Consider the following 43674-nt stretch of genomic DNA (forward strand, 5'->3'; position numbering starts at 1 on the left):
CCAGCACAGCAATGGTGGCGAACGCCAACCCGAATATTTTTTTCGGTATAGGAATTGATTGTTTATTCATTATATATTTTCAATGCTGCAAAATTAGTGAAAAATTCTTCAAAATGTAATAGATTCCAGAAAATTTTATGTAATTTTGCGCACAGAAACATTGCTTTTTATGGTACACAATATATTCAAAGGCTTGGGCATCGCCCTGATTACACCATTTACAGAGAACGGAGAGGTTGACTACAAGTCGCTTCATCGCCTCGTGGAATATCAGTTGGACAACGGTGCCGATTTTTTCTGCATTCTCGCAACAACAGGCGAGACACCCACATTGACCGCAGAAGAGAAAAAGAAAATCAAGGAATTGGTGATTAACACAGTAGGCGGAAAGGTACCCATCCTCGTAGGCTGTGGCGGCAACAATACAACTGCCGTTGTCGAAGAGTTGCAGAATGGCGACTTCAAAGGTATTGATGGTGTGCTGAGCGTCTGCCCATATTATAACAAGCCATCGCAGGAAGGCCTTTACCAACACTTCAAAGCCATTGCGGCTGCTACTCAGTTACCCGTAGTACTATATAATGTACCGGGAAGAACAGGTGTCAACCTGAAGGCGGAAACCACCGTCAGACTTGCACGCGACTGCTACAATATCGTGGCTATCAAAGAGGCAAGCGGCAATCTGGAGCAGGTGGATGAAATCATCAAGAACAAGCCCAACGACTTTGATGTCATTTCAGGCGACGATGCGCTTACCTTCCCCATGATATCATGCGGAGCCGTCGGTGTGATCAGCGTCATAGGCAATGCGCTGCCACGCGAGTTCTCTAAGATGATTCGCTTGCAGTTGCGAGGTGAATACGATGGCGCACGAAAGATACACCACCGCTTTACCGATCTTTTCTCGCTCTTGTTTGTAGATGGCAATCCTGCAGGCGTTAAGGCGATGCTTCACGAAATGGGATTCATCGACAATATCTTACGACTGCCATTGGTTCCCACACGCATCTCAACGTTGCAGCGCATGAGCGAGATCATGAAGGAACTGAAAATCTAAAGTATCAAGTGTCTTATGGAGGAAAACAGGGTTATTCACGAAATTACGCCCTTGATGGGCAAAGACTCCCTCTACATAGCCGACCGCAGAAAGAAGGAGTTTACTTATCCTATTCACAATCATGAAGTGTTTGAACTCAACTTTGTGGAACATGCACCAGGTGTGAGGAGAATTGTGGGTGACTCTAATGAAGTGATCGGAGAATACGACCTTGTCCTCATAACCAGTCCTGACCTTGAACATGTATGGGAACAAAACGAATGTAAGAGTGAAGACATACGCGAAGTCACTGTACAGTTCTATATCGACTTGAGCGAAGACGGTTTTTTCGGTAGGAATCCATTCAACTCGCTACGGAAGATGATGCTTGAAGCAAGGAAAGGATTGGCCTTCCACATGGAAGACATCCTCCGCGTCTATAACCTTATAGATACACTCAGCTCTATCAAAGACGGTTTTTATGCTGTGACACAGTTTCTTGCCATACTCTACGAACTGTCGAAAAGCACTAAAATGCGCCCGCTGGCAAGCAATAGTTACGCCAAGGTAGAAGTGGCAAGCGACTCAAGACGCGTGCTCAAGGTTAAGAATTTCATAGCCAAAAACTATATGGACGAGATCAGACTCGGAACACTTGCTGATATTGCAGGTATGAGTCCGTCGGCATTCAGCCGATTCTTCAAACTCCATACCGGAAGGACACTCAGCGACTATGTCATTGACATGAGACTGGGATATGCCAGCAGAATGCTTGTGGATACCTCAAAAAGCGTGGCGGAAATATGCTACGAATGTGGCTTCAACAACCTCAGCAATTTCAATCGTATCTTTAAGAAGAAGAAAGACTGTTCACCGACAGAGTTTCGGGAGAACTACCACAAGACACGAATCATCATTTGATAGCAACAAGACGAGGGCGCAATCAGCTTACGACAAGTGCATTCGAAAACAGGTCTGAATAATATATTATCGTGAAAGAGAAAGAAATACAAATCAGCGATTACAACTATCCGTTGCCCGATGAACGCATAGCAAAATTCCCATTGCCCGTGCGCGACCAATCTAAATTGCTGATCTATCAGCAAGGAAACATTTCAGAAAGTAAGTTCTACCACCTCGCAGAATTCCTGCCGAAAGGTGCCCTGATGGTGTTCAACAATACAAAGGTCATACAGGCAAGACTACATTTCCGAAAGGAAACAGGAGCACTCATTGAAGTGTTTCTGCTCGAACCGGCAGAACCGGCAGACTATGAACAGATGTTTCAAACCAACAAAAAATGCAGTTGGCTCTGCCTCGTGGGAAATCTCAAGAAATGGAAAGAGGGAACACTCTGCAGAACCATCACGGTCAAGCAACATACCCTCACCATCAAAGCCACGAGAAAAGGCGAACACGGTACGAGTCAATGGGTGGATTTCGAATGGGACAATACAGATGTAAACTTTGCAGATATACTCGATGTGGCTGGCGAACTCCCTATACCTCCGTATCTCAACAGAGAAACACAGGAAAGCGACAAAACTACCTATCAGACCGTATATTCTAAAATAAAAGGAAGTGTGGCTGCACCAACAGCGGGACTCCACTTCACACCGGAGGTGCTCGCAGACCTCGACCGTCACGGAGTGGAATGCGAGGAACTCACACTGCATGTTGGAGCAGGAACCTTTAGACCGGTGAAAAGCCAACACATTGGCGAACACGACATGCACACAGAATATATTGCTGTCAGAAAACATACATTGGAGCGCCTCGTGGAGCACAATGCCAATGCCATTGCCGTAGGAACCACCAGCGTCAGAACGCTGGAGAGCCTATATTATATAGGTCTGAAACTCGAATGCAACCCGGAACTCACCGAAGAACAACTTCATGTTTGCCAGTGGGAACCATACGAAGAGGAAAACGGAGCCGGAACAGACAGTAAACTGCCTGCAAAAAAGGCTTTGGAGAATATCATCGCATGGCTCGATAGTCACCATCTGACCACACTTCACTCTTCCACTCAAATCATCATCGCACCAGGCTATGAGTATAAAATAGTGAAGATGCTCATCACCAATTTCCATCAGCCGCAAAGCACGTTGCTCTTGCTGGTCAGCGCATTTGTGAAAGGCGACTGGAAACGCATCTACGACTACGCATTAAGCCACGATTTCCGTTTCCTGAGCTATGGCGACTCTTCGCTCCTCATACCATAAACGGAGAAGTAAACAAGCAAATAGTAACAAATAGTTGAGATATGAAATACGGATTTGTAAATGTCGCAGCAGCTGTTCCTGCAGTAAAAGTGGCAGACACAGCATACAACGTCTTTGAAATCGAGAAAATCATTGCCGACGCAGAGGGCAGGGGAGTGGAGATTCTCTGCTTTCCAGAACTATGTATCACGGGCTATACCTGTCAGGATCTGTTCAGACAACAGCTGTTACTAACACAGGCGGAAGAGGGACTCATGACGCTTCTTGATTTTACAAGACAGCTCAACGTCATCTGCATCGTGGGACTACCCGTACAGACAGGAGGAATGTTGCTCAACTGCGCAGCTGTCATCCAAGCAGGTACACTGCTCGGACTCGTGGCAAAAACATATCTGCCCAACTACAACGAGTTCTATGAGAAACGATGGTTCGCTTCTGCGCAAGATCTCAAAACAACGGAAGTTTACTTAGCAGGATCACCCGTCGCGCTGACTGCACAACCCACCATCTTCCAAACAACGGACGGAGTGAAGTTTGGAGTGGAAATATGTGAGGACGTATGGGCACCTGTGCCACCAAGTAACAATCTCACACTGGCTGGAGCAGATATTATCTTCAACTGCTCAGCAAGCAACGAACTCACCGGCAAACATAAATACCTTCGCAACCTGCTCATGCAACAGAGTGCAAGAACCATTAGCGGATACGTTTATGCTTCATCGGGATTCGGTGAATCTACGCAAGATGTGGTCTATGGAGGTAATGCCATGATTTTTGAAAACGGACACTTGCTCGCTGAAGGCGAACGCTTCTCGCTGCAGCCACAGATACAAGTGGCACAAATCGATGTGGATCGACTCAGAACGGACAGAATGGACAATACCACGTTTGTAAATGCCCAACGAGAAGCTTTTGCGCAGATTATTTCATGTAAAATGGTGGAATCAGCTGAGTTTAAACTGTCAAGATACGTAGATCCGCATCCGTTCACTCCCGACGATGACGATATGCAGGAAAGTTGCGAAGAAATACTCAACATCCAGTCGGCTGGTCTTGCCAAACGATTGGTACATACCAATTGCCAGAAGGTTGTGATAGGAATAAGCGGCGGTCTCGACTCGACGTTGGCTTTGCTCGTATGTGTCAGAACATTCGATATGCTTGACTACGATAGAAAAGGGATATTGGGAGTCACCATGCCTGGATTTGGTACTACAGACCGCACGCACGACAATGCAATCCGTCTCATGCAGACACTGGGCATCAGCCAAAAGGAAATAAGTATTGCCAAAGCAGTCAAACAACATTTTGAAGACATCGGACAGGATATTGACACGCATGATGTGACCTACGAAAACTCGCAAGCAAGAGAGCGCACGCAAATTCTTATGGATCTCGCCAACAAGGAAAACGCACTCGTCATCGGAACTGGTGACCTTTCTGAACTCGCGCTGGGATGGGCAACCTATAACGGCGACCACATGTCAATGTACGGAGTCAATGCAGGAGTACCCAAAACGCTGATACAGTATCTGATAAGATACATGGCAGAACTTGAACTGTTCAACGAACAAAAAGCAACGCTCATCGACGTTATTGATACACCTATCTCGCCAGAACTGACACCGGCTGACGATGAAGGACAAATCAAACAGAAGACAGAAGACCTTGTAGGTCCCTACGAACTGCACGACTTCTTTCTCTACTATTTCCTGAGATTTGGATTCAGACCCAGAAAGATCATGATGCTTGCAGAACAAGCTTTCGACGAGAAATATGACAGGAAAACCATCAAAAAATGGCTGACCACATTCTGCCGCAGATTCTTTAACCAGCAATTCAAACGATCTTGTCTGCCTGACGGACCGAAAGTGGGAAGCGTCAGCCTCTCGCCAAGAGGTGACTGGAGAATGGCAAGTGATGCCTCAAATGCATTGTGGGTAAAAGAATGTGAAAGCTTATAACACTTTAAAAACAAAATGCCAGATAACAAACAACCACGCCGCACAAGAAAACCGGCGACTGATAATACTTTCGTACACGTTCAGCCGCAAGCTACAGAAATAGAAAAAACTGTGCTCGGAGCACTCATGATCGACAAAGATGCCTATTCGGTGGTCTGTGAGCTGCTGTATCCTGAAAGTTTCTATGAACCTCGAAACCAAAAAATCTATGAGGCAATAAGAGAACTCGAATTGCGCGAAAAACCTGTTGATGTATGGACTGTGACCGAACAGTTGGCTCATCAAGGGGACCTCGAAGATGTTGGAGGACCAGGGTATGTTACTGAACTCTCCTCAAGGGTTTCCTCATCGGCAAGTATCGAATATCACGCAAGAATCATTGCGCAGAAATTCCTCGCACGACAGCTGATTTCCTATGCCAGCGTCATCGAAACGAAAGCTTTTGACGAAACGATAGATGTGGAAGATCTGATGCAGGAGGCAGAAGGTTCGCTCTTCGAACTCTCGCAAAAGAATATGAAGAAGGACTATACCCAAATCGACCCGGTCATCAAAAATGCTGTAGATGGCATTCAAAAGGCTGCAGCAAACAAAGACGGACTGACGGGTGTTTCCACTGGTTATTATAAACTTGATGATATGACCAGTGGATGGCAAGCCTCTGACTTAATCATCATCGCAGGACGACCTGCCATGGGTAAAACGTCATTCGCACTCTCCATGGCTAAGAATATTGCTTCAGACAATAAAGTTCCGATGGCTTTCTTCTCTCTTGAAATGAGCAATACGCAATTGGTCAACAGGTTGATTTCTAACGTATGCGAAATCCAGGGTTCGAAAATACTCAACGGACAACTGCACCCTGACGAATGGGATAGGCTTGACAAACGACTCAACAATCTATTGGGAGCACCGCTTTATGTGGATGATACGCCGGGACTGTCGGTTTTCGAACTGCGCACAAAGGCACGACGCCTCGTCAGAGAACATGGGGTGAAGATTATCATGATCGACTATCTACAGTTGATGAACGCTCAAGGTATGAGGTTCTCTTCACGACAAGAGGAGGTATCGACCATCAGCCGCTCACTCAAAGGACTCGCAAAGGAACTCAATATCCCTATCATCGCACTCTCGCAGCTGAACCGTGGTGTTGAAAGCCGAGAAGGTAATGATGGAAAACGACCTCAATTGTCTGACTTGCGTGAATCGGGTGCCATTGAGCAGGATGCGGACATGGTGCTCTTTGTTCACAGACCAGAATACTACCATATTTATCAAGATGAACACGGACACGACCTCAGAGGTATGGCACAGATTATCATTGCCAAACACCGTAAAGGTGCGACTGGTGATGTGTTGCTCAACTTCAGAGGTGAGTTTACACGATTTGAGAATCCGGAAGACGGCAAACTCAACACTAAGAACGCAAATGACGGCGGAGGTGAAATTCTTGGCAGCAAAGTGAATGGGGGAGACCAAGGTGGCACGATGGAATCTCCGTTTGGCTATGATGGACCTGACGGACCTATGCCTTTCTAACAATCATAATATGCAGATATAAACTAAAATACTTAAAATCATGAAGAAACTATTATTAGGCGACGAAGCCATTGCGCAAGGAGCTCTCGATGCTGGATTGAGCGGCGTCTATGCCTATCCTGGAACTCCGTCAACGGAAATTACCGAGTATATCCAAGGCTCTGCACTCGCACGCGAATGGGGAGTGCACAGTCGTTGGTCAACCAACGAGAAAACTGCAATGGAGGCAGCATTGGGAATGTCCTTCATGGGTAAAAGAGCCATGGTCTGCATGAAACATGTAGGTCTGAATGTATGCGCCGACCCGTTTGTCAACTCGGCAATGACGGGAACAAACGGTGGACTCATCGTTCTAGTGGCTGACGACCCATCAATGCACTCTTCACAGAATGAACAAGATAGCAGATTCTATGGTAAGTTTGCCATGATTCCCACACTCGAACCCGCAAGCCAACAAGAGGCTTACGATATGATGGAAGAAGCTTTCCAACTCTCTGAAGAACAACATCTGCCAGTACTCGTGCGTGTTACAACTCGCATGGCTCACTCTCGTGCCGTGGTGAAAGTGAAAGAGACACCAAGACAACAAAACGAGCTCAACTACAATGCTCAGGCTTCTAACTGGGTATTGCTGCCTGCTTTTGCTAGAAAACGTAATGCTATCGTTACTGCGCAACAAGCAGAACTCGAAACTATTGCAGAAAAGAGTTCACACAATAAATATGAGGATGCTGCTGATCATTCCATGGGTATTATCGCTACGGGAATTGCCTATAACTACCTGATGGAATGTTTCCCTGACGGTTGTCCGTTCCCCGTACTCAAAATCAGTCATTACCCGTTACCAAAAGCGTTAGCAAGACGAATGACAGAGGCATGTGAGAGTGTGCTGATTGCAGAAGAAGGACAACCATTCGTAGAAGAAATGGTGCGTGGCGTAATGCCTGGAAATACTGTCATCAAAGGAAGACTCACAGGAGAACTTCCACGTACAGGAGAACTTAATCCAGACCTCATCAAAAAGGCTTTGGGTATAGAAAGCGACGAGAGGTATGCTACGTGTGAGGATGTCGTGCCACGCCCACCTGCACTCTGTCAAGGTTGTGGACACCGCGATGTATATGCTGCTCTCAACCAAGTATTGCTTGACTATCCCAACGCACGCGTATTTGGCGATATTGGTTGCTACACTCTCGGTTTCCTTCCACCATACAAAGCTATTCACTCTTGTGTAGATATGGGGGCGTCTATTACAATGGCTAAAGGAGCGTCAGATGCCGGACAATGGCCTGCTGTTGCCATCATCGGAGATTCTACATTTACTCATTCGGGAATGACAGGACTCTTAGATGCCATCAACGAAAATGCTGACATCACAGTTATCATCAGCGACAACCTCACCACAGCAATGACAGGTGGACAAGACTCGGCTGGAACTAATAAGTTTGAAGCCATCTGCCGAGGACTGGGACTAAGCGAGGAGCATCTCAAAGTGGTTGTCCCCCTGCCTAAAAACATGGCAGAAATCACACAGACCATTCGTGACGAAATCAACTATCATGGTCCTAGTGTGATCATTCCAAGACGTGAGTGCATGCAGACGTTGCAAAGACATCTGAAGCAGAAAAAGAATGCCGAGCGAAAATAACATATTCCGTATAATACTAAAACCAAGAACAAGATGAAAACAGATATCATACTATGCGGTGTCGGCGGACAAGGAATTCTCTCTATTGCCACGATTATCGGTGAAGCCGCAATGAACGAAAACCTTTATATCAAACAGGCTGAAGTACACGGAATGTCACAACGTGGAGGTGATGTGCAGTCCAATCTGCGCATCTCTGATAAACCTATCGCCAGCGACCTTATTGCAAAAGGTAAGGCTGATGTTATCATCTCCATGGAACCTATGGAGGCTCTACGCTATTTGCCGTTCCTCAACGAAGAGGGATGGATTATCACTTCTGCATCTCCCTTTGTCAATATACCAAACTATCCAGAAATGGCAGTTATTGAGCATGACCTCAAAAAATTACCACACGTTATCATGCTCGATATCGAACAACTGGCCAAGGACAATGGTGTGCCTCGTTCTGCCAACGTAATTCTTCTGGGAGCTGCACAAAAGGCTTTGAATATTGAATATGATAAGTTGGAAGCTGCCATACAACGGGTATTCGCCAGAAAAGGAAAAACTATCGTCGAGGCGAATATCAAGGCATTGGCCATTGGAAAGGAACACCAATTATGAAACAGACACCTATAGATCCAAAACTCATTGACTCACTGGTAGGCGAACTGGGCATTAACGACTTTGCTAAAGCAACTATACGAGAAGTTAAACTCGTGGCTGCACGGGCAGAGAAACAGTCTGGAGTGGAGTTTATCAAAATGGAAATGGGTATTCCAGGACTTCCTGCAGCAAAGGTAGGGGTGGAAGCTCAGATGAAAGCGTTGGGCAACGGAATAGCTAATCTGTATCCTGATATTCAGGGACTGCCCGAACTGAAAAATGAAGCGTCACGCTTTGTCAAAGCATTCATCGGCATTGATATCGCACCTGAAGGATGTGTGCCCGTTTGTGGTTCCATGCAGGGTACGTTTGCTTCTTTCTTGACTTGTTCGCAGGCTGACAGCAAAAAAGATACGGTTCTATTCATTGATCCAGGATTCCCTGTACAGAAAATGCAATTGCAGGTTATGGGGGTAAAATATGAAACATTTGATGTCTATAGTTACCGGGGAGAACGTCTGGGTGAGAAACTTGAATCTTATCTGAAACAAGGTAATATCTGTGCTATTGTCTATTCAAACCCCAATAATCCGTCGTGGATTTGTCTCAACGAGAAAGAACTCAAGACGATTGGACAACTGGCCACTCAATACGATGCGATTGTGATGGAAGACCTTGCATATTTTGCCATGGATTTCCGTCGAGACTTGAGTAAACCGTTCCTGCCTCCGTACCAACCGACGGTAGGTCGCTATACAGACAATTACATCCTGCTGATTAGCGGATCTAAAGCTTTCAGTTATGCGGGTGAGCGTATTGGTGTGACATGCATCTCGGACAAACTGTTTCATCGCCATTTCGATGAACTTGCAGCAAGATATGGAGGATTGACCTTCGGACCAGTTTTCTCTACACGCATGCTTTATGCTTTGTCCTCTGGAACTAGTCATTCTGCACAATATGCTATGGCAGCCATGCTGCGAGCTGCTTCTAATGGGGAATATGATTTCCGAAGCGAAGTAAGTGTCTATGGAAAAAGAGCACATCAACTGAAAGAAATATTCCTTCGACATGGATTCCATATTGTCTATGATAAAGACTTGGACGAACCTGTAGCGGATGGATTCTATTTCACCATAGGATACAAAAATATGAGTAGCGGACAATTGGCTTACGAATTGATGAGTTATGGTGTTTCAGCAATATGCCTCGTAACTACAGGATCTGACCAAGAAGGATTGCGGGTGTGCACTTCTTTCATTGAAGATCACCAATATGCACAATTGGAAGAAAGAATGAGTATTTGGGAAGAAAACCATCAATAAACCAACAAATTGAATCAGCATACAAGAAAGAAGTTCCGGTTTTAAATGATCTTTAGTAAAGCCGGAACTTCTTTTTGTTTATTTTATAGTGAACTTTAAAAACTCTTCATAACGAAAGTCTTTCATTAAACACTAAAACTCTGTACTTTTACTTTTCTTCAACACAAGTACTTATGATAGTTTTTCGTCGTTCTTTTTATAAACAATTACATTTTACATAAGAATAGAGTAGGGGGAGTGAATTATCGCGCCATACGATATATTTCTCGCATTTCATTCTGACCCAAAACCTCCATGGCACCCACGGTAATCTTTCCACCACGAGAGCATTTGTCAACCATCACCTCTAGCTCTTCCTCGGTAATTTCACGACCTAGAAGTTCGTGAATTGAAGTCGGCATACCAATTTCATGATAAAACTTCTCCACAGCTTCAATACCGGACAGAGCAGTCTGCCGAGGATTGGCAAAATCGTTTGTGACTCCCATGACGTTGACAGCAAATTGAACAAAACGATTCAAGTGTCGATCCATGACAAAACGTGCCCATGAGGGCCAAAGGGCTGCAAGGCCAGCTCCGTGTGTTACACCAAACAAAGCACTCAGTTCGTGCTCAAGACGGTGGGTTGCGAAATCTTTTTCTGTTCCACACTCAGTCAGGTCATTGTGTGCAAGAGAGCCAGCCCACATAATTTGGGCACGATAACGATAATTCTCAGGATCTTTGAGTACCAATGGCAGCACATCCTTTACCGTACGCATCAATGATTCTGCAATACCATCAGTCAATGTCATTTCCTCATATTTGGAAAAATAACGTTCCATGGTGTGCATCATAATATCTGTACCGCCAGCAGCTGTCTGATAAGAAGGTAAGGTGTAAGTCCGCTCTGGGTTCATTACAGCAAACTTACAGCGACATAAATCGCTGTTTATGCCACGTTTCAATAAACCGTCATCTTTCGTTATCACGCAACTTGAAGACATTTCGCTTCCTGCAGCAGGAATAGTGAGGACAGTGCCAACTGGCAGGCATTGCTGAGGAACAGCCTTTCCGTCCCAAAAATCCCAAACATCACCGTCATAATGCACACCATAGGCAATAGCCTTTGAAGAGTCTATAACGCTACCGCCGCCAACGGCAAGAATAAAATCCACATCATGTTTGCGACACAAATCAATTCCTTCATAAACTTTACTTAGCAGAGGATTTGGCACCACGCCGCCAAGTTCAACAAATGATAAACCAGCGTCACGCAATTGTGTGCGCACCACATTCAGCAAACCAGATTTTTCTGCAAAACCACCGCCATAATGTAGTAATATCTTATGGCCGCCATAAGCACTTACAAGACTACCTATTTGTTTTTCAGCATTACTGCCAAAAACTACACGCGTAGGTGCATAGAAATTAAAATCCTTAATCATAGTATTTCCCCGGACAAGAAGGAAAATCGTATTCTGTCCTTTTTGTTTTATCTTTTAGACGAGCTATTTATAATGCAAATATAATAATAATCCACGAGACAGAACATAGATGTTTAAATTATTTATAATATTTTCCCCAATTCGGGACAAAATAGCGATTAGTTAAATATAAAGACAGATACGCAAAACTCTTCCCATGCTATCAGACATGGGCTGTATATAAAGAATCGAAAGAGATTATGGCTCATCCGACATTTCGAGTGAAAAAGTCAATGTAAAATAAAAGAAAACTGCCGAAGTTTTTGTATATTTGAATAACCACAAACAAATATATAAGATTGCTAAAGTGCAATTATCAGTTCTTTTATAAATAAAAAGCAGTTTCTTGATAACTTTCTATACAGCTTACAACAAATATTAGACAATACTGAATTTAAATCGCCCTATTCTATTTTGGTCCAATATATAGCATAGATTTATCGTTTGAAAGTTATATATAATAGTTTTTTATATATTGTGTGGGCACACAATATAATACTTCTGAAAAATTCTTTAGAAATGTTTTTGATTTTAAAAAAAATATATTACCTTTGCATCAGTTATCCTGAAAACAATCTTTTTACCTTAAAAGAGAGCTAATACCTATTGAAGATTGAAGCGATTGCCTGTGAGGGTCATCGCTTTATTTTTTTTATTATAAATTTGGTTGTCTCATAAAAAATTCGTAACTTTGCGCCCGATTTAGTCCGTTTTGGCTCGGTAAAGTCACAACACGGTGTTGTGCGCCAGTCGGAAAAACCCGTTTATAACATTTAAATAATGTACGCAATTGTAGAAATTAACGGTCAGCAGTTCAAAGCCGAAGAAGGCAAAAAGCTCTTCGTGAACCACATGAAAGAGGCTGAAGCCGGCAAGACTGTTGAGTTTGACAAGGTACTGCTTGTCGACAAAGAAGGTTCAGTACAGGTAGGTGCACCCACCGTAAGCGGTGCTAAAGTAGTATGTGAAGTGATCAATCCCCTTGTTAAGGGTGAGAAGGTTATCGTTTTCAAGATGAAGCGTCGTAAGGACTCTCGCAAAAAGAACGGTCACCGTCAGCAGTTCACTCAAGTAGAAGTTAAATCAGTAATCGCTTAAACGTAGGAGGAACAAGAAATGGCACATAAAAAAGGTGTAGGTAGTTCTAAGAACGGCCGTGAGTCTGCATCACAGCGACTCGGCATTAAGATTTTCGGTGGCCAGAAGGTTGTTGCAGGCAACATTATTGTTCGCCAGCGTGGCTCTAAGCACAACCCCGGCAACAATGTTGGTATGGGTAAGGACGATACTTTGTTCGCTCTCGTTGACGGAACTGTTCAGTTCCACAAAGGAAAGCGTGACAAGAGCGTTGTTTCAGTAATCCCCGAAGCATAACGCCGAACAAGAAAAAAAATACTCCAAACAAACAATAGAATCCCAAATCTCTCACGAGGTTTGGGATTTCTACTTTTTAAAGGCTGTGGAGGTTAAAGGTTACGAACCTTATGAAGCTGCAAACGTATGCACTTTTACCCTGATACGTGGGGGTAAATGGTATATAGTTGCCTAAATGGTTTATAATTCTAACGATAAATATTCAAGTATTCCGTTGAAGAAGAGCGACTACAAAAAAAAACAAGAACCTATGGAGTAGAGTTTCTGTATTGTTTTATTTATAAAATGTGAACTTACTTGTTTTTTGCTTTTTTAAGTCTATTATAGAAAGGATGGAGCAATGAAGTTGCGACTCCCCTACCCGACAATTTGTCTAGTTCAGTTTTGGCTCGATTGTTTTTGCCAGATATGATGAGTAAGTCAATATACGACAACGCATAGTCTATGTTGGCAGGCTTTCTTTTAATCGCTTCTTCCCAGTCGTATAATGCTATTTCATATAGTTTCAGTTCTGCTTCATAAGAAGCTCGTGCCACATACACTTCCGGATCCTCCGGATGCTGTTCTACCACAATATTTAGTTGTTCCAGTGCCTCTTTTCTTCTTCCAGATGACTGGAACATATAAGCAAGTCCAAGTCTTGCTTCTTTATTAGTAGGAACGTTGGCAAGAACGGTTTCGTAATCGTTTTTTGCCAAATCATAGCGTCTGAGATGCATGTACGCGTATGCGCGATAATATAGAGCCGATAAGTTTTTTGATTCGTACCGAAGTATGAGTGTATATTCATCAACGGCATATTCCCATTGTTGCAGTTCGAGATTGACTGCAGCTTTTCTTAAGTGTAAATCGGTATTATATGGAGAAAGTTCAATCTTTCGGTTTAGTGAATTGAGTGAATCACGCCATTGCTGATTGTTCGTCTGTGAGAAAGTCACAGACGAACAAATCATCAATAGAGTAATAATCAAGCTTTTTTGATATAATCTACAATCCATGCTCCCACTTCTTTTGTTCCGTAAGCCTTGCCACCTTCAACTTGAATTTCTGGAGTTCTTACATTGGCGTCTAACGATGCGTTGACAGCCTCTCGTATCAATGCGCCTTCTTTGTTGAGTCCGAAATGTTCAAGCAACATTGCAGCCGATAGGATTTCTGCTAATGGATTGGCGAGGTTTTTACCTGCAGCCTGTGGCCATGAGCCGTGCACAGGTTCGAAGAGTGGTGTATGCTCACCGAGTGATGAAGATGGCTGTAATCCCATAGATCCTGTGATACAACTGGTCTCATCTGTAAGGATATCGCCAAATGTATTTTCTGTAACGACAACATCGAAGAAGCGTGGTTCTGTCAGCACACGCATTGAAGCGTTATCGATAAACATATAGTCGGTGTTGACATCAGGATACTGGGGTTCCATTTCCTTAGCAATCTGTCTCCAGAGTCGTGAACTTGCCAGCACATTGGCTTTATCTACAACGGTGAGGTGCTTTCTACGTTTCTGTGCTGTTTCGAAAGCTACTTTGAGTATTCTCTCAATTTCAGGTCTTGTATAGATGTCGGTATCGTAAGCCTTGTCATTATCCTGATATTTCTCTCCGAAATACATACCTCCTGTGAGCTCTCTGATAACTACGAAATCTGCACCTTTAAGTAATTCGTCTTTTAGTGGGCTTTTATGAAGCAGACAATCGAAGGTGGCAACAGGTCGTACATTGGCAAAGAGTCCGAGTTTTTTACGCATAGCCAAGAGTCCCTGTTCTGGGCGCACTTTTGCTGTGGGGTCGTTATCAAATCTCAGGTCGCCTACTGCAGCAAAGAGCACAGCGTCAGCATTCATACATACTTCGTGTGTTTCATCGGGATATGGATTGCCTACAGCATCAATGGCATGTGCTCCGCAGAGTGCTTCTTGATAAGTGAATTCATGTCCGAATTTGTCGGCAATGACATCCATGACCGCAACACCTTGTTTCATAATTTCCGGTCCGATACCGTCACCGGGTAATACAGCGATTTTGAGTTTCATTGTGATATTGTTTTTATTGTTCGTTTTCTATGATGTTCAACATTTTAAAGGTTGCCTTAATAGCAGCTTCAGTTTGGTCGGCATCAAGTCCTCTGGTTCTTAACACACCTTGTCCATGTTGCCATGTAATGACGGTCTGTACGAGTGCATCCGTTCGTCCTCCAGGCGGTATCGTAACCGCATAGTTAGCCAACAATGGAAATGTTCTGCCTAGATATTTCTTATAGATATATCTGAGTGCCTTGACAAACGCATCGTACTGACCGTCTCCTGTGGCACCGGCTTCATATTGTTTACCATTGATTTCCACTTTTACATTGGCTCCTGGTTTTAGTCCGTATGCTGTAGATACAACATAGCTTACGAGTTTTACCTTATCTTCCGGAGCGTCGTGTTTCAGTACGTCAGATACGATGTACGGCAAGTCTTCCTGTGTGACAATCTCTTTTTTGTCTCCAAGCTCTGTAATGCGTTGTGTCACACGCTTGGTTTGTTCTGGTGTGAGTTCAAGTCCCAGTTCTTCGAGGTTTCTGGCAATATTAGCCTTTCCGCTGTTTTTTCCCAGCGCATATTCCCTTTTTCGTCCGAATCTCTCTGGTACGAGATCATTATAGTAGAGCTTGTCTTTCGAGTCACCGTCAGCATGTACTCCAGCCACTTGTGTGAAGACGTTTTCTCCCACGATGGGTTGGTTTGGAGCAACAGCAATACCGCTATATCCTTCCACCAATCTACTAATGCCGTTGAGCTGTTCTTCGTTGATATTTGTTCTGGCATGAAATTGGTCTTTGAGTATCGCCTGTACGCTTGCTAATGGTGCGTTTCCGCATCTCTCACCGAGTCCGTTGACGGTAACATGAAGTCCCTTTGCCCCGCTGAGTACAGCAGCCAACGAGTTTGATACTGCAAGATCGTAGTCATTATGTGCATGGAAATCGAAATGGCATTGTGGGTATCTCTTTATCATCTTTCTGAAATACTCAATGACTTGAAGCGGATTCATCACACCCAATGTATCAGGCAACAGGAATCTTTTTATTCCACTATTGCAGAGCGCGTCCATGATCTGATAGACATACTCTGGTGAATCTTTCATACCATTTGACCAGTCTTCAAGATAGAGATTTACAGCAATGCCTTTTTCTTCTGCATATTTCAGCGATGCCTTGATATCTTCAAGATGCTCTTCTGGAGATTTTCGCAGTTGGTGTGTGCAATGTTTCAGCGAACCTTTTGCTAAAAGGTTGATTACCTTTCCTCCACAGTCGTTAATCCAGTCAATAGAAAGTCCGCCATCTACAAAACCTAACACTTCAACACGTTCGAGCATACCGATATTTCTTGCATATCTGCAAATCATGCTGACCGCCTCTTTTTCGCCTTCTGATACGCGAGCCGATGCCACTTCAATACGATCCACATTAACTCCATGCAGCAACATTCTTGCTATCATAAGTTTCTCATGAGGAACGAATGAAACGCCATTGGTCTGTTCTCCATCTCTTAGGGTGGAGTCCATGATTTCTATGACTGGCAGTTGTCTTGTATTGGCATTTATGCGTTCTGCTGTTCCCATTGTTCGATTTTGTCCTTGTTTTGAATCAGGAAATCGATATCATCGAGTCCATTGACAAGACAATGTTTTTTATATCCGTTAATATCAAAGGTTTCTTGTCGTCCTGTCGCCTTATTGGTGACGGTTTGTTCTGGCAAATTGACCTCAACTTCAGTTTTGGGATTGTTTTTAATGCTGTCAAAGAGTTCTGCCAAGAAGTCTTCGCTGACTACTACAGGGAGAACGAAGTTATTGAGCTCATTGTTTTTGTGGATGTCAGCAAAAAAGGAGCTGATGACCACTCTGAATCCGTATCCAGCGATGGCCCATGCAGCATGTTCACGACTAGAACCTGAACCGAAGTTTTTTCCTGCCACGAGTATGCATCCGCTGTAGGTAGGATTGTTGAGCACAAAATCTTTATTTAACGTTCCGTCTGCGTTATACCTCCAGTCGCGAAAAAGGTTGTCGCCAAAGAAACTTTCTTCTCTGGTAGTGGCTTTGAGGAAGCGTGCTGGAATAATTTGGTCTGTGTCCACATTTTCCAAAGGAAGTGGCACACAGGTAGATGTTATGATGTTGAATTTCTGTTTCATTTTCAATATGTTGGATATGCGTGATTAAAGCAACTCTCTAGGGTCTGTTATTTTACCGGTTACGGCAGCAGCTGCTGCTACCAATGGTGAGCAGAGTATGGTACGGCTACCTGGTCCCTGTCGTCCTTCAAAGTTGCGGTTTGATGTAGATACGCTGTATTTTCCTGCAGGCACTTTATCATCGTTCATGGCCAGACAGGCAGAACATCCAGGTTGTCTGATTTCAAATCCTGCCTCTTCAAGAATCTTATCGATACCTTCTTCGCGAATTTGCTGATCTACGGCCCAACTTCCTGGCACGAGCCATGCCACTACCCTTTCACATTTCTTACGTCCTTTGGCGATAGATGCGAAAGCTCTGAAGTCTTCTATGCGACCATTAGTACAAGCTCCAAGGAATACATAGTCTATTTCCTTGCCAAGGAGTTTCTCTCCTGCATTGAATCCCATATAGTCGAGTGATTTCTGGAATCCAGCGCCTTCACCTTGTGGTATGGCTTCGGTAATTCCGATTCCCATTCCTGGGTTTGTACCATAGGTAATGCGCGGTTCTATATCTTTTGCGTCGAATACGAGTTCCTTGTCGAAAACAGCGTCATCACCGCTTTTTAGCGTTTTCCAATAAGCCACAGCTTTGTCCCATGCTTCACCCTTAGGTGCAAACTCACGACCTTTGATGTATTCGAAGGTTGTTTCGTCAGGTGCAACAAATCCACCACGTGCGCCCATCTCTATCGACAGGTTGCAGAGTGTCAGTCGGCCTTCCATAGAGAGGTTTTTTACTACATCTCCCGCATATTCTACAAAATAACCTGTAGCACCAGAAGTAGTAAGCTGGCTCATGAGATAGAGTGCCACATCTTTTGCGGTTACCCCTTTCTGCAGTTTTCCATTAATACTGATGCGCATAGACTTAGGTTTCTGCTGAAGAATACATTCCGATGCCATTACCATCTCCACTTCCGATGTTCCAATACCGAAAGCTACCGCTCCCATTGCACCATGTGTAGAGGTATGAGAGTCTCCACATACAATAGTCATTCCGGGCAGAGAGAGTCCCTTCTCAGGACCTACAACGTGGATGATACCATTGTCTTTCGACATCATGGCATAGTGGGTCAAACCAAATTCCTTCGCATTCTGCGCCAACGTGCTTACCTGTTTTGCAGAAACAGGATCTTCTATGGGTTTATCCTGATCGTGTGTTGGTGTGTTATGGTCTGGCATACAATAAATATGGTCAGGACGGAAACATTTCAATCCTCTTGCACGCATGCCGTCAAAAGCCTGTGGCGAGGTCACCTCATGGCAGTAGAGTCTGTCGATATAAAGTTGTGTTGGACCATCAGGCAGTTGCTGAACTACGTGTTTGTCCCAAATTTTGTCGAAAAGTGTGTTCATTTCTTCTTAAACTTGTTTATACAGTCAATATATGCTTCAACCGAAGCGGTTACGATATCAGTGTTGGCACCGAATCCATAATAAATACTTCCTTCATATTCCACCTGCATGTGAACCTTGCCCACATCATCGGATCCCTTTGAGATGGCCTGGATGGTAAACTCCTTCAAGGTCATCTGTTTCATAATGATTTTCTTCAGCGCCTTGATAGCAGCGTCAACAGGACCGTTGCCTGATGCAGCAGCTTCAAATTTCTGATTGCTGATGTCAAGTCCAATAGAGGCAACACTCTTGACGCCCTTTCCTGTGGTTACCTGCAAGAAATCGAGTTTCACAGCATGGGCCTCTGCGGTATCGGCACCAGCCAACATGAGCACATCGGCATCGTTGACCTCCTTCTTCTGATCGGCCAGAATCAGGAACTTTTCATAAATTTTATCGAGTTTCTGCTCATCAACCTCCACACCATTCACGTTCAGACGATGCTTCAACGCTGCGCGTCCACTTCGTGCGGTCAGCACGATAGCATTGTCGTCGATACCCACATCCTTGGGATTGATGATTTCATAGGTCTGCACGTTTTTTAGCACACCATCCTGATGGATTCCGCTAGAATGAGCAAAAGCATTACGACCCACAATGGCCTTGTTGGGTTGTACGGGCATGTTCATCAAGCTCGATACCATGCGACTGGTGGGATAGATCTTTGTGGTATTGATATTGGTTTCGATATCCAGACCTTTATGACATTTCAAAATCATGGCAATTTCTTCGAGCGAAGTATTTCCGGCTCGTTCACCAATTCCATTGATGGTCACCTCTACCTGTCGAGCACCACCCAACACACCGCTAAGCGTGTTGGCTGTTGCCATGCCTAAGTCGTTGTGGCAATGTGTAGAGATAATAGCACGGTCAATACCGTCAACATGTTCTTTCAGGTACTTAATTTTCTCGAAATACTCCTGAGGCAGACAGTAACCCGTCGTGTCTGGGATATTGACCACGGTAGCACCTGCTTTAATGACAGCTTCTACCACGCGAGCCAGATATTCATTTTCGGTGCGTCCTGCATCTTCACAGTAGAACTCTACGTCTTCTACATATTTCTTTGCATATTTCACAGCAGCCACACCACGTTCGATAATTTCTTCTCGTGTGGAATTAAATTTGTATTTAATGTGCGAGTCCGATGTACCAATACCAGTATGGATACGCTTGTGTTTCGCATATTTCAATGCATCTGCAGCTACATCAATATCTTTCTGCACAGCACGTGTTAGGGCACAGATGGTAGGCCATGTCACGGCTTTCGATATTTCAATCACACTATTGAAGTCGCCTGGACTGCTAACGGGGAATCCTGCTTCAATCACATCAACTCCAAGTTGTTCAAGAGCTTTTGCCACCTGTATTTTTTCAACGGTGTTCAACTGACATCCTGGAACCTGCTCGCCATCGCGGAGGGTTGTGTCGAAGATAAATAATCTGTCACTCATATTCTTTCTTGTTGTTTAATTTCTTTCAATTCTTAATAAAAAGTGCCTTTCACACTGTTGGAAGCGAGAAAGGCACCTTTGTATTTTCATATTTCAACTACATACACGTCTTACCACTTCCAACCGTTTGTCGCAGTCGGATAATAATAATACCGCTAAGTAGATTCATACTATTCATATCGTTTTCTATTTTGACCGCAAAGTTACGCATTTTTGTTTAATTCTCCAAATAAACCATCACTTTTTTATCTAAAAATCTAATAAAACAAAGATAAATACGACACAAGACAAACAAAACGAAAGTAATTGTGGTGAAAAAACTATTAAACTGCAACCTGTTACCCTACCCCAACTTTTATATTGAAATAGGTGGATGATGAATGGCGCAGAATGATGCATGAGTTGATTCATATAATCACCTTTCTTACAGCATGGGAACATTATATCAAGTTTTCAAACCTTCGGGATGCCTTCGGGATGTCTTCGGGTTCAAAGCAGTCATTCATACATAATATCATATTTCAAGACTGAGACCAGGTGTTCAACTCAAATAATACCTCATCGAAATATTAACTTTCATATTCTAAAAAATATCCGCAATGGAGAATACTCATTGCGGATATTGATGATTATACAGTAGATGTCTGCAACAGTCTGTTGCATTATCCACCAAAGTTATCGTACATGATGCTCTCAGACTCTACACCCAGAGAATCGAGCATAGCCACTACGGCTTTCGACATGGGACCAGGACCACACATGTAGTATTCAATATCCTCTGGTGCCTCGTGGTCCTTCAGGTAGGTATTGTACATGACCTGATGAACGAATCCTGCGGTGTATTTCACGCCAGCAGCATCGGCTGCTGGGTCTGGGCGGTCGAGAGCCAGATGGAAATGGAAGTTGGGAAATTCCTTTTCCAGTCCATGGAAATCGTCGAGGTAGAACACCTCGTTGAGTGCACGTGCGCCATAGAAATAATGCATCTCGCGATCGGTAGTGTGCAATGTTTTGGTCATGTGCATGATCTGTGCACGCAACGGAGCCATACCTGCACCACCGCCAACCCATATCATTTCCTTCTTGCTGTCGAAATGTGGATGGAAATCGCCGAAAGGACCACTCATGATAACCTTGTCGCCTGGTTTAAGAGAGAAGATGTAAGACGAAGCAATACCTGGATTCACATCCATAAATCCACTGCGATCTGGTTTGAATGGAGGAGTTGCAATACGTACGGTCAACATGAAGACATCACCTTCTGCAGGATAGTTCGCCATAGAATAGGCACGTATGGTGGGTTCGGGGTTCTTACACTTCAAGGGGAAGAGACCAAACTTCTGCCAAGCCGGCAGATATTCATCACCAATAAGCGCCTTGTCGAAATCCTTGTCGTAGTCGATGCAGTCGAATGCAGGAATCTTGATTTGAGCGTAAGAACCTGGAAGGAAGTCCATATGGGCACCCTTAGGCAGTTGCACTTTAAATTCCTTGATAAACGTAGCAACGTTCTTATTTGAAATCACGGTGCACTCATATTCCTTCACCCCAAGGATGCTCTCGTCAACATGGATGTTAAGGTCACCCTTCACCTTACATTGACATCCCAGACGCCAATGGTTTTTGATTTCCTTTCGGGTGAAATGAGGTTTCTCGCTATCGAGAATCTCACCACCACCTTCCAGAACCTGTACCTTACATTGTCCGCAAGAGGCTTTACCGCCACAGGCAGAAGGCAGGAAGATACCATTCTCGTTGAGCGTAGCCATCAGGTTGTTGCCTTGTGGCACGTTAATGGTACGGTCGCCATTAATAGTAATGTTGACATTACCGCTTGGACTCAAGAATTTCTTGGCCACAAGCAGAATAATTACCAGCAGGAGGATTACCAAGAGGAACACCCCTATACTGTATGCTATAAATTCTGTCATAATGTTACTTGTCTGCTAAAGTTAAATATTGAGTCCACTGAAACACATCATCGCCATAGCCATCAGGCCTACGGTAATGAAGACGATACCGAGACCCTGAAGGGGACGAGGCACGTCGCTGTATTGCATCTTCTCGCGGATAGCACCCAAGGCAACAATTGCCAAGGTCCAACCGATACCAGAACCAAGTCCATAGACCACAGCATCACCTACGCTGGTGATGGCTTGTGAATTGGTGGCATCGAGCAGAATACGCTGTTGCATGAAGAGCGAAGCACCCATGATGGCACAATTGACCGCAATCAGCGGAAGGAAAATACCCAGCGCAGAATAGAGTGATGGACTGAAGCGTTCTACAGCCATTTCTACCAACTGCACAATACCGGCAATGACGGCAATGAAGAGGATGAAGGACAGATAGCTCAGGTCAACACCTTCGGCAAGACAGTTGGGACCAAGTACGCAGGTCTGCAACAGATAGTTGACAGGTACGGTAACTACAAGTACAAAGGTAACAGCAAGTCCGAGACCAAGAGATGTTTTGACAGTCTTCGACACGGCAAGGTACGAACACATGCCGAGGAAGAAGGCGAATATCATATTATCTACGAATATCGACCGGAAGAATAAACTTATTGCATGTTCCATATCTTATTTCTCCTTTATAAAGTAAGCACGATGAATCCAGATAACACAGCCCACAAGGATAAGAGCCATGGCAGGCATGGTCATCATTCCGTTGTTGACATAACCAGCATCGTAAAGTGCCTGTGGAACGATCTGAAAACCCAGTAAAGTACCACGTCCAAGAAGTTCACGCACACCACCCACGATGACAAGGATGAGGGCATAACCCAATCCGTTGCCCACACCGTCAAGGAATGAAGGCCAGGGTTTGTTCATCATGGCAAATGCCTCAAGGCGACCCATGAGGATACAGTTGGTGATAATCAGACCGACATAGACGCTAAGTTCTACACTAACATCATAGGCAAATGCTTTAAGCACCTGTGACACGATTGTCACGAGGGCAGCCACCACTACCAGTTGCACGACGATACGGATACGTGTAGGAATGGTGTTGCGAATGATAGAAATAATCACATTGGCAAACGCGGTAATTACCGTCACGGCCAAACCCATCACAATGGCCGGTTTGAGTTGTGAGGTGACGGCCAAAGCCGAACAGATACCAAGCACCTGACCGAGAATAGGGTTGTCAAGGCTGATGGGGTTTGTCAATACCTCTTTGTTTTGTTTACTGAATAATGACATGGCTGTTACTCTTTTACTTCAACAGAATCACTTGGAAGAGTGACAGACTGCTTTCCGAAGAGCTTGTCTGCACGCTTGCAAGCATCCAACAAATCTTTTTTCAACATGGCGTCAACACCATCAGAGGTCAAGGTAGCACCAGTCACCACGTCAACCTGACAGGAACTGTCTTCTACCTTCTTCACGACAGAGAGGGCTACGTCATGGCCTTTCTCGTCGGCAAAGACACGCTTGCCGATGAATTTCTCCTGCCAAGCCTTAGAGTCTTTGATTTCGGCTCCCAGACCAGCTGTTTCACTTTCGTGATTGAAATAAACGCCATAAACGGTAGTGGGTTGTCCGTGAAGGGCAATATATCCACTGATGCCGCCCCACAGTCCCATGCCTTTCATGCTGACCACGAGGATGGGTTCGCCATCAACTTCACATTGGTAGAATATCTGACCGTTGTCTTCTTTCTCATCCTTCACTACCTCATTGTAGCGGGCTTCTGCCTCTGCACCATCAAGGTTACGGATGTTGAGCGAATATAGAATCTGTTTCTTCACATCGAGCTCAACATTAGCATCCTGCATGGGTTTGAGTGCCTTGAATACAAAGGCCAGCACAAAAGCCACGATGACAACAAGCACAGTACTATATATAATAATGTACGTGTTTGAGTTTGTATTTAATTTGCTCATTTGTTTTCTCTTTAATGATTTTACTTAGCACGTTTCATGCGCTTGCTGACATTGCGCTCCACGATGAAATGGTCGATGGTGGGAGCAATCATATTACCGAAGAAGATGGCGAGCATCATACCTTCCGGATAACCGGCATTCATCACACGGATGATGACAGCCATGGCTCCTATCAGGAAACCGTAGATGTATTTACCTCCTTCAGTACGACATGAGGTGACAGGGTCGGTGGCCATGAAGACAGCACCAAAGGCGAAACCACCCAACAGGAACTGTTCGTACCACATCATCTGGGTCATGCCGAGCGACTGGAAGAGTAATGCCATCAGGCCACCTCCTACAAACACACTCACCATGGTTCTCCATGAAGCGATACCAGTCCACAGTAGGATTACCGCACCAATAGCGATGGCGACAACAGATGTTTCGCCGATACTACCGGGAATGAAACCTAATGCCATATCAAGGAGTGAAGCATCTGGAGTTACCCCCTGGCCAATCTGACCGAGCGGAGTTGCTGCAGTAAAGGTGTCAGGCAGAGTGTTACCCAGTCCGAAGATACTGTCACGTGCAATCCACACCTGATCACCTGTCATCTTTGACGGATAAGCAAAGAACAGGAACATACGGGCAGAAATAGCAGGGTTGAACAGGTTCATACCCGTTCCTCCGAAAATCTCTTTGCAGAAGATAACAGCAAAGGCACATGCCAACGCCAACATCCACAAGGGACAGCCTACAGGGATGATTAATGGGATGAGGATACCGCTAACGAGATAGCCTTCTTGGATTTCTTCACCTTTCCATTGTGCCCAGGCAAATTCTATACCGAGTCCGACGATATAGCTCACCAGAATCTTTGGAAGGACCACAAGGGCACCATATACAAAGATTTCAAGGAAACTGGCTGTTGCCAAGGTTCCTGCGGCGAGATAGTTTTGATAACCCACATTATACATACCAAACAGTAAAGCTGGCAACAAGGCGATGACCACCATACTCATAATGCGCTTAGAATCGATGGCATCATGGATGTTCACACCCGTGCGTGCTGTGGTGTTTGGCACATAGAGGAAAGTCTCAAATCCATCGAACACGCTACGGAAGGCATGGAGCTTTCCATCGGGTTCGAAATGAGGCTTAACTTTATTGAGATAATTTCTTAATGCACTCATAATAATATTGTTATGTGTTTTCTTTACGTAAAATATTTAAGCCTTCACGAACAATACGTTGCAGTTCGAGCTTGGAAGAATCAACAAACTCAGCCAATGCAAAATCTTCAGGACTTACCTCATAAATGCCCAATTGCTCTTGACGGTCAATATCGCCAGCAATAATCGCCTTTATCAGAAATTCCCCGTAGATGTCCATAGGAAGCACGCGATCGTATTCACCACTCATAATCATGTGACGCTCACCACCCTTTACACGTGCGTCGAGAGCATATTTCTTTTTAGGACAGAGCCATGAGAAATAGCTGCGACTGGTACTGAACTGTCCGAAACGAGGCATGATCCAACCTGCCAGCTCGTCGGCATTATCACCTTCTGGAATGACGGTAATCTCACTACTATGCGCACCAAGGAATCCCTCTTTTGTGGTGGGACATCCAGTTAGCACATTACCATTGATAATACGCACATGATGGTCGGAATCGTAACTGTTGGAAAGGAGTGTGGAAAGTTCTTCACCCACATTCATACGAACATAGGCAGGATTCTTTACCTCGCTACCACAAAGGGCAACCAAACGATGTAAATCAACACGGCCGGTCTTCAACAGACGACCGATGAAAAGTACGACGGTAGGATCTACAGTCCATACCACCTCACCCTTGTTGACTGGATCGATGTGGTTGACCTGCACACCCACATTACCGGCAGGACAAGGACCGTCGAAGACATGAGTCTCGATATCTTTGTATTTGTCGATAAACGAAGCGTTCTTACCGCAGCCCACATGTGTGGTGGCAATACGTGAAAGGGCTGTAAGTCCCAACTGAAACTCCTCCTCTTCCCCCTTCACTTCTACTTCAAAGTCACACGACAGGGGTTTGTCGCGAAGCGTAGAAATGAAGATAGCCTTAGGCATAACGGTAGGATTGGTTGAAACAGCATAAGGCAACTGGTCGATATAACCAAAGAGACCTGCTTCAAGCAAAGCCTCTACCACAGCCTTTCCGTCCATCTTCGACGGATCCTTGATGCCGAAATCAACCGATACTTGCTCTTTGTCTGCCTCCACGCGGATGCAAAGCACTTTTCTACGTTCACCACGCACCACTTCGCGTACAGTACCGCTAACGGGAGAGGCGAATTTAACTTCAGGATACTGCTTGTTTACAAACAAAGCATCCCCAGCCTTGACATGATCGCCTTCGCGTACTACCACTTTAGGAACGACACCCACGAAATCTTCAGGGACAATACCATACTGACCGTTTGATTTCAACTGGATGACTTTTCCTTCCGCTTTTCCTTGAAGGTGAATGTCCAAGCCTTTTCGTAACTTGATTACATCTGTCATTTGTTTATCTTTTTGAGAATAGTTGCTTTAATAATGACTGCAAAATTAGTAAAAATAGGTCTAATAAGCATAAATAATTCGCAAAATATTTAATATTCACAACTTTTTAATGTAATTTTGTGGCTCAAACATGTTAAATGAAAACATTTTGCAATCTCTATTTGTCAGTTTTTGACCAGTAGTAAGAACATATTGCCAGTGAAGATACTGAAATATATCCTTAAAATCACGATATGGGCGGTCATTGCTGTCTATCTGCTGACAATCCTTACGTTCTCCATCCCCAGCATACAACAATATACTGGAGAGAGAATTGCTGTTGCCATAGGCGATAAGTTGGGAACAAATGTCAAGATCGGTAGTGTCAATCCCGGATGGCTTAACAGACTCGTTGTCGATAAAATCTCTATGGATGACCAGTCGGGAAAACAGCTATTAGTCGCCAATCGCATGAGCGTGAGAATCAACCTCATCTCCCTCATTACATCGGGAAAGATTGATATTTCAACCGCACAGATTTTCGGAGGAAAAATCAGTCTCTACCAAAACAGACCTGAAGACAAACCCAATTTCCAGTTTGTGCTCGACTCACTTGCTTCCAAAGAATCGAAAAGTGATAGTAAACTCGATTTAAGGTTGGGCTCGCTCATCATGCGACGTACTTCCGTCAGCTACGATAAAAACTGGATAGCAAGAAGATACGGGCAGTTTGATGTGAATCATATCAAAGTGACGGACCTCAGTTCACATATTCTAATTAAAACGCTCACAAACGACTCGCTGAATGTCATTGCCAAAAACATTTCCATGAAAGAACAGGGCGGACTGGATGTTAAGCGACTGGCATTTCAATTGGAATGTGGACGTAACCGTTGCAAGCTCAAAAGTCTTGACTTAAAACTGCCTGACACCCAGTTGGCTTTGGGAGAAATGGAAGCCGACTACCGTATAAAAGGCAAAAAGATAGATTTGGAAGCGTTAAGGTATCATGGTGAAATAAAACCATCACATATCGCGCTAAGTGACCTGAGTGCTTTTGTACCTTCCCTCAAGCAGTTCACAGGCACCATCTCGTTTAGGTCGAAATTCAAAGGCGAGAAGGATGACTTAGACATTGAACAGCTCTTGGTAGAATCCACATCGGGAGATATTGACATCGATTGCAACGGATGGGTAAAGAATATTACAGAAAAACCCCAATGGCTTGCGCATGTCAACAATCTATCGTTGTCGGCTCAAACCATTGGTTTTATATCAGAAAACCTGAAAGGCACACGCTTTACCCCACCCGCCCCTCTGGTAAGAATGGGGGATATACAAATGCATGGTCTTGCAACAGGTACAGCGTTGGATGTCATCAAAGTACAACAACAAATCCGTACGGATGTGGGAAGTCTGAAACTGAATTTCGACAAAGAAGCTGACCAATCCTTCCATGCAGACATCAAAACAGAGAGCATCAATCTGCAACAGCTGCTCAACGATGCTCATTTCGGACAAGTATCAGCAGATATTGCCGTGAATGGTTCGCTGGACCGTCAACATTTTCTGGTACAAGCCAAGGGAAATATAGGGCAGTTTATCTATAACGAATACCCATTTCGCAATATCAAGATTGACGCACGTTACGACAGTAAAGAAGTTGGCGGAAACCTCTCTATCGACGATCCTAATATCGGACTGGACATCTCTGGACTGTGTCAGATGAACCATAACGAACGAAACATTCAGATCAAAGCATCGATACTCAACTTCTCTCCTAAAGCCATCAACCTCTCCGACAAATGGGGTGACGCCAGATTCTTTGCCGATATATCATCTGACATCAGAGGCAGTAGGATAGACAATTCAACGGGTTCGGTGAAAATTGACAATTTCTCGATGTTGTCGTCAACAGACAGTTATGAGTTTGATCAGTTGCATATCATGACAGGATATGAAGGCGACACCCATTTCATGCGCCTCCGTAGCGACTTCGCACAGGCTGAAATCATGGGAAAGTTTGACTATAAGACCCTGACAAAGAGCTTTACCGATTTCCTCGCCAACCAACTGCCTACCCTTCCCGGCTTGCCCACAAATGGTCAGGGAACCAAGTTTGATTACAGTCAGTCAAATGGCAATACAACAGCGTATAAGAATAAACGGCAATCAGCTGCCAATAATGATTTCTCGGTTCATCTGCACATCACAAGAGGCGACTGGTTGCAACGCTTGCTGAAGGTGCCTATGGCTATCCGCAAACCTGTCACGATAGATGGTTTTGTGAATGATAACACGCACACTATCAACCTGAAAGGAAGCGCTGCTGAATTTTACTTTAACGGCAATTGCTACCGTGACGCCTATGCCAATATCCATACGCCTGGCGATACTTTAGTCTGTCAGTTGGGTGTGGCAAAGATGATGGATAATGACGACCGCATCGATCTTAAACTCCAAGCCGATGCACACCATAATCAGTTGAACACCTCCCTCCATTGGAACAATCATAAGGTTGAAAAAAATATGGAAGGAACGCTTAATGCCACAACAATCTTCCATAAGATGGAAAACGGGCAACATGCGGCCAATGTTCAGATCAATCCATCGCGCATCAACATACATAATACATGGTGGAATGTTGAACCGAGCTCGATATACTATGCTCCTAAGCATGTTAGCATTAAGAATTTCACGATCAAACACGATAGCCAACACCTCGTCATCGACGGAACAGCTTCACCCTCAGAGGATGACGGTATTGTGGTGAACCTCAACGACATTGACATAGAATACATCCTCGAACTGGTGAATTTCCATGCCGTAGATTTCAATGGTCATGCTACAGGACAGGTTTTGGCTCATGCCATCTTCAGCAAAAAACCTAAAGCATCGGCACAACTGGCCGTTGACGGTTTTGAGTTTGAACATGGTCGCATGGGTACGCTAAATGCCAATGTAGTATGGAACGAACAAGACCAGCAAATCGATATTCATGCCATTGCCGATGACGGACAGATCTCAAATGGTCGCGACTCTAAAACCTATATTGAAGGTTATGTTTCTCCTGTGAAGAGTTTTATAGACCTCGGCATCAGGGCGGAGAACACCAGAATAGAATTTATGCATTCGTTCACTAAGAGCTTCATCTCTCACATCGACGGATCGGCTCTGGGCGCCGTACGACTGTTTGGACCGCTGAGTACTATTAACATAGAAGGTCAACTGGTTGTCAATGGTGAAGCACATGTGAAACCGACAGGATGTACGTATTATCTTAAAAACGATACGATTAATCTTGTCCCTGACGAAATTTCCTTTGCTTCATGCTACATCTATGACAAAAACAACCAAAGAGGACTGATGACGGGTGGCATACACCACAAGCACCTCACCAACCTCACCTACGACCTCTATGTCGATGCCAACCATCTCTTGGCTTATGATTTCAACGACTTCAGAGACGACACGTTCTATGGTACAGTCTATGGTACTGGTCGCGTGGGTATTCACGGACGTCCCAATGAAACGACCATCGACCTGAATATCACGCCGGAAAAGGGTTCGTCTTTTACCTATAATGTAGCGCAACCCGATGCCATCGGCAATCAGGAGTTTATCAGTTGGGTGACACATCGAGATAATGACACAAAACTCAACCAAACATCCCAGGAAGTCACGACAGACAATCCGTTGGAGGACCGTTCTGATATGCGCATCAACTTCCTTATCAACTGTACGCCGAATGCTACACTACGCTTGCTGATGGATAACCAGACAAACGATTATATCACGCTCAACGGAAACGGCATCCTGCGTGCCACATGGTTTAACAAAGGCGGTTTTCAGATGTTTGGAACATACCATGTTGAACATGGAACCTACGGTGTGACCATACAGGAAATTATCAAGAAAGACTTTACCTTCCAACCCGGAGGTACTATCGTCTTTGCAGGTGACCCTTATGAAGCTACGCTGAACCTACAGGCCTTGCATGCAGTAAATGGCGTATCGTTGAGCGACCTCAACGTCGGCAAGAGTTTCTCGAATACGGTTAAAGTCAACTGCCTGATGAATATCACGGGACAACCGTCAAACCCCATAGTGGATTTCGATCTTGACATGCCGAATGTCAATACAGACGAAAAACAGATGGTTCGATCGATTATTAACGGACAAGAAGAAATGAACCAACAGGTGCTCTACCTCCTTGGCTTCGGTCGATTCTACCCACAGGGTGCGAATAATGCGGAAGCGGGGGAAACACAACAAAACCAAACGTCGCTGGCCATGCAAGGTTTGTTGTCGGGTACGCTGAGCAGTCAAATCAACACCTTGCTTAAATCAGTCATCAAAAGTAACGATTGGAGTTTTGGCGCTAATATTTCCACGGGCGACGAAGGATGGAACAATGCGGAATACGAGGGTATTGTCAGCGGTAGGATGTTCAACAACCGATTACTCCTCAACGGACAATTTGGTTACCGTGACAAAGCCAATACCGCCAACACAACATTTATTGGTGACTTTGATGTGCGCTATCTGTTGGTGCCCAACGGAAACCTTGCCTTGAAAGTGTATAATCAGACCAATGACCGCTATTTCACAAAATCAAGTCTTAACACCCAGGGACTCGGCCTGATCATCAAGAAAGATTTTAGTAACCTGCGCGATTTGTTCGGCATCAGAAAGAAAAAGGCGACAAAGGCAAAAAAGGAAAAAAAGGAGAAGAAACAATAATAGTTTCTTGTCGCTAACAGGTCAATCAATATCTACGGCGCACACAGACAATATGGTAAGATTTCTTGTATCCTCCAAGTGCATACTGGTCGAAGATCATACTTTAATATTTTTTAATATAAAAAAGTTGTTAAAAACGTGCAGCGTATTGATTTTTTTAGTAAATTTGCAGAGATTTTTGAGTACATTTTATGTACTTTATTGATTTTCAAGAGGTTAAGTTAAAAAAGAAGAAGATTTAAAAAGGATGAGACAGCTTAAAATTCAGAAAAGTATCACGAATCGTTCGAGTGAAGCACTTGATAAGTATCTTGTAGAAATCGGACGTGCCCCGCTGATTAGTGTTGACGAAGAAATCGAACTTGCACAAAAGATCCGCAAAGGTGGTCCTGAGGGTGAGCGTGCAAAAGACAAACTTGTCACAGCCAATCTGCGTTTCGTGGTTTCCGTGGCCAAACAATACCAGCACCAGGGTCTGACCTTGACTGATTTGATTGACGAAGGAAACATTGGATTGATTAAGGCTGCTCAGAAATTTGATGAGACACGCGGCTTTAAATTCATTTCCTATGCAGTATGGTGGATTCGCCAGTCTATTCTTCAGGCTATTGCAGAGCAAAGCCGTATCGTGCGTTTGCCTCTGAACCAGGTTGGAAGTCTGAACAAGATTACCCACGAGATCAACAAATTCGAACAGGAACATCAGCGCCATCCTTCTGTTGCTGAGTTGAGCGACGCTACCAATCTCGACGAAGAGAAGATTGGTCAGAGTTTGATGGCTGATGGTCACCATGTTAGTATTGACGCCCCATTCCAAGAGGGTGAAGACAACTGTATGCTTGACGTTATGGCAGGTGGTGATGATTCACGTACCGACCGTCATGTAGATCACGAGTCAATGGCTCAGGAGCTCAATGCCGTATTGAAGAAAGTGCTGAAAGATCGTGAGATTACCATTATCAGCCAATGCTTCGGAATTGGTTGCCACGAAAAGGGTCTTGAGGAAATCGGCGACCAGTTGGGACTCACTCGCGAGCGTGTCCGTCAGATTCGCGAAAAGAGCATCACCAAGTTGCGCGAATCGGGCAACGCTAAGATATTGATGAAATATTTGGGATAAAGTTTGGCTGCCTTGGAATTTTTCCGTAATTTTGAGGCATGAAACACCCATCCACCAGAATAATGATGCTGGGCATGATGATTTTCATGTCCAGCATCTTTGTTTATGCGAGTCAGCCAACAGACTCGTTATTAATTCAGCGTGTATGGGAGTATGGGCGAAAATTACCCGTGTTTTATTCCGATTCCACTTCAAACTCATATATGCGGTATGTGATAGATGCCAGACGCCGCAACCCTATTCTGTTTCTTGTGCCAAGCATGTATGTTGTAGCGAAGGGAGAACGGAGGTACATCGGAGAAGTGTATGGCAAACTGAATATTGACAAGGACGGCCATTTCAAGATGAAGCGACAGGTGGTGAGTGGTACTATCCCTCGCAATCGGAGCGTGATGCCCACCACCTTGGAATATCTCACCCCAGACCTTTATGGCAAGACCATCTACGACCAGCGTCTTTTGTCGCCATTTCATCGCAGCAACAGACATTTCTACCGCTTTACAACACATCATGTTTCTAATAACATGTTTCGTATCGACTTCCGCCCCCGTCTGAACAATACACAATTGGTTACAGGTAATGCCATTGTAGATCAACGAACAGGACGGATCCATCTAGCCTCTTTCAAAGGCGAATACGATATGATTGCTTTCCGCGTGCAGGTGATTCCCAACACCGATGAACGGGAATTACGCTTACCTCAATGGTGCTCTACCGAGGCACATCTGGGATTTATTGGCAATAGTATTGATGCTCGCTTCATAGCAACCTACAATGCTCCAAAGGAGGTAGCTGACACCATCCACATTCAGGCTGACAGAAAGATGATGGACACCTTGCGCACCACACCGCTTGGTAAACTGGAGAATGAGATCTACGCCCATTACCATTCGATGAGGTCGAAAACAGACAGTATAGGTCAAGATACTATCAAGCGCAGCAAATGGAAGGAATGGGCTGTTGATGTGATTGGCGATCAACTCATCAGCAGCATGAGCCTGAATGCTGGAGGTGCAAGTATCAAGGCGTCGCCTCTCTTCAACCCGTTGTATTTGAGCTATAGTCAGAGTCGGGGTTTGGCGTATAAAATGAAAATCAGCATGCAATACGCTTGGAATGCTCATCGATACCTCACTTTCACACCACGCCTGGGTTATAATTTCAAAATCAAGCAGTTCTACTTTACTGCCCCACTCCGCATGACGTACAATCCGAAAAGAGATGGATATGCAGAGGTGATATGGGCTAACGGTAATAGAATCATCAACTCCAGCGTTATTGATAAGATCAACAACAGATCGCAGGCGGCTACTGACGAACAGCTGGGCGAGCTGCAATATTTCAACGACAACAACCTCAAGATGGTCAATAATATAGGTATAACAGACTGGTTTGAGGTGACGGCCGGTTTGATTTACCACCAACGTACTGCGGTCAACAAGAAAATGATGCAAGAGGCTGGACATCCTGTGACGTATCGAAGTTTCTCTCCTTTGCTGACGTTACAGTTCACGCCCTGGAAGAAAGGTCCCATCCTCACAGCCAATTACGAGCGCAGCATCCGTAATGTACTACGGTCTAACCTGGAATACGAACGGTGGGAGTTTGATGCGACCTACCAGAAGCGAATGGACTGCATGCGCCTTCTTAATGTAAGATTTGGAGGAGGCTTCTATACCAACCAGAAGACAAGTTATTTCGTGGATTATGCCAATTTCAGAGATGAGAACTTGCCCAACGGTTGGGATGACGATTGGACTGGACAGTTTCAGTTGTTGTCACGTAACTGGTATAATGCCTCGGATTATTATCTTCGTGGTCATGTATCCTATGAATCGCCGTTACTGATGCTGTCTTGGATGCCATGGATAGGCCGTTACATAGAAACCGAGCGTATCTACCTCAGCACCTTGTCGATAGAACACACACGGCCCTATACCGAGATCGGCTACGGCTTCACCACGCGTTTCGTGTCCATCGGACTCTTTGCCAGTTTCCTCAAGACGCAATATCAGGAAATTGGTTGTAAATTCACCTTTGAACTTTTCAGAAAATGGTAACAAATCCAACATCCCCTATTCGTCCGCTGACCGTCTATAAGGCGAGTGCCGGAAGTGGTAAGACCTTTACACTTGCCACCGAATACATCAAACTGCTGGTGGCTAATCCGCAGAACTATCATCAGATTCTTGCCGTGACCTTTACCAATAAGGCTACGGAAGAGATGAAACAACGTATTCTCAGCCAACTCTATGGCATTTGGAATGAACTGCCCGACTCGCAAAGCTATGCTGCAAAGGTGGAGGCAGAAACTGGTCTTGATGCTGCTGTCGTCAGACAACGTGCTGGCATTGCCTTGCATCTGCTCATCCATAACTATCATCAGTTTCGCGTACAGACCATTGATGCCTTTTTCCAAAGTGTGTTGCGCAACCTTGCACGCGAACTGAACCTTACTGCCAATCTGCAGGTGGGAATCAATGGTGTTCAGGTGGAATCGCTCGCGGTAGATATGATGTTGGAAAACCTCAAGAGCAGCGACCCTATGCTGCAATGGCTCTTGGGCTATATCATGGAAAATATCAAAGACGACAAAGGATGGACCAATAGCGACACGCGCAACAATACACTACTCCATGATATCAAGTATTTCGGATGTACCATCTTCCACGACGACTACAAGACGCACCGTGAAATCCTTGAAGAAGTGATGCAGCGCGATGGGTTTATAGAATCATACGTCAAACAGTTGCGCGACGTTGCGCAAGATGCTGAAAAATGTTTCAGGCAAACCAGTGAATCGTTTTTCGAAACCCTTGAAGACAACAACCTCACCATGGCTGATCTCCCCTATGGAAAATCGGGCGTAGCTGGTTTGTTTGTCAGCATCGGTAATGGTAAATACGAGGAGGACATCATCGGCAAACGTGCCTTGGCATGCTTGGAGAGTGCCGACAACTGGGCTTCTAAGAAACACCCGCGACGCCAAGAGATTATCGCCCTTGCCGAGTCCAAGCTGATTCCTCTTCTCCGTTTCGTCATAGAGAACCGTGAGAGTAAATGGAAAATCATCAACTCATCACGACTGACGTTGGGCCACCTCAACAACCTGCGCCTGTTGCATAGTATTGAGCAGACCGTCAAACAGATCAACGAAGAGTCTAACACCTTTCTCCTGAGCGATACACAACATCTGCTCCATGAACTGATCGGCGAGTCCGATACGCCTTTCGTCTTTGAGAAGATTGGTGCACAACTGCGACATGTCATGATCGACGAATTTCAAGACACCTCGACCATACAATGGGAGAATTTCAAAATTCTCCTACAGGAATGTATGAGCCATGGGGAGTCGCACGACCTGATTGTGGGCGATGTGAAACAGAGCATCTACCGTTGGCGGTCTGGCGACTGGCGGCTGCTCAACGATATCGAACGCCAGTTTCCTAGCAACATGATGCAGGTGGAATCGCTGCAAACCAATTATCGGTCTCAACGCAATATCATCGATTTCAACAATACCTTCTTCACCACCTTGGCAAAGCAGGAATACGACGACTTGACGGAGGAGGATATCAATGGTGCGGCATCTCTCGAACATGCCTACCATGATGTTTGCCAACAAGTACCCGACGCCAAGCCGGATCAAGGGTATGTGGAAATACAGCTCCTGCCTACCGAGGACTATAGCCAGCATACGCTGGAACTCCTGACGTCCCGTATCAGTCAACTGCTTGATGAGGGTGTACGGCAGTCGGACATCGCCATCCTCACGCGCACCAATACGGTGATTGGTGGTATTGCCAATTATATCACGGGTGAGTTGCCTGATGTCAACGTGGTGAGCGATGAGGCATTCAGACTGGACTATGCTGCACCTGTCAATCTGATTGTTGATGCCTTGTGGCTGTTGGCCCACCCCAACGACAAACTCGTCAAAGCACAACTGGTGAAGAATTACCATCAACTCATTCTCGACGATGTGAGCTGGACGCAAAGAGACTGCCTCCTTGCCACCAAAGACCTCGATGAGATGTTGCCCGAACCCTTTGTCAACGGGATGGAGGATCTGGTTCAGTTGCCATTGTTAGAACTGGCAGAACAGATCTACGATATCTTCTCGTTACATCGTGTAACAAGCCAAAGTGCATACGTCTGTAAGTTTTTCGACATCCTTAGCGATTTCGCCATGGATAACAGTACGGGTATTGAAGCCTTCATAGACTATTGGAATCAGGACGCACATAAAAAGACCATCCAGAGCGACCAGGTGGAGGGAATACGCATTCTCACCATCCATAAGAGTAAAGGACTGGAGTACGACCATGTCATCATCCCCTACTGCAGTTGGAAAATGGAAATGGACGATACGCTGTGGTGTCACCCACAGGTGGAACCCTTCAACCAACTTCCAGTTGCCTTGATTGACTACAGCAAGAGAATGCGTGAAAGCATCTATGCTTCCGATTATGAAGAGGAACACCTTCAGCTGACAGTCGATAACCTCAATATCCTCTATGTCGCTTTTACCAGAGCTTCCAAGAGTCTTTTCGTCATTGGAAAGCGCCAATCGGCCAAGACGCGTTCTTCCCAAATCATGAAAGTGCTGCCGCAGATTGCCGATCATCTTGCCGGAAGTACCATCGAGGGCATAGAAGATGAGGAGGCGAACGTTGTCTTTACCTACGGCACGCCTGCAACACACACGCAGAAGACGCAGAAGCGTAGCGACAACGTGTTCCTGCAGATTCCAACGCCTCTTGAGGTTTCTATGAAGACGTTCCAACAGAACACACAGTTCCGCCAGAGCAACAAAAGCATGGAGTTTGTGGCTGATGAAAACGATGAAGAGACGCTTACTGCCCAATCATACATCAAGATGGGTAATGTGCTCCACCATGTGTTCTCTACCATTCGTACCGTTGACGATATAGAGAGTGCCCTGTTGCAACTGGAACAGGAAGGAATCATCTATGACCAGGAGATTACAACCGCACGCCTCAAAGATATGCTGCGCAAGCGTTTACAGGACAGTCGCGTCAAGGCATGGTTCTCGCCATCTTGGACGCTTTATAATGAATGTACCATTCTTTCTACCGATGACAACGGCCATGTCGTGGAACGGCGGCCTGACCGCGTGATGAGCGACGGCGAACGTTTTGTCGTGGTCGATTTCAAGTTTGGACGCCCCAAACCTGAACACCAAACCCAGGTCAAGGAATACATGGATCTGATCCGGAATATGGGACATTCACAGGTAGAGGGTTTCCTCTGGTATGTTTATACTAATAAAATTGAAACGGTATGAAGACATTTCTTGAATTTGTAGCAGAAGATATTATCAGTAAACAAGGTACAGACCTCTCACGGACGGCAATTGTTTTCCCCAACAAGCGTGCCTCGTTGTTCATCAACGAGCACCTCGCCCGATTGGCTGACCGTCCCATCTGGAGTCCGGCCTACCTCACCATTAGCGAACTCTTCCGGTCGCAATCGGAATGGAGCGTTGCCGATCCCATCAAACTGGTGAGCGATATCCATAAGACGTTTGTTGAGGCGACGGGAATTGATGAAACCTTAGACCACTTCTACGGCTGGGGACAGCTCCTCCTTGCCGATTTCGATGATATCGACAAAAACAGGGCTGATGCCGATCATGTCTTTGCCAATATCCGTGACCTTCACGAACTCGACGACATCAGTTATCTGACCGACGAACAACGTGCTGTCATTAAGCGCTTTTTCAGCAATTTCAACGATGACGATCATTCAGAACTTAAACAGCGGTTTCTGAAACTCTGGCAACACTTCGCCGATATCTATCATCGCTTCCGGCAGAGACTGGCTGACCAACAACTGGCATACGAGGGTATGTTGTATCGGGATGTGGTGGAGAACAGATCCATCACCCTGAACTACGATACCTATATTTTCGTGGGCTTCAATCTCCTCAACAAGGTGGAGCAGGCGCTCTTCCGACATCTGCAACAGCAAGGTAAGGCTAAATTCTATTGGGATTTCGATGACTATTATATGAAAGGACATGAGGCTGGATTCTTTATCTCTCAATACCTCTCTTCCTTTCCCAACGAACTCGATCACTCACGGGAAGAGATCTATCGACAGTTTGCAAACGACAAACAGATCCGTTTTGTTGCTGCGCCAACAGAAAATATTCAAGCACATTATATTGCCGATTGGCTCGCTGATGAACAGCGGAAAAATGGTGGGAAACGCACGGCGATCCTCCTCTGCAACGAGAACCTCCTGCCCATGGTGATCCATTCCATTCCCGACAATATCGGAAAGGTCAATATCACCACGGGCTACCCCTTGGCGCAAACGCCCATCGCTTCACTCCTCACTCTATTGGTGGCATGGCAAACCTCAAACAAGCCAAAGTTTTACTATAAGACAATCCGTCAACATCCTTACAACAAATGGATTACCGACGAACTGCTCGATAGTTGCCAACAGCAGAGCGACTCCCGTATCCATGCCATCCTCGATTGGCTATGCACCATCATCCGCACCATTGCCACCGACATGAGTCAGACCACTGACGCCGACCCTAATGCCATGGCATTACGATCGGAATCCATATTCCGCGCCTATACGTTAGTAAACCGTATGAAGGGATTGGCTGCTGATGGTGACCTGAATATTGATAGCGTCACCCTGCAACGCTTGCTCCGACAGTTGATACAGTCCACATCCATTCCATTTCATGGAGAACCGGCAGAAGGCATACAGGTCATGGGAATACTCGAATCGCGCAACCTCGATTTCGACCACATCATACTCCTGTCGTGCAACGAAGGCAATATGCCTAAAGGCGTCAACGACAGCTCATTCATTCCCCACAGCCTCAGAAAGGTGTACGGACTGACCACCGTCGAACACAAGACGGCGATCTATGCCTACTACTTCCACAGACTTCTGCAGCGTGCCACCGATATCACCTTGGTGTATAACAACGGTACTGACGATGGCAATGCCCATGAGATGAGTCGTTTCATGCTCCAACTCGTGGTTGAAGCTCCACAGACCATTCAGCATCACTATCTCAAAGCACAACAGGAACCGACCATTATGCAACCGCAGGCGATTAGCAAGACACCGGAAATCATGCAGATCCTCTACCGTAGATTTGTCAAACGCCCGAATAACAACAGGCCGCTGCTCACTCCGAAAGCCATCAACAGCTACCGTTCCTGCTCGTTGCAGTTCTTCTATCAGTATGTGTCCAACCTCTACGAACTCGATGATGATGAACTGCAGATTGACGACCGCCTTTTCGGTATTATCTTCCATGATGCTGCCCAACACCTTTATGAACAGATGACGCAACATGGATGCCGGATTGAAAAGGCGCAGATTGGGCAGCTGCTGAAGTCAAAGACGGCCGTCGCCCAGGCTGTTGACACGGCTTTTCGCAAACAATTACCTGCCGGTGCTGCGCTCAACGGACTGCAACTCATCAATCGGGAGGTGATTATCCATTACTTGCGCCAACTGCTGAAGTTAGACTACCGACAGGCTCCTTTTGAGGTCTATAAACTCGAAGGACAGGTGATGTGCGACTGGCAAGTGAAGATGGGCGACCGACAGTTTACGACTACGATTGGCGGTACGATAGACCGCCTCGATGCTGTTGATTGCGATACTGCCAAAGAGCGCATCCGTGTGGTGGACTACAAGACGGGAGGAAGCCAGATGAAGATGGCAAAAGACGTGGATGATATCTTTGCCGACAACGACTCGCATCGTGGCTATTATCTCCAGACGCTGCTCTATGGCAATATCGTGGCGACCGACAGATCCGTCAATCCCCACCAGTTGCCGGTAAGCCCTGCCCTACTCTTCATCCAGCATGCCGCTTCCGACGATTACGACCCGACCCTCTGTTTTGGTAAGGAACCCATCAGCGACATACTTCCCTATCTGGAAGATTTCAATAGTCACCTAAAGACTGTGATCGACGAGATCTTCAATCCTGAGGTTGACTTCACGCCATCTCCCGACGGGAAAAGCTGTTCCAATTGTCCCTATACCAAACTCTGTGGTAAGATATCATAGGATGAGGCGAATGTCCAACAAGATAATCCATGTCATGTGGGAGAAAATCCAGTTTTGTTTTGGTTTTTCGCCCACATCATCGTAACTTTGCACCAATGATTAGCAAAAACCAAATAAAATGGGTTCACAGTCTCGAACTCAAGAAGAACCGCCGTCGTGAAGGACTTTTCGTTGCAGAAGGTCCGAAAGTAGTAGGCGACCTCCTGCGTGCCGGTTTCAAGGCACGTCAGATTTTCGCCACTACGATGATGACCGCCGACACACAACTCGTTACCAACGAAGAACTCCAGCGCATCAGTTTCTTGCAACATCCGCAAGAGGTGTTGGCCGTACTTGAAATCCCCTCAAACACCGCCCCCATAGCCCCAGAAGGTCATCTCTCGCTGGCACTTGATGGTGTCCAGGACCCAGGCAACGTAGGAACCATCATCCGTATAGCCGATTGGTTTGGCATCGACTGCATCTATTGTTCCCCCGACACCGCAGACATTTACAATCCCAAGGTAGTACAAGCCACCATGGGAAGCATCGCCCATTTACCCATCGTCTATACTGACCTCCCACAATTTCTCGACAGCCTTCCTGAAACATTCCCAGTCTATGGCACATTGCTCGATGGCAACAACATCTATGACCAATCCCTTACCAGTGAAGGCATTATCGTGATGGGAAATGAAGGAAACGGAATCTCCGAAGCGATACGCCAACGCATCACCCGTCGCATCCTCATCCCCAATTTCCATCAGGGTAGCGAGCGCGCAGAGAGTCTGAATGTCGCCATTGCCACAGCCATCACTTGCTCCGAATTCCGCCGCAGACAGTAGTGTATTCTTTTATTATCCACGGACCACACGGAGTGTTTAGTTTAAAGGTTATAGGTTAGAGGTTATAGGTTAAAGGTTATAGTTTAGTGGTTAGTGTTAAGGTTAAGGTTATGGTTAGAGATTCTAGTTAAAGATTTTGTTCAAGATTCTTGTTTAGATTTACCATAGGTTATTTTTGTCGCGACTCGGCAAAGAATAAATTTTTGGATTTATTCTCTGCTCTCGCTGCTCCAAAAATTCGAGCATCTCCGATGCGATCCCCAATAAATCCCTCCAGCAGAGCAACGTACTGTTGCGCATTTTCAGTTAGGATTTCTTCTAAAGATTTTGATACTCAAGCAAAAACGGGCTGAAAGCCCAATGGTTTCCCTAGCCCAGGGCAACACCCTGAGGAAGAGCGCATTTTCAGTCGAGATTTTTATTTAAAGATTTTATTTCCGTCTAATATCCGTTTAAATTGGCATACGCCTTTGTTTTCTCGCCATGGCATAATTAAAGCGAGCTTTATTCTGCTCATGGCTTAACGGAAACAATCCGATGATTATTTCTGGCCAAAGGCCATATTTCATTAAAGATTTCCACCAAAGATTTACCTATGGTTTGTTTTGTCGTGACTCAGCATAGTGAAAGCGCGCTCTCACTCTGTCTTCGCTACTCCAAAACATCTTGCCGTAAGGCAACTAAAAAAAACATCCGTATAAATTCCGTCTAATTTCCGATGATTGATTTCTGTGTGACATTTCACAACTGTCTAGGAAGCACCAATGCCAAAAAAAATCCGTGTCATCCGTGCAATCCGTGTGCGCGTTTAATAATTTTAAGTGAAATTATCTGTATTAGCGTTAAATATAATTAAATCTCTATACATAATGTGCCAAAACTCTTGCATTCCGGGGGTGCCATGTTGTATATTTGTATGTCAAGCCGAGGATGATTTCCAAAAACAAGAAAGAAACCTTCAAACCAAAAGTCAAACAAATAATTTACAACCAAAATGCTACTTATGTTTACAAAACAAGTAATTCAACACGCTATCTGGTCCCGACAGAGACACAACGGTTTCCCGATCGCTTCTCGTTCGGTTTCCGTTAACTTCTCGTTAGGTCCTCGTTCGTCTCTCGTTCGTCTCTCGTTGGTTATTCGTTAGTCTATCGAAGACCGATCGAGGACCGAACGAGGAACAAGCAAAAAACGAACGAAAGAGCAACGAATATCGATCGAGATGCCGACGAGAAACTATCGGCAACTCGACGATTTGCCACCGTCATGGCTGGCAGAACACCCTTCTGCAACCACAAACCAGCATACTGCCCCTCACCCTACTCCTGCCGAGGCAGATAGCAGCACTACAGCCCCACTCAAGCATTCTCACGGCGAATCAAGCCTTTTCCACCCATTCTGCACACCACAAAAACCCCTCACAGGCTCTAAAAACACATCGCCGCCACACCGCCCAACAACCACCCAAAACACACCCTACCCGTCCTAAACATCCTCTCACAAGCACCAAACCACAACCCTTCACGGCCTCAAAAGTAGGCCAAATACCACGTTTTCGTAAAGCCAGAGAGTAGAGTTAAGTGCACTTGAGCTCTGATTTGACAAGAAAAGGCGCCATAAAATGAAACCATAACCCAAAACCACACAAAAGCCCTCATCCCCATCATTTTGCCAAACACAAGAACAATAACTTTATAATAATATCACATTATACATCCTACAACTTTACATTACAACAAATAATCATAGGAATTACTGATTCCACTGATTTCCATTTCTTGGTGATAGCGTTAGTATTTCCCTGGTAGTTTGGATCACACGGAATTTTTAATGTCGCACAGATATTCTGGAGCAGCGAAGACAGAGTGAAAGCTCGGTTTCACTATGTTGAGCGACAGAATAAGCCAAAGGCAAATCACACAGAAAGATTCTAGTTAAAGATTCTCTTCGAGATTCTAGTTAAGATTTACCATAGGTTATTTTTGTCGCGACTCGGCAAAGAATAAATTTTTGGATTTATTCTCTGCTCTCGCTGCTCCAAAAATTCGAGCATCTCCGATGCGATCCATTATAAAATTCTCCCCAGAAGCGAGGTGTTCGCGCGCATTCTCAGTTGAGGTCTTAACTAGAATATTAAACAACGTGAGTTCGACGAAATATAAGTGTCTAAAAATTTGGTGATTAGCGAAAATTGTTGTAACTTTAAGGTGCTAAAAAATCAAAAGTTTACAAACAATAATCGCTATGATCACCGAGGACAAAGTTA

31 protein-coding genes (1 of these 31 cut by a window edge) are annotated in these 43674 nt (G+C 45.1%); 17 read left to right on the forward strand and 14 right to left on the reverse strand.

The window, feature by feature from the left end; translation table 11 throughout:
• On the reverse strand, window positions 1–70 hold the beginning of the coding sequence (locus CIK93_RS06795; protein ID WP_094446967.1) for a tetratricopeptide repeat protein. The gene continues 1946 nt to the left of window position 1, outside the view; 70 of the gene's 2016 nt are visible here — the first part of the coding sequence; its start codon is at window positions 68–70; the stop codon falls past the left edge of the window.
• A 99-nt stretch (window positions 71–169) separates the two neighbouring features.
• Between CIK93_RS06795 and dapA the strand changes: the two genes are divergently transcribed.
• The 8 genes from dapA (at window position 170) to CIK93_RS06835 (ending at window position 10328) form a co-directional block, all read left to right on the forward strand.
• On the forward strand, window positions 170–1057 hold the full coding sequence (dapA, locus tag CIK93_RS06800) for a 4-hydroxy-tetrahydrodipicolinate synthase (protein WP_094389594.1): 888 nt from the start codon (window positions 170–172) through the stop codon (window positions 1055–1057).
• A 54-nt stretch (window positions 1058–1111) separates the two neighbouring features.
• Complete coding sequence (locus CIK93_RS06805; RefSeq protein ID WP_371597696.1) at window positions 1112–1957, forward strand: AraC family transcriptional regulator; 846 nt, start codon at window positions 1112–1114, stop codon at window positions 1955–1957.
• A 71-nt stretch (window positions 1958–2028) separates the two neighbouring features.
• Window positions 2029–3261, forward strand: coding sequence for an S-adenosylmethionine:tRNA ribosyltransferase-isomerase (locus tag CIK93_RS06810; protein ID WP_094389596.1), 1233 nt, complete (start codon window positions 2029–2031; stop codon window positions 3259–3261).
• Between the two features lie 41 nt (window positions 3262–3302).
• Window positions 3303–5225 (forward strand): NAD(+) synthase, encoded by a 1923-nt coding sequence (locus CIK93_RS06815; RefSeq protein WP_094389598.1) that lies wholly within the window; start codon window positions 3303–3305, stop codon window positions 5223–5225.
• 15 nt (window positions 5226–5240) lie between these two features.
• A complete protein-coding gene (gene dnaB / locus CIK93_RS06820) occupies window positions 5241–6767 on the forward strand; it encodes a replicative DNA helicase (RefSeq protein ID WP_094389599.1) in 1527 nt (508 codons plus the stop codon).
• Between the two features lie 40 nt (window positions 6768–6807).
• Entirely contained in the window at window positions 6808–8415 is a 1608-nt protein-coding gene (locus CIK93_RS06825) for a thiamine pyrophosphate-dependent enzyme (protein ID WP_094446968.1), read from the forward strand.
• A gap of 33 nt (window positions 8416–8448) precedes the next feature.
• A complete protein-coding gene (locus CIK93_RS06830; RefSeq protein WP_094389601.1) occupies window positions 8449–9021 on the forward strand; it encodes an indolepyruvate oxidoreductase subunit beta in 573 nt (190 codons plus the stop codon).
• Window positions 9018–10328: a pyridoxal phosphate-dependent aminotransferase gene (locus CIK93_RS06835; RefSeq protein WP_094446969.1), complete on the forward strand. Its 1311-nt coding sequence runs from the start codon at window positions 9018–9020 to the stop codon at window positions 10326–10328. The genes CIK93_RS06830 and CIK93_RS06835 overlap by 4 nt, the downstream gene beginning before the upstream one ends.
• Window positions 10329–10570: 242 nt before the next feature.
• On the opposite strand, the gene CIK93_RS06840 is transcribed toward CIK93_RS06835, so the two are convergent.
• The gene (locus tag CIK93_RS06840; protein WP_094446978.1) at window positions 10571–11752 is read right to left on the reverse strand and encodes an iron-containing alcohol dehydrogenase; all 1182 of its coding nucleotides are present in this window, start codon (window positions 11750–11752) and stop codon (window positions 10571–10573) included.
• Window positions 11753–12574: 822 nt separating this feature from the next.
• Here CIK93_RS06840 and rplU point away from each other — a divergent pair.
• Together rplU and rpmA are read left to right on the forward strand one after the other, a co-directional pair.
• Window positions 12575–12892, forward strand: coding sequence for a 50S ribosomal protein L21 (rplU, locus tag CIK93_RS06845; protein ID WP_094390232.1), 318 nt, complete (start codon window positions 12575–12577; stop codon window positions 12890–12892).
• Between the two features lie 18 nt (window positions 12893–12910).
• Window positions 12911–13168 (forward strand): 50S ribosomal protein L27, encoded by a 258-nt coding sequence (gene rpmA / locus CIK93_RS06850; protein ID WP_094390231.1) that lies wholly within the window; start codon window positions 12911–12913, stop codon window positions 13166–13168.
• Between the two features lie 293 nt (window positions 13169–13461).
• Here rpmA and CIK93_RS06855 read toward each other — a convergent pair whose 3' ends face one another.
• The 12 genes from CIK93_RS06855 to CIK93_RS06910 form a co-directional block, all read right to left on the reverse strand.
• Window positions 13462–14166: a tetratricopeptide repeat protein gene (locus CIK93_RS06855; protein ID WP_094436211.1), complete on the reverse strand. Its 705-nt coding sequence runs from the start codon at window positions 14164–14166 to the stop codon at window positions 13462–13464.
• Window positions 14136–15197 (reverse strand): 3-isopropylmalate dehydrogenase, encoded by a 1062-nt coding sequence (gene leuB / locus CIK93_RS06860; protein WP_094390229.1) that lies wholly within the window; start codon window positions 15195–15197, stop codon window positions 14136–14138. Before leuB ends, CIK93_RS06855 begins: the two co-directional genes overlap by 31 nt.
• Window positions 15198–15210: 13 nt before the next feature.
• Window positions 15211–16773 (reverse strand): alpha-isopropylmalate synthase regulatory domain-containing protein, encoded by a 1563-nt coding sequence (locus CIK93_RS06865; RefSeq protein WP_094390228.1) that lies wholly within the window; start codon window positions 16771–16773, stop codon window positions 15211–15213.
• The gene (gene leuD / locus CIK93_RS06870; protein ID WP_094439609.1) at window positions 16752–17348 is read right to left on the reverse strand and encodes a 3-isopropylmalate dehydratase small subunit; all 597 of its coding nucleotides are present in this window, start codon (window positions 17346–17348) and stop codon (window positions 16752–16754) included. The genes CIK93_RS06865 and leuD overlap by 22 nt, the downstream gene beginning before the upstream one ends.
• A 24-nt stretch (window positions 17349–17372) precedes the next feature.
• Window positions 17373–18749, reverse strand: coding sequence for a 3-isopropylmalate dehydratase large subunit (gene leuC, locus CIK93_RS06875; protein WP_094446970.1), 1377 nt, complete (start codon window positions 18747–18749; stop codon window positions 17373–17375).
• The gene (locus CIK93_RS06880; RefSeq protein WP_094390225.1) at window positions 18746–20245 is read right to left on the reverse strand and encodes a 2-isopropylmalate synthase; all 1500 of its coding nucleotides are present in this window, start codon (window positions 20243–20245) and stop codon (window positions 18746–18748) included. The genes leuC and CIK93_RS06880 overlap by 4 nt, the downstream gene beginning before the upstream one ends.
• Window positions 20246–20907: 662 nt before the next feature.
• Window positions 20908–22176: an NADH:ubiquinone reductase (Na(+)-transporting) subunit F gene (nqrF, locus tag CIK93_RS06885; RefSeq protein WP_173815126.1), complete on the reverse strand. Its 1269-nt coding sequence runs from the start codon at window positions 22174–22176 to the stop codon at window positions 20908–20910.
• A gap of 21 nt (window positions 22177–22197) precedes the next feature.
• Window positions 22198–22824 carry an NADH:ubiquinone reductase (Na(+)-transporting) subunit E gene (gene nqrE, locus CIK93_RS06890; protein ID WP_094390223.1) on the reverse strand — a complete coding sequence of 209 codons (627 nt, stop codon included), beginning with the start codon at window positions 22822–22824 and terminating at the stop codon, window positions 22198–22200.
• Window positions 22825–22827: 3 nt separating this feature from the next.
• Complete coding sequence (locus CIK93_RS06895; RefSeq protein WP_094390222.1) at window positions 22828–23451, reverse strand: NADH:ubiquinone reductase (Na(+)-transporting) subunit D; 624 nt, start codon at window positions 23449–23451, stop codon at window positions 22828–22830.
• A 5-nt stretch (window positions 23452–23456) separates the two neighbouring features.
• Window positions 23457–24134, reverse strand: a complete 678-nt coding sequence (locus CIK93_RS06900; protein ID WP_094446971.1) for an FMN-binding protein — start codon at window positions 24132–24134, stop codon at window positions 23457–23459.
• 20 nt (window positions 24135–24154) lie between these two features.
• Window positions 24155–25309: an NADH:ubiquinone reductase (Na(+)-transporting) subunit B gene (locus CIK93_RS06905; RefSeq protein ID WP_094446972.1), complete on the reverse strand. Its 1155-nt coding sequence runs from the start codon at window positions 25307–25309 to the stop codon at window positions 24155–24157.
• A 10-nt stretch (window positions 25310–25319) separates the two neighbouring features.
• The gene (locus tag CIK93_RS06910; protein ID WP_094439618.1) at window positions 25320–26663 is read right to left on the reverse strand and encodes a Na(+)-translocating NADH-quinone reductase subunit A; all 1344 of its coding nucleotides are present in this window, start codon (window positions 26661–26663) and stop codon (window positions 25320–25322) included.
• A 198-nt stretch (window positions 26664–26861) separates the two neighbouring features.
• Between CIK93_RS06910 and CIK93_RS06915 the strand changes: the two genes are divergently transcribed.
• From CIK93_RS06915 to CIK93_RS13445, 7 genes are all read left to right on the forward strand, one after another.
• The gene (locus CIK93_RS06915) at window positions 26862–31385 is read left to right on the forward strand and encodes a translocation/assembly module TamB domain-containing protein (RefSeq protein WP_144007633.1); all 4524 of its coding nucleotides are present in this window, start codon (window positions 26862–26864) and stop codon (window positions 31383–31385) included.
• Window positions 31386–31632: 247 nt separating this feature from the next.
• Entirely contained in the window at window positions 31633–32505 is an 873-nt protein-coding gene (locus CIK93_RS06920; RefSeq protein WP_094390217.1) for an RNA polymerase sigma factor RpoD/SigA, read from the forward strand.
• 38 nt (window positions 32506–32543) lie between these two features.
• Window positions 32544–34565 carry a DUF5686 family protein gene (locus tag CIK93_RS06925; RefSeq protein ID WP_144007640.1) on the forward strand — a complete coding sequence of 674 codons (2022 nt, stop codon included), beginning with the start codon at window positions 32544–32546 and terminating at the stop codon, window positions 34563–34565.
• The gene (locus tag CIK93_RS06930) at window positions 34559–37813 is read left to right on the forward strand and encodes an exodeoxyribonuclease V subunit beta (RefSeq protein ID WP_094446974.1); all 3255 of its coding nucleotides are present in this window, start codon (window positions 34559–34561) and stop codon (window positions 37811–37813) included. The genes CIK93_RS06925 and CIK93_RS06930 overlap by 7 nt, the downstream gene beginning before the upstream one ends.
• Complete coding sequence (locus tag CIK93_RS06935; protein ID WP_094446975.1) at window positions 37810–40584, forward strand: PD-(D/E)XK nuclease family protein; 2775 nt, start codon at window positions 37810–37812, stop codon at window positions 40582–40584. The genes CIK93_RS06930 and CIK93_RS06935 overlap by 4 nt, the downstream gene beginning before the upstream one ends.
• A gap of 95 nt (window positions 40585–40679) precedes the next feature.
• Window positions 40680–41408, forward strand: a complete 729-nt coding sequence (locus CIK93_RS06940) for an RNA methyltransferase (RefSeq protein ID WP_094446976.1) — start codon at window positions 40680–40682, stop codon at window positions 41406–41408.
• A gap of 1222 nt (window positions 41409–42630) precedes the next feature.
• The gene (locus CIK93_RS13445; RefSeq protein WP_144269534.1) at window positions 42631–42897 is read left to right on the forward strand and encodes a hypothetical protein; all 267 of its coding nucleotides are present in this window, start codon (window positions 42631–42633) and stop codon (window positions 42895–42897) included.
• Window positions 42898–43674: the final 777 nt, after the last annotated feature.

This window comes from Prevotella sp. P3-92, from assembly GCF_002251205.1.
GTDB lineage: Bacteria > Bacteroidota > Bacteroidia > Bacteroidales > Bacteroidaceae > Prevotella.

Excerpts from the sequence above, each read along its gene's own strand:
- dapA (WP_094389594.1), top strand. The coding sequence starts at position 170 with ATGGTACACAATATATTCAAAGGCTTGGGCATCGCCCTGATTACACCA.
- CIK93_RS06805 (WP_371597696.1), top strand. The coding sequence starts at position 1,112 with ATGGGCAAAGACTCCCTCTACATAGCCGACCGCAGAAAGAAGGAGTTT.
- CIK93_RS06815 (WP_094389598.1), top strand. The coding sequence starts at position 3,303 with ATGAAATACGGATTTGTAAATGTCGCAGCAGCTGTTCCTGCAGTAAAA.
- dnaB (WP_094389599.1), top strand. The coding sequence starts at position 5,241 with ATGCCAGATAACAAACAACCACGCCGCACAAGAAAACCGGCGACTGAT.
- CIK93_RS06825 (WP_094446968.1), top strand. The coding sequence starts at position 6,808 with ATGAAGAAACTATTATTAGGCGACGAAGCCATTGCGCAAGGAGCTCTC.
- CIK93_RS06830 (WP_094389601.1), top strand. The coding sequence starts at position 8,449 with ATGAAAACAGATATCATACTATGCGGTGTCGGCGGACAAGGAATTCTC.
- CIK93_RS06835 (WP_094446969.1), top strand. The coding sequence starts at position 9,018 with ATGAAACAGACACCTATAGATCCAAAACTCATTGACTCACTGGTAGGC.
- rplU (WP_094390232.1), top strand. The coding sequence starts at position 12,575 with ATGTACGCAATTGTAGAAATTAACGGTCAGCAGTTCAAAGCCGAAGAA.
- rpmA (WP_094390231.1), top strand. The coding sequence starts at position 12,911 with ATGGCACATAAAAAAGGTGTAGGTAGTTCTAAGAACGGCCGTGAGTCT.
- CIK93_RS06855 (WP_094436211.1), bottom strand. The coding sequence starts at position 14,166 with ATGGATTGTAGATTATATCAAAAAAGCTTGATTATTACTCTATTGATG.
- leuB (WP_094390229.1), bottom strand. The coding sequence starts at position 15,197 with ATGAAACTCAAAATCGCTGTATTACCCGGTGACGGTATCGGACCGGAA.
- CIK93_RS06865 (WP_094390228.1), bottom strand. The coding sequence starts at position 16,773 with ATGGGAACAGCAGAACGCATAAATGCCAATACAAGACAACTGCCAGTC.
- leuD (WP_094439609.1), bottom strand. The coding sequence starts at position 17,348 with ATGAAACAGAAATTCAACATCATAACATCTACCTGTGTGCCACTTCCT.
- leuC (WP_094446970.1), bottom strand. The coding sequence starts at position 18,749 with ATGAACACACTTTTCGACAAAATTTGGGACAAACACGTAGTTCAGCAA.
- CIK93_RS06880 (WP_094390225.1), bottom strand. The coding sequence starts at position 20,245 with ATGAGTGACAGATTATTTATCTTCGACACAACCCTCCGCGATGGCGAG.
- nqrF (WP_173815126.1), bottom strand. The coding sequence starts at position 22,176 with ATGACAGAATTTATAGCATACAGTATAGGGGTGTTCCTCTTGGTAATC.
- nqrE (WP_094390223.1), bottom strand. The coding sequence starts at position 22,824 with ATGGAACATGCAATAAGTTTATTCTTCCGGTCGATATTCGTAGATAAT.
- CIK93_RS06895 (WP_094390222.1), bottom strand. The coding sequence starts at position 23,451 with ATGTCATTATTCAGTAAACAAAACAAAGAGGTATTGACAAACCCCATC.
- CIK93_RS06900 (WP_094446971.1), bottom strand. The coding sequence starts at position 24,134 with ATGAGCAAATTAAATACAAACTCAAACACGTACATTATTATATATAGT.
- CIK93_RS06905 (WP_094446972.1), bottom strand. The coding sequence starts at position 25,309 with ATGAGTGCATTAAGAAATTATCTCAATAAAGTTAAGCCTCATTTCGAA.
- CIK93_RS06910 (WP_094439618.1), bottom strand. The coding sequence starts at position 26,663 with ATGACAGATGTAATCAAGTTACGAAAAGGCTTGGACATTCACCTTCAA.
- CIK93_RS06920 (WP_094390217.1), top strand. The coding sequence starts at position 31,633 with ATGAGACAGCTTAAAATTCAGAAAAGTATCACGAATCGTTCGAGTGAA.
- CIK93_RS06925 (WP_144007640.1), top strand. The coding sequence starts at position 32,544 with ATGAAACACCCATCCACCAGAATAATGATGCTGGGCATGATGATTTTC.
- CIK93_RS06930 (WP_094446974.1), top strand. The coding sequence starts at position 34,559 with ATGGTAACAAATCCAACATCCCCTATTCGTCCGCTGACCGTCTATAAG.
- CIK93_RS06935 (WP_094446975.1), top strand. The coding sequence starts at position 37,810 with ATGAAGACATTTCTTGAATTTGTAGCAGAAGATATTATCAGTAAACAA.
- CIK93_RS06940 (WP_094446976.1), top strand. The coding sequence starts at position 40,680 with ATGATTAGCAAAAACCAAATAAAATGGGTTCACAGTCTCGAACTCAAG.
- CIK93_RS13445 (WP_144269534.1), top strand. The coding sequence starts at position 42,631 with ATGCCGACGAGAAACTATCGGCAACTCGACGATTTGCCACCGTCATGG.